This is a genomic window from Sphaerisporangium sp. TRM90804 (assembly GCF_029846175.1).
Classification (GTDB): domain Bacteria; phylum Actinomycetota; class Actinomycetes; order Streptosporangiales; family Streptosporangiaceae; genus Sphaerisporangium.
In genome coordinates, this window is the sequence record NZ_JARWAC010000014.1 from 1 (window position 1) to 57,671 (window position 57,671).

Below are 57,671 nucleotides of genomic sequence, written 5' to 3' on the forward strand. Positions count from 1 at the left end.
GGTCACCACCTGGGCGGCCCGCCACCGGTCATCGCGTGCGCGGCCTGCCACGGTCACCACCTGGGCGGCCCGCCACCGGTCACCACTCCCGCCGCCCCCGGTGTCTCTTTTCGGCGCCGGTGAGGCGGTCGTCTGGTCGGAGAATGCGGCGCCGCTTACGGCGCGCCCGCTGGCGTTCGTCGCCATCAGGAGTCGTGGTATCTACGTGCCTTCCGATGATTTACGTAATTTACGGCTTTTAGCGCGTTTTGTTCGTTGCGGATAGTAGGGGATTCGCTGCACATAGGTGCTATTTGCGGATAGTCTCGGCGGGCCGGTGTGGTGGGGTGTGCCGAGGAGGCGGGGGTGACGCGGTGGTGGGCGGAATCGCCGGTCGGCCGGGTCGTTCATCTCGCGGATTCCGCTGAGTTCGCCGCGCTGACTCTGGAGCGGTCGCCCGGTGGCGGTCCCGTTGTCGTCCCCTGGTCTCCGCGCCGGGCGCATTCCGTCTCCGACGCGGTGACCGCGATTCTGGACGAGCTGGAGAAGGCGGCGATCGCCGCCTACCCCGCCTGGTTGCCGGGGGCCGAGCACGTCACCGGCCCCGGCGGGGCGGGAGTCGGCGCGGTGCGGGCTCTGGCCCTGCGTTCCGCCTCGGCGACGCGCCACTTCGGGCCCTTCCTCGCCGACCTCGCCGAGACGGCCCTGACCGGGCGAAGGCCGGGGAGAAGGTTCGACCCGTCGGTCCGCGCGGCCGGGCTGGCCCGCGTCCTCGCGGACGCCTTCGGCCACGCCGCCGTCCTGCTGCGGATCCCGGAAGGTCTGGCCCCTGACGAGGCGGAGTCGCTGGCCGCCGCGTGCGACTGGCTGGCCGGCCACGGAGGGCTCACGGTCCTGTCGGCGGAGGACGGCTCCCCGTACGCCGAGCGGCCCCGGGGGATGACCGCATGGCCCCGGACGGAGAGCGTCGCCCCAGCCGGGAACGTGCCAACCGGTCCGGAATCGAAGCACTCGGCCGAGGGCGGCGTGCGCTCGCCCGGGCATCCGCCGGTCGGCAGGCCGCACCCCGTCAGCGCCGTGGAGCAGGCGCTGGAAGCGGCGCTGGCGTCGTGCGCCTGGGCCCACGGACGGGAGTGGAACCAGACCTACCGGTCGGGGCCGCTCGTCAACCCCATCCGGGTGGACCTGCTGTGGCGCGAGGAGCGCTGCGCCGTCGAGATCGACGGCCCCGACCACGACCGTTCCCGCAAATACGCCGACGACCGTGACCGCGACCTGCGGCTGGAACGGGACGGCTATTCCGTACTGCGCATCACCAATACCCAGGTTTCCATCGACATCGACGGCGTTCTCAGCCAGATCGAGCGTCTGGTCCGCGGCCGCCGCCGGAATCACTGAAAAGGACCGCACCCGTGTCTGAGAAGCCGTTGTCCCTGCCCCGACTCGCCGCGCTTCTGGTGCTGATGCGCGAGGCGAGGGAGATCTCCAACACCGAACTCAAAGAGCGGTACGGCTTGACGCTGAACGGGAAGGACCGCCTGCGGCTGAACGACCTGAAGCTGGTCGAAAGCTGGAAAGAGGGCCGGTCGTTCGTCCATGTGCTGACCGACGCCGGTTGGGCGTACGCGGCCGAGACGTTCCAGAAGGGGATCGAGAGGCCTGCCGGCTCGGCCGGGGTCGCGATGCTGGTGCTGATGGAGGGCCTGCAGGGCTTCATGGAGCGCACCGGCCACCGGCTGTCCGACGTCTTCGCCCCAGAGGCGGGTCGCTCGGACGTCGAGGCGCGCATCCGGGCGGCCTACGCCGAGATGACCGGCGAGCCCGGGACGTGGGTGAGCATCCCCGCGCTCCGGTCGCGCCTGGGCGGGATCCCGCGTGCCGACGTCGACGACGCCCTGCGACGGATGAGCCGGCTGCGTGACGTGAACATCGCTCCGGAGTCCAACCAGAAGACCCTGGCGCCCGAAGACCGCGAGGCCGCCGTGACCATCGGCGACCAGGACAAGCACCTGCTCTGGATCGGGGAGCGATGAACGGCGAGCGGCGCAAGGCCCTGGAGGCGCTCCGCTTCAACTACGCCCAGGTGCCCGACGACGTGTGGCACCCGCCGCAGTTCCACGTGGAGAGCCTGCACCGCGACACCGCGCGCATGATCCTCGCCGGCCTGGCCGAGGCGCACGACAGCCGTGCCGCCAGCCCCATCGGCGTCGTGGTGCAGGGCCAGCGCGGTTCGGGCAAGACGCACATGCTGGGCTGGGTCCGGGAGAAGACCCAGCAGCAGGGCGGCTACTTCTTCCTGGTCAGCCTGCTCGACGCCAGGGGCTTCTGGGACAGCGTGCTGGTGTCGATGCTGGACAGCCTCTCCCGTCGCCAGGAGGGCGAGACCCAGCTCAAGGTCCTCCTGCGCAACCTGTCGCAACTCATCGGCGTGCCGCGCCTGGTGCGGCGGGCGGTGATCGGCGACGCCCCGCTGTCGCGGGAGGCCCTGGACACCTTCATCGAGGCGCTGCGCCGCCACGACGGGCAGGTGGGCAGGGACAGCCAGGACACCGCGCGTGCGCTGGTGCTGCGCGCCTGCGACGACCTGGGAGCGCAGGACGTCGGCGACTCCTACCTCGCCTCCGTGCCCGAGGAGGAGCCGGGGGAGCGGGCCAGGTGGGGGGTTCGCCGGGAACGGCGGACGCCCCAGGAGATCGTCAGAGACCTGTCGCGGCTGGTGGCGCTCACCGGGCCCTCGGTCATCGCGGTCGACCAGATCGACCCGCTGATCACGCAGGCGTCCCACTCCACCGTGCGCGACACCGGTCAGGAGTGGCGGGAGAAGCTCGCGGTCGAGCAGGTCGCCGGCGGCCTGATGTCCCTGCGGGAGTACACCCGCCGCACCCTCACCGTCCTCTCCTGCCTCCCCACGACCTGGATCATGCTGTCGACCGTCGCGACCGACACCATGCGCGACCGGTTCCGGCAGGCGCCGCACCTCAAGCCCATCCCCGACGCCGAGGTCGGCCGGGCGCTGGTAGAGAAGCGCTTCAAGGCGCGGTTCGACGAGATCGGCTTCCGGCCGCCCCATCCCACCTGGCCGGTGCGGCCCTCGGCGTTCCAGGCCGCGCCCGAATTCACGCCGCGCCAGCTCCTGATGGCGATCGACGACCATGTGCGCTCGTGCCTGCTCAACGACGACGTCACCGAGCTGGAGCGCCTCGGCGCGACACCCTCCACCTCGCGGGCGCCCACGCCCTCGGACGCCTCCCCCGGCGACCTCGGCGTGCTCGACGCCCGGTTCGCGGCGTTGAAGGAGACCGCGGAGGTCTCCGGCGCGCTGGACCCCGCCGCCGAGGACGCCGTGATGCCCTCGCTGCTGTCGGCCGGCCTGGACGCCTGGATCCTGGAGCGCGGCGAGGCCGGGCGGGCGTTCCGGCGCGACGCCGCGCCCAGCTCCAAGCCTCCCGTGCACGCCCGCCTGCGCCGCACCCTGGACGAGGCCACCGAGGACGAGGCGCACTGGTGCTTCCGGGCGATCAGCGCCGTCCACGCCGGCGCCGCGCTGAACCGGCTGCGCACCGCCTGCGTGGCGGCCGGCCTCGCCGCCGACGCGCCCGGGCGGCGGCTGTTCGTGCTGCGCAACGGTTCCTGGTCTCGCGGGCCGCGTACGCGGGAGGCCTTCGAGGCCTTCCAGGAGGCGGGCGGCAGGGTGCTGCCGGTCTCCCCGGACGACCTGGGCAGCCTCGCCGCCCTGCGCGCGCTGCTGGCGGAGGAGCCGCCCGGCCTCCAGGCGTGGCTGCTGGCCCGCAGGCCCGCGCACCGGATCGGGCTGCTCGCGCGGGCCCTGGGCGACCTGGGGAGGCAGGGCCCCGACGCCCCGGGCCGGCCCGACGCCGGGCCCAGGCATGCGGCGCCCGGGCGTGAGCCGGGGGCGCGCGTGGACGGCCGTCTCCCTGGTGAGGTGGACGGCCGTAACCCCGGCGAGGCGGACGGCCATCCCCTCGGCGAGGTGGACGGCCGTCCCCCCGGCGAGCTGGAGCCGCGCCCCCGCGCGGGTGGCCGCCGTCCCGCCGCGGCCCCTGCCGGGGTCGTCGCCGAAGGCGCGCCGGTGCTCGGGATCGGGCGGACGGTGGACGGGGACCGGCCGGTGACGGTGCCCCTGGAGGCGCTGCGCAAGCACACGGCGATCTTCGCCGGGTCCGGTTCCGGCAAGACGGTGCTGATCCGCCGCATCGTGGAGGAGTGCGCGCTGCTGGGCGTCTCGTCCATCGTGCTCGACCCCAACAACGACCTGGCCCGGCTCGGCGAGGCATGGCCGCAGGAGCCGCCGGCCTGGGGGGAGGGCGACCCGGCGAAGGCGCGGGACTACCTCGCGAACACCGATGTCGTGATCTGGACGCCCGGCCGCGACTCCGGGCGCCCGCTCGGCTTCCAGCCGCTGCCCGACTTCGCGGGCGTGGCGGACGACCTCGACGAGTTCGGCGAGGCCGTGGACGCGGCCGTGGCGTCCCTCGCCCCCCGGGCCAAGCTGATGGCGCAGACGCACAAGGCCCACCAGGGGCGGGCCGTGCTGCGCGAGGCGGTGACGTACTACGGGCGGCGGGGAGGCTCGGGCATCGAGGGGTTCATCGGCCTGCTGCGCGCGCTGCCCGACGGCGTCAGCAGGCTGCTGAACGCCGAGCGGATGGCGGCGGACACGGCCGAGAACCTCACGGCGGCGATGGTCAACGACCCGCTGTTCGGCGGCGGCACGCCCGTGAGTCCCGGCCTCCTGCTCACCCCGCCCGGCGGGAAGCGGGCCCGCGTCTCGGTGATCAGCTTCGTGGGCCTGGCCTCGGACGAGCAGCGGCAGAGCTTCGTCAACCAGCTCCAGATGGCGCTGTTCGCCTGGATCAGGAGGAACCCGGTGGGCGACCGGCCGCTCGGCGGCCTGTTCGTGATGGACGAGGCGCAGACGTTCGCCCCCTCGGGCGCGATGACGGCGTGCACGCGCAGCACGCTGGCGCTCGCGTCGCAGGCCCGCAAGTACGGCCTCGGCCTGGTGTTCGCCACCCAGGCGCCCAAGGGGCTGCACAACCGGATCCCCGGGAACGCCGCGACGCAGTTCTTCGGCCTGCTGAACAGCCCCATCCAGATCGCCGCCGCCCAGGAGATGGCCCGGGCCAAGGGCAGCGAGGTCCCCGACGTCGGGCGGCTGGACTCCGGCCGGTTCTACGCCGCCCTCGACGGCGGCGGGTTCGAGAAGGTGCGCACGCCCCTCTGCCTGAGCCACCACCCGAGGAGCCCGCTCACCACCGAGGCGGTCGTCGGCCGGGCCAGAGAGTCCCTTGGCGGGATGTCTCCGTGAGATGCCAGTAATGCCCTGTGGCGCGCGAATATGTGGGGGTTAGGGAAGACTGTCGGGGTTGATCGACAGTCGAGCGGCGGGCGGCCGGGTGGGTGGGCCGCGTGTCGCTCTCGAGGCGCGACGGGTGATCGATGTGAGTGCCATGGCCGCTACCGACCCGGGCCCCTTCCTGCTGCGGCGGGACACGCGGGAGCTGGCGCGGGGGGTCGAGGCGCTGGCCGGGGAGCTGCCCGCGCGTGACCTTCCGGACGTGCTCGCCAAGGCCAACCGCACGGCCGTGCGCAAGGGCTCCACCACGGCGTTCGCCGGGATGAGCCCGCGGCCGGTGGACTGGTACCGGCTCCAGGCGGGCGACGACGACACCACCGACTGGTACCCGCAGGGCATCGCGTCCAGCTCCGAGGCCGGGCGGGCGGACGTGCAGGCGCTGGCGTTCACCTGGTACTGGAAGCCGTCCGCCGGCGAGCGCGGCATCCGGATCACCTTCCTCGGCACGGGGACGGCCAAGTACCGGCACGTCCTGCTGGTCGAGCCCAAGGGCGCCTCCTACGCCGCGATCAACGTCCACGCGGGCGGCCTGGCCTGGCACGGCGACCTGCTGTACGTCCCCGACACCTCGCGCGGGCTGCGGGTGTTCGACCTGCGGCACATCTACGAGGTGGACGGCGACGAGGACCGGATCGGCGTCAGGGCGGGCAAGCACCACGCCTTCGGGTACCGCTACGTCATGCCGCAGGTGGACGCGTGGCGCGGCACGGGGCAGGCGCGCTTCTCCTTCGCCGGCGTCGACCGCAGCACCACGCCGCACACGCTGGTCTGCGGCGAGTTCGCCGACCCCGCCCAGCAGCCCGGCGCCATCGGCCGGATCGCCCGCTGGGCCTTCGCCGCGGACGGCACCCTGGCCGCGGGCGCGGACGGCCTGGCGCCCGCCGCCGACGCGTTCACGCTCCCCGCGCCCAGGATCCAGGGCGGCCTGTCGCACCGGAACCGCTGGTACCTCAGCCTGGGAGCCGGAAGCACCAGGAACGGCTCCCTGCTGGTCACCGACGGGCAGGCCCCGGTCAAGGTCAGGAAGTACCCGGTCGGCCCCGAGGACCTGAGCTGCTGGCAGGAGCGCGGCCAGCTCTGGAGCCTCACGGAGTTCAAGGGCCGCCGAGCGGTCTTCGCCGTCCCCCTCTGAACCCCGTGACTGTCGCCGTCCCTGGAAACGGCGCCTTCGGCACAGCCTTCTCACGGGCGACCCTGACTCGGCCCACCTCACGGTCGCGCGGGCACCCGTCCTCAGCCGCGGGAAGGGCCGGGACGAAGCTGCGCGCAGAACGGATGCCCGCGTGACGGTTGGGGGCGGGCGAGATGCTGTGCGCCCCTGGGAGAGCGCGCCGGAGGCGCCATGGCATTCCCCGGGCCGGCCTCAGGGCCGTCCCTGACTCGACCCTGAACTCGCGCTTCGCCGCTGCCGCCGCGGGACGCGGAGGGCTAGCGTCAGTGGCATGGGACGCATACTTCTCCTCATCGCCGTCGCCGTCGCCGCCTTCTTCCTGCTCGGCAGCGTGCTCGGCTTCCTCTTCGGCATCCTCAAGTGGGTACTGATCATCGGCGTGGTGGCCCTCGCCGTCGGCGCCCTGTCCAAGATCATGAGCTCCCGCAGGGCGTAGGCCGCGGGCCCGGGCGCGCCGCGAGGCCGCCGGGCGCGCGGGGCGGGGCGGTCTCCCGGCCGAGCGCCCGTGCGCTCCGCTAGGAGGATCTGCGCGGGCGGTGGCGTGACTCGGAGGTGAACTGGTCGATGGCGTCGCGCGTGGCGTGCAGGGCCTCGTTGGAGACCTCGGAGGTGCGCTGGGCGACGCCGACGAAGACGTAGTCGACCACCAGGAGCTGGCTGATCCTGCTGGCCAGGGCGCCCGGGCGGAACGTGGTCTCCCGCCCCGCGGAGATCAGCACGTGGTCGCACAGCTCGGCCAGCGCCGACCGGGGGTTGTTGGTGAGGGCGACCGTGGCCGCGCCGGCCTTGTGGGCGCGGCGCATCGGCTCCAGCACGTCGGGGGTCTCGCCTGTGCAGCTCACGCCGACCGCGACGTCGCCGGGGCGGAGCAGGACGGCGCTGGTCAGGGCCAGGTGGGCGTCGGTGAACGCGTGGGCCGACAGGCCGATGCGCAGCAGCTTCTGCGACATGTCGGCCGCCACCAGGCCCGAGGCGGCCACCCCGTAGACGTCGACGCGGCGCGCCGCCGTGATGGCGTCCACGACCTCGCCCAGCCGCTCGGGGGACAGCTGGGCGGCGGTGTCCTCGATGGCCTGGGCCTCGGCCCGGGTGACCTTCGCGATCACATCCGACAGCGGGTCGTCGGGCCCCAGGTCGCCGGGGACCAGTCGGTCGGGCCCCTTGCGCGCGGCGTCGGCCGCGGCCGCCGCGGCGGCCAGGGCCAGCCGGAGCTGCGCGTAGCCGGAGAAGCCGAGCACCCGGGCGGTGCGGACGATCGTCGCCTCGCTGATGGCGGACGTCGCGCTGAGCTCGGTGATGGTGCTGCGGGCGACGGTGGCCGGGTCGTCGAGGATCAACCGGGCGATGATCTGCGCGGACGGTGTGAGGGAGGGAAGCACGGCCCGCACCCGGGCGACCAGGTTCTCGGGGGTCGAGCGCTGCGGGTCACTCATGGGGGTTCCTTTTCTGTTACCGACACATTACTCAATCCTGGCCGTGCTGAACCCGTTGGACGGCCGCCGTCACTCCCGCGTTCCGGTCGCGGTGCGAAGTCCTGAATCGGACGGGGCCCGCTCCGGTTCGACCGGGTCGCCCCGGCGGCCCGGAGCACGGGGTGGAGGGCGGGAGCAGGCGGCGGGTCCCGGTGGGCGGCCGGGGGGCAGGGACGGTCGAGGGGCGGCGGGGGGTCCGGGTGTGCGGCCGGGTGGGCCGGGACGGTCAACGGCCGGTGAGCCACTCGGCGACGGCGAGGGCCGCGACGCGGGAGCTGCCGCTCGTGGCCAGGTGCACCGCGCCCGACGGCTCGCCCGGCAGGCCCGTCTCCACTACGACGGCGTCCGGCCGCAGGCGCAGGAGGCGCTCCAGGGTGTCGCGCATCCAGGGGTGGCGGTGGGCGTCGTGGGTCACCAGCACCAGGGGCGCGGCGTCGAGCGCGGGCGGTTCGTGCCCGTCGGGGGTCAGCAGCGTCCGGCGCGTGCCGGGAAGGCGCGCGGCGAGCGCGGCCCCCGGCCCGTACGGGAGCGCGGCCCCGCCGATCGCCTGGTGCGGCCGGGCGGTCATCTCGACCACCTGCGGCGCCCGGGTGAGCACGGGGCGGGCGACGGCCCCGCGCGTCGTGACCCGCAGCGCCCGCCGCGCCGTGTCCAGCCCGAGCCGGGAGACGCCGTAGCCGGGATCCAGGTCGGCGCCGCCCGGCCGTCCGGCGGCCTCGGAGCGGGCGGTCCGGTGCCAGGTCGCCAGGGCGTCGACCCGGGAAGCGGCCTCCGACAGGCGTGCCTCGTCCAGGGTGCCCTGGTGGACGGCCTGGACGACGCCGCGCCGCAGCTCGTCCACGTTCTCCCCGCCGGGGGAGGAGGCGCCCACGCAGACGGCGTCCGCGCCGGCGGCGAGCGCGCGGACGGCGATCTCCGGCTGGGGCAGGCGCGCGGCCACGGCGCGCATCTCGATGGCGTCGGTCACCGCCAGGCCCGTGAAGCCCAGCTCCTCGCGCAGCAGGCCGGTGAGCACGCGGCGGCTGAGCGTCGCCGGCCGGCCGGGGTCCACGGACGGCACCATGAGGTGCCCGCACATGACGGCCCGCACCCCGGCGTCGACGGCGGCGCGGAACGGCACGAGATCACGGCGTTCCAGCAGCTCGCGCGAGGCGTGAACGGTCGGCAGCGCCAGGTGGGAGTCGGTGACGGTGTCCCCGTGCCCGGGGAAGTGCTTGGCGCAGGCGGCCACGCCCGTGCTCTGCAAACCGGTGATCCACGCGGCGGCGTGCCGGGCCACGAGGCCCGCCTCCGCGCCGAAGGACCGGACGCCGATCACCGGGTTGCGGGGGTCGGCGTTGACGTCGACGTCCGGCGCGTAGTCGAGGGTGATCCCGGCGGCGTCCAGCATGCGCCCGATCTCCCGGCCGGTCCGTTCGGTGCGGCCGACCTCGTCGACGGCGCCGAGGGCGGCGTTTCCCGGCCATGAGCTGCCCGTCGCGGCCTCCAGCCGGGTGACGGCGCCGCCCTCCTCGTCCACGGCGACGATCACCCGGGGGTTCTCCTCGCGCAGCCGGCCGACCAGCGCGGCGGTGTCGGCGGAGACGTTGCGTGCGAAGAGCACCACGCCGCCCAGGCCGGCGGCGAGCTGGCGCAGCAGCCAGTCGGGGGGAGCGGTGCCGTCGAAGCCCGGCTGGAGCACCGTGGCGGCGAGGCGGTCGAGATCGGGGCTGTGCGGCATGCGGGTTTCCCTGCTTCGTCGCGGTTCCGGGCCGGTGTCGATCGCCGGGTCGGGGCGGGACGCGGCCGCGATGTGGCGTCACGGACCATCCCGCGTATCTTCTATGGAGATTTCCTTCATTCGCTCCCGGATAGGTCACGTCCTGATGACGAGTTTCTTCAGAGGCATCGCTTCGCCGGAAAGTCTCCGTCATCCTCACGGCGAGGGGCGTGGCCGGGGGAACGGTCAACGCGGAGGCCTGCACGTCGCGGACCCGGGGCCCCGCCGCGGGAGCCGCCGGGGAACGACGCAGCCGCACCGTCTGGAGGCCGCATGAACCGCCCGCCGTCACGCAGAGCCGTCCTCGGCGGCCTGGCCGCGGCCTCGCTGGCCCCGTGGCAGCTCCCCGCGCGCGCCGCCGCGGACAGCGGCCCCGCCCCGGCCACCGCCCCCGCGGAGGCCGCCCGCGTCACCCGTTCGCCGCGCCGGGAGCTGCGCGGCATGTGGATCGCCTCAGTGCTCAACATCAACTGGCCGTCGCGGCCGGGGCTGACGCCCGAGCAGCAGCGGGGCGAGTTCGTCTCCTGGCTGGACCTGGCGCGGGCGCAGCGGCTGAACGCCGTCTTCGTGCAGGTGCGGCCCACCGCCGACGCCTTCTGGCCGTCGCCGTACGAGCCGTGGTCGGAGTACCTGACCGGGGTGCAGGGGCGCAACCCCGGGTACGACCCGCTGGCGTTCATGGTGCAGGCCGCGCACCAGCACGGGCTGGCCCTGCACGCCTGGTTCAACCCCTACCGCGTCTCGACGCAGCCCGACCCGGCCCGGCTCGCGCCGGAGCACCCGCTGCGCCGCCACCCCTCGTGGGGGGTCGTCTACGCGGGCAGGCTCTACTACAACCCCGGGCTGCCCGAGGTGCGGGCGTTCGTCCAGGACGCCATCATGGACGCGGTCAAGCGGTACGACGTCGACGGCGTGCACTTCGACGACTACTTCTACCCGTATCCGGTGGCCGGCCAGCGGTTCGACGACGACGCGGCGTTCGCCGAGCACGGGGGCCACTTCACCGACCGGGCCGCCTGGCGGCGCAACAACGTCGACCTGCTGATCCACGAGATGGCGCGCAAGGTCTACGACGCCAAGCCCGAGGTGGCGTGGGGCGTCAGCCCGTTCGGCATCTGGCGCAACGTCACCACCGACCCGCGGGGCTCCTCGAGCACCGGGTCCCAGTCCTACGACGACCAGCACGCCGACACGCGCGCCTGGGTCAAGAACGGGTGGCTCGACTACGTCGCGCCGCAGATCTACTGGAACCTCGGGCTGCCCGTGGCCGACTACGCGGCCCTGGCCCCGTGGTGGGCGCAGGTCGTGCACGGCACCGGCACCCAGCTCTGGGTCGGGCAGGCGGCGTACAAGGTGGGCGCGGCGGGGCAGCCGGCGGCCTGGCAGGACCCGGCGGAGCTGTCGCGCCACCTGACGTTCGACAAGGACTATCCCGACATCGGCGGCGACGTCTACTACAGCGCGGGCGACGTGCGGGCCGACCGGCTCGGCGCGTTCACCCGGCTGCGGGAGGACCACTACGCCCGCCCGGCGCTCGCCCCGGTGCTGTCCCGCCTGGCGGGCGGCCCGGCCCCCGCCCGCCCGGCCCTCACCGCACTCCGCCGCACGGAGGCCGGCGTGGAGCTCGGCCTCGCGGCCACCGGCCACTCCGCCCCCCGCCTGTACGCGGTGTACCGCCTCGACGCGCCCAGCGCCTCGCCCACCGCCCACAACCCCGGCCAGGACGGCAGGGCCGACGACCACGACTGGAAGCACGGCTACGGAGAGCCCGCCGGCCACCTGATCGCCGTCGTCCCCGGCGCCCGCCGCGCCCGGTACACCGACCCGGCGGCCCCCGGCGACGCCTACTACCGCGTCACGGCCGTGGACCCCGCCAACCGCCAAAGCCTCCCCACCCCCTGGCACCGCGCCCGCTGACCCGCCCGACCCCGTCCGCCGGCGCGGCCGGTTCCCGGTCTGCGGCGTCTTCACACACGCGCGCCTGACGTGCGCGCGAGGATCGCCCTTCGGAAAGCGCGCCGAAGGCACCTTGGCGGGGCTAGGAGGCCAGGAGGCGGCGGTGGGCGGTTTCGAGGGCGGACGGGGCGAGGGGGAGGCGGCCGGATTCGGCGGCCGCGCGCAGGGCCAGGGCGGCGGCGCCGGCGGCGCCGTCCCTGGCCAGGAGCACGGGGCGGCCGGTCAGGGCCTTTCCGACCTGCGCGGCGACCGTCGTGGGGTTGGTGAGCAGGGAGCCCGCCAGCACCACCGGCTGGCCGGGGACGGCGGGGCCGAGGCCGTCGAGGGTGCGGAGCAGGGCTCGCGCGGCGTCGCGGAGGATGGCCCGGGCGACCCGGTCGCCCTCACGGGCGGCCGTCTCGACGACCGGGCTGAGCAGGCCCAGACGGGCCGGCTCCCCGTCGTACACGGCGGCGATGATCGCCTGTGCCAGGGCCTCGCCTTCGGGCGGGGCGCCCGCGTCCCCGAGAGGCCCGGCCTCGGATTCGCGCGGTGTGTCCCGATCCTCGGGCGGAGGTCCGGGGAAGGGGCCTCCCAGGAGGGCCGGGAGGACGCGGTGGGTGAGGGCGGTGGGAGCGCCGCGGCCGTCCAGGGCGGTGAGGGCCGCCTGGGCGGCGCGGCGGCCGATCCACACGCCTGAGCCCTCGTCGCCGAGCAGCCAGCCGTAACCGTCGCAGCGGCGGACCATCTCGCGGTGCTCGATGCGGGCGGCCACCGCGCCGGTGCCGGCGACCAGGGCGCTTCCGGCGGGCTCGGGGGTCGCTCCGGCGAAGGAGACCAGGATGTCGGGGACCACGACCGGCAGCCCGCGCAGCCCGGCCCCCCGCCACGCCCGCGCGGACATCTCCGACGACCGCCGCCGGCCCGCCGCGCTGGCGCCGGCCAGCCCGAGCACGCCCGCCACGACGTCGCCGGGCCCGCCGGCGGGGCCGATCGCGGCCAGCGCCTCGGTGAGGGCGCGCAGGAGGTTGCCGCCGGGGTCGCGCGCGGAGCGGATGTTGGCCCCGCCCGCCCGGCTCCTGGCGAGCACCTCGCCGTCCCCCGTGGCCACCACGCAGCGCGTGCTCGTGCCCCCGGCGTCCACGCCCACGACCAGGGGAGACCTCGATGCCATGACCCTCCTACGAGGTCATGCCGGGGCGGTTCGCGGCCGCCGGCAGGGGCGATGCGGATTCCATGGCTCTCCTGTGAAGGTGATCTCCCCGAGATTACCGGCCGGTGGAGATTTGCGCCTTCGTGCTCGGGCGGGGTGTCCCACACGGGTGCCGGGGGTGCGGGGAGGGCGGGGCGTCGGAGCGCTGTGATGTGGGTTGGTGTGGGAGTCTGCCTACTTCTGGGACGGTGGCGGACGGGGGAGCGTTATGGGTGACCAACCTGTGCCGGGGGCGTGGGCGGCGGAGGGGGCCGGGGCGTCGCATCGGGCGGCGCGGTGGGTCACCGAGCTGTTCGCCCCACAGGTGGTCGTCATCGGGATGCCGCCGGTGGTCGGGCTGGTCTCAGACGGATGGAACGGGTTCTGGTGGGGCCTGGCGGCCTCGGCGCTGTGCGGCGGGATCCCCGCCTCGGTGATCGCGCTGGGCGTGCGGGCCGGCAGGCTGGACTCCCGGCACATCGTGGACCGCTCGCGCAGGACGGTGCCGCTGCTGGTCGCGGTCGCCGCCGTCGCGGCGGCCCTCGTGCTGCTGGCGCTGCTCGGCGCGCCGCGCCTTCTGGTCGCCACGGTGGGCGCGATGCTGGCGGGGCTGGCCGTGACCGTCCCGATCACCCTGAAGTGGAAGATCTCCTTCCACGCCGCGGTGTCGGCGGGCACCGTGCTCGTGCTCGCCCACGTGCTCCCGGCCGCACCGACGCTCGCCGTCGGCGCCGTGCTGGTGGCGCTGATCTGCTGGGCGCGCGTGCGGCTGGCGCACCACACGGTCGCCCAGGTCGCCGCGGGCGCCGTCGCCGGCGCCGGGACGTCCTGGGCGGTCCTGGCGATGTCGCAGCTCTGAGCGGTCGTGTCACGGCTCCGTGTCCGATTTGTTTCTTGACGAAGAAACAAGGACGGGTATAAACAAAGACGAAACAAACCGAAACGGCGGTGAATCAACACGATGTACGCCGAGGAGCGCCAGCAGGAGATCCTGGGCCGGGCGCGGGCCGTCGGGCGGGTGGACGTCATGACCCTGGCCGAGGAGTTCTCGGTCACCACCGAGACGATCCGCCGCGACCTCACCGTCCTGGAGCGCGCGGGCGTGCTGCGCCGGGTGCACGGCGGCGCCATCCCGGTCGAGCGGCTCGGGTTCGAGCCCGCGCTCGCCGCCCGCGACGAGGTGATGACGGCCGAGAAGGAGCGCATCGCCAAGGCCGCCCTGGCCGAGCTCCCCGACGACGGCTCGATCATCATCGACGCCGGGACGACCACCGGCCGGCTGGTGCAGATACTGCCCGCAGACCGCGAGCTCACCGTGATCGTCAACTCGCCGCCCCTGGCCACCGTGCTCGCCAGCCGCGCCAACCTCAGCGTCATCATGCTCGGCGGCCGGGTGCGCGGCCGCACGCTGGCCACCGTCGACGACTGGGCGCTGCGCCCGCTGTCGCGGCTCAACGTCGACGTCGCCTTCATGGCCGCCAACGGCTGTTCGGTGGCCAAGGGCCTGACCACCCCCGACCCCGCGGAGGCGGCGATCAAGCGAGCGATGATCAAGGCGGCGAAGCGCAGCGTGCTGCTCGCCGACCACACCAAGTTCGCCGACACCTACCTGGCGAGGTTCGCCTCGGTGCCGGAGATCGACATGGTGGTCACCGACACCGGCCTGGACGCCGCCACGGTGGCCGACCTCGCCGCCGCGGGCCCCGAGGTGGTGCGCGCGTGATCCTCACCCTGACCCTCAACCCGAGCCTCGACCGCACGATCGAGATCGGCTCGCTGACGCGCGGCACGGTCATCCGCGCCGCCAACGCCCACCTCGACCCCGGCGGCAAGGGCGTGAACGTGTGCCGCGCCCTGCTGGCGAACGACGTCAGGTCCTGCGCCGTCATCCCCTACGGCGGCGCCGAGGGCCACCAGCTCCTCGCCCTGCTCTCCCAGGAGGGCATCGAAGTGATCACCGTGCCCGTCGCCGGGCCCACGCGCTCCAACGTCGCGCTGGCCGAACCCGACGGCACCGTCACCAAGGTCAACGAGCCGGGCACCGCGCTGTCGCCGGCCGAGCTCGACGCCGTCGCCCAGGCCGTGCTGGACGCGGCCCGCTCGGCCGACTGGGTCGTCGCCTCCGGCAGCCTGCCCCCCGGCGTCCCGGTCGACCTGTACGCCCAGCTCGCCGCGCGCTTCGCCGAGGCCGGCATCAACGTCGCCGTCGACACCAGCGGGCCCGCGCTCGTCTCGGCCGTCGCGGCCGCCCCCGCCCTGGTCAAGCCCAACCGCGAGGAGCTCGCCGAGGCCACCGGCGCGACCCTCGTCACCCTGGGCGACGCCCTCGACGCCGCGGGTAAGCTGCGCGCGCTGGGAGCCCGAGCCGTGCTCGCCAGCCTCGGCCCCGACGGCGCCGTCCTGGTGGAGGAGGCCGGCGCCTGGTACGGCCGGTGCCCGGTGCGCGAGCCGCGAAGCACCGTGGGAGCCGGCGACGCCATGCTCGCCGGCTTCCTGGCCGCCGGGGCCGGCGGCCAGGCGGCACTGGTGGAGGCCCTGGCCTGGGCGTCTGCCGCGGTGTCGCTGCCCGGCAGCCGGATGCCGTCGCCCGGTGACATCCGCCGCGACGACGTCCGCATCCTCGAACCCGATCCGACCCAGCCGTTGTCGACCGGGGACTGACGAACGGCGTTCACCCCCCTCGCCGGCGTGCCCGCGCCGGCAACCCCGGAAGGAGCACCACATATGGCCGATACCTACACTCCCACCGTCCAAGGGACCGGCGTCAAGGCGACGATCCAGCGCTTCGGCGGTCACCTCGCCGGAATGATCATGCCCAACATCGGGGCGTTCATCGCCTGGGGCCTGCTCACCGCGCTGTTCATCCCGACCGGCTGGCTGCCCAACGCGACACTCGCGGAGCTGGTCGACCCGACCATCAAATACCTGCTGCCGATCCTGATCGGCTACACCGGCGGGCGCATGGTCCACGGCCAGCGCGGCGCCGTCGTCGGCGCCGTGGCCACCATGGGCGTGATCGTCGGCTCGGACGTGCCGATGTTCCTCGGCGCGATGCTCGTCGGCCCGCTCGCCGCCTACGTCATCAAGCTGGTCGACGGCCTCGTCCAGAAGCGCACCAAGGCCGGCTTCGAGATGCTGGTGGACAACTTCACCGCCGGCATCGTCGGCGCCGCCATGGCCATCCTGGGCGTCTTCGCCATCGGCCCGGTCGTGAGCTGGTTCACCGACGTCGCCGGCGACGCCGTCAGCTGGCTCATCGGCCACAACCTGCTGCCGCTGGCCTCGCTGCTCATCGAGCCGGCCAAGGTGCTCTTCCTCAACAACGCCATCAACCACGGCGTGCTCGGCCCGCTCGGCGTCGCCCAGGCGGTGGAGCAGGGCAAGTCCATCCTGTTCATGCTGGAGTCCAACCCCGGCCCCGGCCTCGGCCTCCTGCTCGCCTACATGTTCTTCGGCCCGCGCCTGCTGCGCCCCAGCACCCCGGCCGCGATGGTCATCCACTTCTTCGGCGGCATCCACGAGATCTACTTCCCGTACGTGCTGATGAAGCCGCGCCTGCTCCTCGCGGTGATCGCGGGCGGCGCCTCCGGAGTGCTGGTCTTCATGGTGACCGGCGCCGGGCTGGTCGCTCCGCCCGCGCCGGGCAGCATCTTCGCCTACCTGGCGGTCACCCCGCGCGGCGGCTGGTTCGGCGTCCTCGCCGGCATCATCGTGGCCGCCGCGGTGTCCTTCGTCGTCGCCTCGGCCCTGCTCGGGTTCGGGCGCGCGAACGGCGACGAGCCCGCCGAAGCCGGCCCCGGCAGCGCCGCGGGCGACCCCGAGGCGGTCACCGCCCACGACGCCGCCGCCCGCGAGACCGCCGCCACCCGTGACGAGACCGAAGTCCAGCGCGCCACCACCAGAGAGGTGTGAGCCCCGTGCCCAGCATCGACAGCAAGGACGTCAAGAAGATCGTGGTCGCCTGCGACGCGGGCATGGGCAGCAGCGTGATGCTGGCGTCCCAGCTCCGCAAGTCCCTGTCGGGGCTCCCCGTCGAGGTGCAGCACACGCCGGTCAACTCCATCCCCGCCGACGCCGACGTCGTCGTCTGCCACACCGGGCTGGCCGCCCGAGCCCGGGCCGGCGCCCCCGGCGTCGTGCTCATCCCCTTCAACCTGTTCATCGGCGACCCCGCCGTCACCAAGCTGGTGAACACGATGAAGAGCGGGGGGACCGTCGATGCCTGACACGGGCCCGCTGCCGCTCGAACGCGGGGCCATCCGGCTCACGGCCGAGGCCGGATCGCGCGACGACGCGATCCGCCAGTGCGGCGAGGCCCTGGTCGCGGTGGGCGCCGTCGAGGCGTCCTACGTCGACACCATGATCGAGCGGGAGCGCTCGATCTCGACCTACGTCGGCGAGGGCGTCGCGATCCCGCACGGCACCGTCGCCGGCAAGGACGCCGTCCACCACGACGCCATCTGCGTGGTGCGCTTCCCGGCCGGCGTCGACTGGGACGGCGACCAGGTGGTGCTGTGCGTCGGCATCGCCGCCGCCGGCGACGGCCACGTGCGGCTGCTGTCCGAGCTGGCCGAGATCCTCATGGACCCCGGCCGGGCGAAGGCCCTGCGCGAGGCCACCCACCCCGACGAGGTCGTCAGACTGCTCCAGCCCTCCAGAGAGGAACATTCCGAGTGAAGGTCGCCCGCTTCCACGCCCCAGGTGACATCCGCGTGGAGGACGCGCCCGAACCCTCGCCGGGCCCCGGCGAGGTGAAGATCCGCGTTCGCAACTGCTCCACCTGCGGCACCGATGTGAAGATCTACAAGCACGGCCACCACCACATCCGCCCGCCCCGCGTCATGGGGCACGAGATCGCCGGCGAGGTCGCCGAGGTCGGCGACGGCGTGAGCGGGTGGGTGCCCGGCGACCGCGTGCAGGTGATCGCCGCCATCCCGTGCGGGCGGTGCGAGGAGTGCCTGCGCGGCAGGATGACCGTCTGCCCCAACCAGGAGTCGATGGGCTACCACTACGACGGCGGCTTCGCCGAGTACACCGTCGTCCCGGCCAAGGTGCTCGCCGTCGGCGGCCTCAACCGCGTCCCCGACGGCGTCGGCTTCGCGGAGGCGTCGGTCGCCGAGCCGCTGGCCTGCGTCCTGAACGGCCAGGAGCTGGCCCGGGTCGGCGACGGCGACGACGTCGTCATCCTCGGCGCCGGCCCGATCGGCTGCCTGCACGTGCGGCTGGCACGTTCCCGCGGGGCCGGCCGCGTCATCCTGTCCGACCTCAACGCCGAGCGGCTCGCCATGGCCGCCGCCCTGGTGCGGCCCGACGAGGTGATCAGCGGCGGGGACGCCGACGTCGTCGACGAGGTGCTCAAGCTGACCGGCGGCCGGGGCGCCGACGTGGTGATCACCGCGGCCGCCGCCGGGGCGGCCCAGGAGCAGGCGCTGCAGATGACGGCGCGTCAGGGGAGGATCAGCTTCTTCGGCGGCCTGCCCAAGGACGACCCGATCATCCGGCTCGACTCCAACCTGGTGCACTACTGCGAGCTGACGATCGTCGGCGCCAACGGCTCCAGCCCGCACCACAACGCCCGCGCCCTCGACCTCATCGCCTCCGGCGCGGTCCCGGTCAGCGACCTGATCACCCACCGCATCCCGCTCACGCGGGTGCTCGACGGCATCGACACCGTCAGCCGCGGCACCGCCATCAAGGTCACCGTCGAGCCCTGAGCGGGCTCCCCGGCGCGGCCACGTCATCGGGCGCCGCGCTCCGCGACACCGGTTCCGTCCCCGGGGCGGCGCCGGGCCGGCCCGGCCCGCGCCACCCTCGGACGGCCGACCACGAAGGAATGGCCATGCCAGAGAAGACCGTCACCATCGCCTCCCGCAGCGGTCTGCACGCCCGGCCCGCGAAGATCTTCGTCCAGGCCGCCGCACGGCAGAGCGTGCCGGTGCGCATCCGCACCGGCGACCGCCCCCCGGCGCCGGCCACCAGCATCCTCGCCGTGCTGGCCCTGGGCGCCGAGCACGGCACGGCCGTCACGCTGGAGGCCGAGGGGCCGGGCGCGGACGAGGCCCTGGACGCGCTGGCCGCGCTGCTCGCCCGCGACCTGGACACCGAGGAGCCCGCCGATGCCTGAGACCGTCCGCGGGCTGGGCGTCAGCCCCGGGCGGGCCGCCGGGCGCGCGCACCGGATGGCCGGGCCGCCCCCGCTGCCCGCGCCGCGACCGGTCTCGGACGCCGCGGGCGAGGTCCGCCGCGCCACCGAGGCGCTGCGCTCGGTCGCCGGGCACCTGGAGGCGCACGCCGCCAAGGCGTCCGACCCCGAGGCCGGCGCGATCCTGGAGGCGCAGAGCATGATCGCGGCCGACCCGGGGCTGGCCGAGTCGGTGGAGAAGGCCGTCGCCTCCGGCCTGGACGCCGTGCGGGCCGTGGACGCCGCGTGCGCCCACCATCGCCGGGCGCTGGAGGAGGCCGGCGGCTACTTCGCCGACCGGGCGGGCGACCTGGACGACATCAGGAACCGCGCCGTCGCCACCCTGCTGGGCCTGCCCATGCCCGGCGTGCCCGACCCCGGGCATCCGTTCGTGCTGATCGCCGACGACCTGGCCCCGGCCGACACCGCCGGCCTGGACCCCGCCGCCGTGCTCGCCCTGGTGACGCTGAAGGGCGGCCCCACCAGCCACACCGCCATCCTGGCCCGCGCCCTCGGCCTGCCCGCCGTGGTCGCCTGCCGGGGAGCCGCCGCCATCGAGGACGGCACGTGGGTCTCGGTGGACGGCGCGCTCGGCGAGGTCGGCGTCGGCATCGGCGAGGAGGCGGCGGCGGCCGTCCAGCGCGAGGCCGTGGAGGCCCGCGAGCGGCGCGCCACCGGGCACGGGCCGGGCAGGACCGCCGACGGCCGGTCGGTCCCGCTGCTGCTCAACATCGGGTCGGCGCACGACCTGCCCGAGGGGGAGGGGGCCGAGGGGGTCGGGCTGTTCCGCACCGAGTTCCTGTTCCTGGACCGCCGCGACGCCCCGGGCCTGAAGGAGCAGGTCGCCGCCTACGCGGCGGTGCTCCGGGCCCTCCCCGGCCGGCGGGTGGTGATCCGCACCCTGGACGCCGGGTCGGACAAGCCGCTGCCGTTCCTCGGCCTGCCGGAGGAGGCCAACCCCGCCCTCGGCGTCCGCGGGCTGCGCACCAGCAGGGTGCGCGCGGAGGTGCTGGACACCCAGCTCGACGCCATCGCCGAGGCCGCGCGCGGCGGCGAGGCCGAGGTGTGGGTCATGGCGCCCATGGTCAGCACCGTGGCCGAGGCCGAGGACTTCGCCCGCCGGGCCCGCGGCCGGGGCCTTTCGCACGTGGGCGTGATGGTCGAGGTGCCCGCGGCGGCGCTGGAGGCCGGGCGCCTGCTGGAGAAGGTCGACTTCCTCAGCATCGGCACCAACGACCTTGGCCAGTACACCTATGCGGCCGACCGGCAGCACGGCGAGCTGGCCGACCTCCTCGACCCGTGGCAACCGGCCCTGCTGCGCCTGGTCGCCATGTGCGCCGAGGCCGGGCGGGCCGCAGGCAAGCCCGTCGGCGTGTGCGGCGAGGCCGCGGCCGACCCGCTGCTCGCCCCCGTGCTCGCGGGGATGGGCATCGGCAGCCTGTCGATGTCGGCTACCGGCGTGCCCGCCGTCCGAGAGGCGCTGGGACGCCTCTCGGCGGCCCGGTGCGAGGAGATCGCCCAGCGCGTCCTGGCCGCCCCCGACCCCGCCGCGGCCCGGGCGGCCGCGGGCGACGCCGTCCGCTGACCCCGCCCGCCCGCCGTCCCCCCGCAGGACGGCGGGCGGCCGGGGTCGGCGGAACGGCCGGGAGGCCACCCGCCGCGCGCCGTACGGCCCGCCGGGCGGCGACGGGCGCCGCCCGGCAAGGGCCCCGTGTGCGGCGGCGGTCCTAGACGCGCTGCCACTGCGGGTCGCGGTACAGGACGACCGAGGCGCCGCGCAGGAGCTGGTCGGGCGCCGAGACCATGACCAGCTCGCCGGCCGCCTCCAGCTCGCGCAGCAGGTCGCGCACACGCGGGCCCACCGGGAGCCGGCCGAGCGGCAGGTCGAGCTGGACGCGGACGGCGTCCGCCACCTCCGACAGCCGGAAGGGGCCGTCGAAGCGCTCCACCAGGCTCCGCACGAACGCCAGGCTGATCATGCGCTCGGCCTGGCCGTGCGCGACCTCCCAGACGAGCTGGACGCCGCGCCGCCCGGTGGCGGCGCACGCCGGGCAGCGCCGGACGAACCCGGGCACCACCTCCTCGTCGGCGGACCCCAGGCACGCCGAGCACTGGTCGGTCTCCATCGCGTGCAGCTCGGCGGCCACCCGGTCGGCCAGGGGAGCCCCGCAGGCGCAGCGGTAGGTGCGGAAGCCGCCGCCCACCAGCGCGAGCTCGTCGGCGTCGTCGGGGATGTCGGTCCACTGCGCGGTGATCATGTGCGCGCTCATCGCCTGTGACTCTATCGAGCCCGCCGGGCTCCCGCGGCCCCGCCCAGGGGCCCGCAGGGGTGGCCGGGGTGACGCGGCGGCCCGCCGGGCGATTCCGCCCTCATCCTGGGGAGGGGTTCCGGGCGGCGACCGCCGGTCCCCGTCCGACGGAGGACCGGCCGGGGGAGCGAGTCCCCCCGTGGAGTGCTTAGTCTGATCCCATGGCAAACCCGGCGATTCTGACCGTCGACGACGACCCGGCCGTCTCCCGGTCGGTGGCCCGAGACGTCCGGCGCCGCTACGGCGACCGCTACCGCGTCGTGCGGGCGGACTCCGGCGGGGCCGCCCTGGACGCGCTCCGAGAGATCAAGCTGCGCGGCGAGCAGGTGGCGGTCCTGCTCGCGGACTACCGCATGCCCGAGATGAACGGCATCCAGTTCCTGGAGGCCGCGATGGACCTGTTCCCGCGCGCCCGCCGGGTGCTGCTGACCGCCTACGCCGACACCGACGCCGCCATCGACGCGATCAACGTCGTCGACCTGGACCACTACCTGCTCAAGCCGTGGAACCCGCCGGAGGAGAAGCTCTACCCGGTGGTCGACGCGATGCTGGACGCCTGGCTCGCCGCCCCCGACGAGGCCGTCGACGAGACGCGCGTCGTCGGGCACCGCTGGTCGGCGCCGTCGTACGCGGTGCGCGACTTCCTCGCCCGCAACCTGGTGCCCTACCGCTGGCTGCAGGCCGACGAGCCGGAGGGCGGGCGGCTGCTGGCGGCGGCGGGCGTCCGCGAGGACGAGGTGCCGCTGGTGGTCACGCCGGACGGCACGTCGCTGGTCAAGCCGAGCGAGAGCGAGCTGGCCGCGCACGTGGGCCTGACCACCACCCCGGCCGAGGACTTCTACGACCTGGTGGTCGTCGGCGCCGGCCCCGCCGGGCTCGGCGCGGCGGTGTACGGCGCCTCCGAGGGGCTGCGCACCGTGCTGCTGGAGCAGCGCGCCACCGGCGGGCAGGCGGGGCAGAGCAGCCGCATCGAGAACTACCTGGGCTTCCCCGACGGGGTCTCCGGCGCCCAGCTCACCGATCGCGCCCGGCGGCAGGCGCTGAAGTTCGGCGCCGAGATCCTCACCACCCGGGAGGTCGTCGCCCTGGAGGCCGGCGGTTCCACCCGGCTGCTGCGCTTCGCCGACGGCAGCGCCGTCGCCGCCCACACCGTCGTGCTGGCCACCGGCGTCTCCTACCGCATGCTGGACGCCCCGGGCTGCGCCGACCTGACCGGGCGCGGCGTGTTCTACGGCTCGGCGTCCACCGAGGCGCCCAGCTGCGCCGACCAGGAGATCTACATCGTCGGCGGCGCCAACTCCGCCGGCCAGGCGGCGGTGTACTTCGCCAAGTACGCCCGCCGGGTGCACATCCTGGTCCGCGGCCAGGACCTGCGGCGGTCGATGTCGCAGTACCTGATCGACCAGATCGAGAGCATCGGCAACATCCAGGTGCACCCGCACTCCCAGGTGGTCGCCGCCGAGGGCGACGGGCACCTGGAGCGGATCACCCTGTGCGACCCGCGGTCGGGCGGCAGCCGCACGGTCGACACGTCGTGGATGTTCGTCTTCATCGGCGCCCAGCCGCGCACCGACTGGCTCGACAAGGCCGTCGTGCGCGACCACAACGGGTTCGTGCTCACCGGCCCGGACCTGCTCGTCGACGGCCGGCGCCCGCCGGGGTGGTCCCTGCCCCGCGATCCCTACCATCTGGAGTCCAGCATGCCGGGCGTCTTCGCCGCCGGCGACGTGCGGGCCGACTCGGTCAAGCGGGTCGCCTCGGCCGTGGGCGAAGGCGCGATGGCCGTCTCGCTGGTCCACCGCTACCTGGAGGCGCAATGACCGAGCCGGAGCAGACCGACGGGTGCGGCGGCGTCGGCCAGGACATGCTCACCGCCGACGAACTGCGCACCCTGTTCCTCTTCGAGTCGCTCGACCCCGCGCAGCTCGCCCGGTTCGTCGAGCACGGCCGGGTGGAGCACCGGCCGGCGGGCACCGTCATCAGCCGCGAGGGCGACCCCGCCACGTGCTTCTACGTGCTCCTGCACGGCACCATCGCGCTCACCCGGCGCATCCACGGCGACGAGGTGGAGGTCGGCCGCACCGAGCAGCGCGGCGTGTACGCGGGCGCCATGCAGGCCTACCTGGGCGACCGCATCGGCCAGGTGTACTCCAGCAGCCTGCACGCGATCAGCGACGTCGACGTGTTCGCCCTGCCGGCCGACGTGCTCGCCGGGGCGCTGCGCGAGTGGTTCCCCATGGCCACCCACCTGCTGGAGGGCCTGTTCTTCGGCATGCGGGCCAGCCAGACGATCGTGGGGGAGCGCGAGCGCCTGCTCGCGCTCGGCTCGCTGTCGGCCGGGCTGACCCACGAGCTCAACAACCCGGCCGCGGCCGCCGTGCGGGCGACCGCCATCCTGCGTGAGCGGGTGACGGGCATGCGGCACAAGCTGGCCATGATCGCCGACGGCAGGCTGGACGGCACCCGGCTGAAGAGCCTGGTCGAGCTGCAGGAGGAGGCGGTCAAGCGGGCGGCGTCCGCGCCGCCGCTGTCGCCGATGGCCACCTCGGACGCCGAGGACGAGCTGGGCGGCTGGCTGGAGGACCACGACATCGCCGGCGGGTGGGACCTGGCGCCCACGCTGGTCGCCGGCGGCGTCGACACGGCGTGGCTGGAGCGGATCAGCGGGGCCGTGGGCGGGGAGAACCTGGAGGCCGCCGTCCGCTGGCTCACCTACACGGTCGAGACCGAGCTGCTGATGGGCGAGATCGACGACGCGGTGACCCGGGTCTCCACGCTGGTCGCCGCGGCCAAGCAGTACTCGCAGCTCGACCGGGCGTCCTTCCAGACCGTGGACGTGCACGACCTGCTCGACGCCACGCTGACCATGATGCAGGCGAAGGTCCCCGGCGGCGTGCGAGTCGTCAAGGACTACGACCGGACGGCCCCGCCGATCCCGGCGTACGCCGCCGAGCTCAACCAGGTGTGGACCAACCTCATCGACAACGCGTTCAGCGCCATGAGGGGCACCGGCGGCACCCTGACCATCACCACCCGCCACGACGCCGAGCGCATCCTGGTGGAGATCGGCGACACCGGCCCCGGCATCCCCCCGGAGATCCGCCCCCGCATCTTCGAGCCCTTCTTCACCACCAAGCCGGTAGGCGAGGGCACCGGCCTCGGCCTGGACATCTCCTACCGCATCATCGTCAACAAGCACCACGGCGACATCCGGGTGAACTCCACCCCCGGCGACACCCGCTTCGAGGTCCAACTCCCCCTCAACCCCCCCGCCTGACCCCACCCCGCGCCTCACACCGACCCCTGCGGCTACGCACACCGCCCACCCCACCCCGGCGGCTCGCGCACGCCCATGCGTGCGCCGCCGCGCCCCCGCCCAGCCCTGCCTCTTCCCCGGCGCCGGGTGGCGGGTCGCGCACGCCGCCCACTCCCACCTCGGCGGCTCGCGCACGCCCATGCGTGCGCCGCCGCGCCCCCGCCCAGCCCTGCCTCTTCCCCGGCGCCGGGGCGGCGGATCGCGCACGCCGCCCACTCCCACCCCGGCGGCTCGCGCACGCCCATGCGTGCGCCGCCTCACCCCCGCCCAGCCCGCCTTTTCCCCGGCGCCGGGGCGGTGGGTCGTCGTCGCGGTGAATTCGGCGCCGTGTGCGGCGGTTGGCCCGGCGGGCGGTTGGGCGGTCACGGCCCGAAAGGGCCTTGAAGGGCCGTCCTCGGAATCCCCTGCTCCGGGCGACCTCGCCCCGGCGGATCGCGCACGCTCATGCGCGCGTCGCCTCACCCTCCCGCCCAGCCCTGCCTCTTGCCCGGCGCCGGGGCGGTGGGTCGTCGTCGCGGTGAATTCGGCGCCGTGTGCGGCGGTTGGCTGGCGGGCGGTTGGGCGGTCACGGCCCACTGGGTCTTGACTGGGCGGGCTGAGACTTTACTGTTAGGAAGGCTTCCTAATAGTTGATGCTGTCGGAGGACGTCATGAGGGTATCGGCCCTGTCAGGACCTTCCCGTCGCCTGCGACCGGTGCGTGCCGCCGTGGTCGCGCTGATGGCGGCCTCCGCGTGCCTCGGCGGGGCGCCGCTGGCGGCGGCCGGGACGGAGCGGAGCCCGGGGAAGCCACGGCCGCTGGCGGCGTCGATGAGTGACGTCATTCCCGCGCCGGTCTCGGTGCGGCCGGATGCCGGCGTGACCTTCACGCTTCGCCCGAGCGCCCGGATCCACACCCGCGGCGGCCAGGCCGCCACCGCGGTGGCCACCTACCTGACCGGGCTGCTGCGCCCCTCGACCGGGTACGCGCTGCCGGTCCAGGCGGCCCCGCGCGGCGCCCCCGCCCCGGGGATCTCGCTGCTGCTGGACGCGGCCGAGCCCGCGGTCGGCGACCAGGGCTACCGGCTCGACGTGACCGGCGCCGCCGTGGTGCTCCGGGCACGCACCGGCACCGGGCTCTTCAACGGCGTGCAGACGCTCCGCCAGCTCCTGCCCGCCCGGGCCGAGAGCGCCACCGTCCAGCCCGGCCCGTGGACGGTGCCCGGCGGGCGGATCGTCGACCACCCCCGGTTCGCCTACCGGGGCGCGATGCTCGACGTCGCCCGCCACTTCCACCCGGTCGAGACGGTGAAGAGGTACATCGACCGGATCGCCCTCTACAAGATCAACCACCTGCACCTGCACCTGTCGGACGACCAGGGCTGGCGGATCGTCGTGGACGGCTGGCCCCGCCTGGCCACCTACGGCGGCTCCACCCAGGTCGGCGGCGGCCCGGGCGGCCACTACACCAAGGCCCAGTACCAGGACATCGTCGCGCACGCCGCCCGGCGGCACGTCACGATCGTGCCCGAGATCGACATGCCCGGGCACACCAACGCCGCCCTGGCGTCCTACGCCGAGCTGAACTGCGACGGCGTCGCCCCGCCGCTCTACACCGGCACCGCCGTCGGCTTCAGCTCGCTGTGCGCGACCAAGGAGATCACCTACCGGTTCGTGGCCGAGGTGCTCGACGAGCTCGCAGCCCTGACCCCCGGCCCGTACCTGCACATCGGCGGCGACGAGGCGAGCGCCACCCCGCACGACCAGTACGCGGCGTTCATGAACCGCGTGCAGCCGATGGTCACGGCCGAGGGCAAGGCCGTCATGGGCTGGCACCAGATCGGTGCCGCCGACGTCGCCCACTCGCCCGGCCGCGTCGTCCAGTACTGGGGCCTGACCGCCTCCGACCCGCTGGTCACCTCGGCCGTCTCGCGGGGCGCCAAGGTGGTCATGTCCCCGGCGAACAAGGCGTACCTGGACATGAAGTACAACCCGCAGACCCGGCTCGGCCTCGACTGGGCCGGCCTGATCGAGGTGAGGACCGCCTACGACTGGGACCCCGGGACGTACCTGGCCGGCGTGCCCGCCGCGTCCGTCCTCGGCGTCGAGGCGCCGATGTGGACCGAGACGATCGTCACCGAGGACGACATCGAGTACATGGCCTTCCCCCGCCTGCCCGCCATCGCCGAGCTCGGCTGGTCCCCGCGCTCGACCCACGACTGGGAGGCCTTCCGCCTGCGCCTGGCCGCGCAGGCCCCCCGCTGGACGGCCATGGGCATCGGCTTCTACCGCTCGCCCCAGATCCCCTGGCCGGCCCCGGCCGGATCCGTCGCCGCCCGGCCGTGACCGCCGCCGTCCCGGGGAGTGAAGACCACGGGCAGGCTCACCAGACCGCGGGTGAAGACGCCCGTCTCCACCGGACGGGCGTCCTCGGCGAGGCGCACGTCCGGCATGGCGTCCAGTAGCCGGTTCACCGCGATGCCGACCTCGGCCCGCGCCAGCATGGCCCCGAGGCAGAAGTGCCGGCCCCGGCCGAACGTCACGATCGCGCCGCCCGCGGTGAAGTCGATGCCGGGGTCGATCTCGCTCCGGAACAGGTCGAAGGCGCCGGGGTCGGCGAACCGGCCGCCGTCGCGGTTGGCGGCGGCGATCACGCACGCCACCGAGGAGCCGGCCGGGATCACCCCGCCGGCCATCTCGACGTCCTCCGCGGCGTGGCGGAGGATCAGCTGGATCGGGGAGTCGCGGCGCAACGTCTCCACGTGGGCGCGGTCGACGAGGCCCCGGTCGGCGCGGACCGCCTTGAGCTGGCCGGGATGCCGGACGAGGTTGAACATGGTTCCGGAGATCGCCGAGGCCGCCGTCTCGCCCCCCGCGGCCAGCAGCATCGAGCAGTAGGCCAGCACCTGCCGATCGGACATGGCCTCACCCTGGTGCTCGGCCGCGCACAGGGAGGAGAGCAGGTCCGTCCCCGGCTTATCCCGCCGTTCGTGGATGATCGGGGTGAGATAGGCGTCCAGCTCGGCCCTCGCCGCGCTTCCCGCCCGCTCCACCTCCTCGTCCTGCCCGAAGTTGGACATCCGCGCCATCAGCGCCGTGTACCAGCGCTGGAACCGCGGCCTGTCCTCGTCCGGCAGGCCGAGCAGGGTGGCCATCACGTTGATGGGCAGCCACTTCGCGAAGTCGCCGACGAGGTCGACCTCGCCCGCCTCCTCGAACCGGTCGATGAGTTCGGCCGCGGCGAGCTCGATGCTCGGGATGACCCGTTCGTGCAGATCGCGCCCGCGCAGCGCCGGGCCGAACATCTTGTGGTGGCCGGCGTGCTCCGCGCCGTCCATCTGGATGATGGTCCTGTCGCCGTGCACCGGCTCGACCTGCCAGGCGTAGCACTCGTTGGTGAACGGATGCCCCCGCAACGCCCGGGTGACGTCCTCGTACCTGCTGAGTACGTGGAAGCCCGTCGCCTCGTGCACATAGAGCGGATACGCGTCACGCATTCGCGCGTAGTGCGGGTACGGGTCGGCGTCGTATTCGGGGGAGAGGATGTCGGGACCGTTCACATGGGCCTCCTTCGGCGTCGCTCAGGAGGATTCAGACCGATCTCCTGCACCGATGATGGATTCGGCGCCAGGGAATGACGAGATCCGGAAACCGGAAAGGTCTGCCCGATACTGGTATGGCGGCGCGTGGTGTCCGTCCCACGACGCGTGAAAGCCCGGACGGTGATCTCCGGCATCGCTGATTGATCGCGACCGGACGGCGATCTCCGGCATTGCCGATCGATCGGGAAATGAAGAACCTCCAGGCCTGTGACCTGGAGGTTCGGTGGTGGGCGATACTGGGATTGAACCAGTGGCCTCTACCGTGTCAAGGTAGCGCTCTCCCACTGAGCTAATCGCCCGGGTGAAACAGAGGTGGAGACGGGATTTGAACCCGTGTACGCGGCTTTGCAGGCCGCTGCCTCGCCTCTCGGCCACTCCACCGGGCGAGGCCTCGTCTCCGCAAGGCCTCTCCGAGCGGACGACGGGATTCGAACCCGCGACCCTCACCTTGGCAAGGTGATGCTCTACCAGCTGAGCCACGTCCGCGTGATCGACCGGTGAACACCCGGCCTCACGCAGAGAACTCTAGCGAATCACGGCCGAGTCCCCAAACCGGGTTCCCGCCTGAACCGCGCCCGCGCGCCCGGCGCGGCGGCGGGCCGCAGGGGCGGGGGCGCCCGTGGCGTCCCGGTGTAAGGGGCTAACATGCAATACGCCGGTTACCTATGCGGGAGAGTCAAGCATGCGCGACAACGAGGTCGTGAACGTCGGTTTGGAGCCGCTGAGCTTCGCCGACGTCGTACGGGTCGCCCGTCACGGAGCCGCCGTGCGGCTCACCGAGGAGACGGTCGCCGCGATGGCCCGCTCCCGCGCCCGGGTCGAGGAGCTGGCGGCGGGCGCGACGCCGGCCTACGGCATCTCCACCGGGTTCGGCGCGCTCGCCACCCGGCACATCGATCCCGAGCTGCGCGCCCGCCTCCAGCGCTCCCTGATCCGCTCGCACGCCGCCGGGTCGGGCCCGGAGGTTGAGGCCGAGGTCGTCCGCGCGATGATGCTCCTGCGGCTGCGCACGCTGGCGAGCGGGCACACCGGCGTCCGTCCCGAGACCGCCCAGGTGCTCGCCGGGCTGCTCAGCGCCGGCATCACCCCCGTGGTGCACGAGCACGGCAGCCTCGGCTGCTCGGGCGACCTGGCCCCGCTGTCGCACGTCGCGCTCGCCCTCATGGGGGAGGGCCCGGTGCGCGACCGCGACGGCGAGCCGCGCACCGCCGCCGAGGCGATGAAGCAGGCCGGCATCGAGCCGGTGGAGCTGGCCGCCAAGGAGGGCCTCGCCCTCATCAACGGCACCGACGGCATGCTGGGCATGCTGATCCTCGCCCTTGACGACCTCACCCGCCTGCTCAGGACCGCCGACGTCAGCGCCGCGATGAGCGTCGAGGCGCTGCTCGGCACCGACCGGGTGTTCGCGCCCGAGCTGCAGGGCCTGCGCCCGCACCCGGGCCAGGCCGCCTCGGCATCCAACCTGCGGGCGGTGCTGCGCGACTCCGGGATCATGGAGTCGCACCGGAACGACTCGTGCACGCGCGTCCAGGACGCCTACTCCCTGCGCTGCGCGCCGCAGGTGGCCGGGGCCGCGCGCGACACGGTCGCCCACGCCGCCGCCGTCGCGGCCCGCGAGCTCGTCTCGGCCGTCGACAACCCGGTGGTGCTCGACGACGGCCGCGTGGAGTCCAACGGCAACTTCCACGGCGCGCCCGTCGGCTACGTGCTCGACTTCCTGGCCATCGCCGCCGCCGACGTCGCCTCGATGGCCGAGCGGCGCACCGACCGCATGCTCGACGTGGCGCGCAGCCACGGCCTGCCCGCCTTCCTCGCCGACGACCCGGGCGTCGACTCCGGCCACATGATCGCCCAGTACACCCAGGCGGCGATCGTCTCGGAGATGAAGCGCCTGGCCGTCCCCGCCAGCGTCGACTCCATTCCCAGCTCGGCCATGCAGGAGGACCACGTCTCCATGGGCTGGTCGGCGGCCCGCAAGCTGCGCCGGGCGGTCGACGGGCTCACCAGCGTGCTGGCCGTGGAGGTCCTCACCGCCGCCCGCGCGATCGAGCTGCGCGCGCCGCTGCGCCCCGCCCCCGCGACGGCCGCAGTGGTCGACGCCCTGCGCCAGGAGGTGGCCGGCCCCGGCCCCGACCGCTTCCTCGCCCCTGAGATTGCGTCGGTCACGCGGCTGACGGCCGACGGCGCCGTCCTGGCCGCCGCCGAGTCCGTCACCGGCCCCCTCGCCTGACCTCCCGCCGGGGGCCGGGTCAGCCGGGCAGCGCCGCCACCACGTCGACCTCCAGCAGCAGGCCCGGACGGAACAGGCGCGGCACCTCGACCGTGGTGCTCGACGGCGGTTCGCCGGGCATCCGGCGCCGCCGCACGGCCCCGTAAGCGGGCAGGTCGCCCATGTCGGTGAGGTAGGTCCTGATGTTCACCACGTCGCCGAACGAGCACCCCTGGTCGGCGAGGATGCGCTCCAGGTAGTCGAACACGACCTCCGACTGCCGGACGGCGTCGCCCTCGCCGACCACCGCGCCGCCGGCGTCCAGGGCCGCCTGCCCGGACACGAACAGCAGGCCGCCGGCGCGCACGGCGTGCGAGTACGCTCCCGCGGGCGGCGGGACCGACGCCGGATTGAGCCTGACGGCCCCGGTCCCGGCCCCGGTCCCGGCCCCGCCGGTCGCCGCCGGGCCGCTCCGCGTCCCCGCCTCGTCCTGGGCGCCCGCCTCGTCCCGGGCGCCCGCCTCGTCCCGGGCGCCCGCCTCGGGGGCGCGCAGGGCGGGGGAGCGCACGACGGCCGTGAGGTCCCCGTCGCCGAGCCCGGCCGCCACCGCCTCGGCCAGCCGTCTCTCCGCCGCGGCCGCGATCGTCTGCGTGCCGTGCGCGGCCAGCCGCAGATCCTTCAGGGCCAGGGCCAGCGTGTAACCGGCCGGCGGCGGCTCGTCCAGGGCTGCGGGGCGCAGCCGTTCGGCCAGCGCTCCCAGCGGGGTGGCCGCCAGCACCTCCAGCAGCGTGGCGCGGCCGACGCCCATGGCGTCCGCGTAGGCGAGGGACTCGGCGACCAGGACCTGAGCCGGGACCACGGCGCTCATCACCGCCAGCTTGGCCGCCGCCCCCGCTCCCGGCGGGCCCATCTCGAGCACCCGGCCGAACACGCCGAGCACGTCCCGGCACCGGGCCAGGTCGGCGTCGGTCCCGCCGGCCAGGACGGCCAGCGTGCCGGCGGCGGCCGGCCCCACGCTGCCCAGCACCGGGGCGTCCACCAGCCCCACCTCCGCGGGCAGCAGGGCCCGGAGCCGGGCCACCGCGTCCGGGCCGATGGTCGACATCTCCACCACCACCGAGCCCGCCTGTGGCACGGCGGAGGCCAGCACCTCCTCGACGGCCTGTGGATCCCGCAGCATGGTGACGACCAGGCCGGCCCCGGCCACGGCCTCGGCCGCCGTCCGGGCGGTCGCGGCCCCCGGCACGTCACGAGGCGTCCGGTTCCACACCGTCACCTTGTGCCCGGCGTCCACCAGACGCCGGGCCATGGGGACGCCCATGCGTCCCAGTCCAAGAAAAGCGATCACCTCGGCGACGCTAGGCCATTCCCCACCCATTCCACCAACGACTAGTTTGAATGTCAGCCATGCGAGGAGGGAATGTGTTCGACACCGCCGGCCTGCGGCTCCTGGACGCCGTCGCCCGCACCGGCTCGTTCACGGCGGCGGCCGAGCTGCTCGGCTACACCCAGTCCGCCGTGTCCCGCCGCGTCGCCGTCCTCGAACGCGAGGCCGGCGGCCCGCTGTTCGACCGGCTGGCCCGAGGCGTGCGCCTCACCCCGGCCGGGACGCTGCTGCACCGGCACGCGCGCGAGGTGCTGGAGCGGCTCGGCCGGGCCGCGAGCGAGCTGGCGGCCCTGCACGACGGCTCGGGAGGGCGGCTGCGCGTCGGCGCGTTCGCCACGGCCAACGCCGTGCTCGTTCCCGAGGCGCTGCGCGAGTTCCGGCGCTCCTCCGCGGAGGTCGAGCTCGTGCTGGTCGAGGGCATGAGCGCGGAGCTGGTGGAGAGCGTCGCCGAGGGGGCGCTGGACGTCGCGGTGGTCAGCGACTACCCCTCCGGCCTGTTCCCCGGCGACGCGGTGCGGCTGGCGCCGCTGCTGGCCGACGAGCTGCTGCTGGCGCTGCCGTCCGGGCACCGCCTGGCGGGCCGGGAGGTGGTGCGCCTGGGCGACCTGCGGGAGGAGACCTGGATCGAGGGGGCCCCGCCGGGCCACCCCACCATGCTGGCGGAGGCGTGTGCCCGCGCCGGGTTCACGCCGAGGGTCGGCGTCCGCATCGGTGAGTGGACCGGCAAGTTCGGCTACGTCGCCGCGGGCCTCGGGGTGGCCCTCGTCCCGGCGCTGGCGGCGCGGGCGGTGCGGGGCGACATCGTGCTGCGCCCCCTCGCCGACCCCGCGCCCCGCCGCCAGGTCTACGCGGCGCTGCCCCGCACCGCCCCCCTGCCCGCGGCCCTCGCCCTGCTGGCCGTGCTGCGCGGCCGGGCGGGCGGCGGATGAGGCGCGGGCCGGGGCACGCGAGAATGGAAGGGTGTATTTCGCCCACGTCAACGGCCACCTGGCCACCGGACTGCGTGACGTCACCACCGATCTCGGGGCCCTGGACGGCCCGGGATGGTGGGCGGTCGTCGTCACCTACGAGGGCAAGGTCAGCTGCGCCAGGTTCGACCAGGTTCGGCGCGCGCCCCTGCCGCGCCCGTCCGGAACCTGGCCCGCCCGCCTGGAGTGGACCAGCTCCCTCGACCGGCGGGCGTACGAGGACGGCGTCCAGCGGATCCGCGAGGAGATCGAGCGGGGCGAGGTCTACCAGGCCAACCTGTGCCGCATCCTCACCGCCTCCCTCCCGGCCGACGCCGACCCGCTGGTGCTGGCCCACCGGCTCGCGCGCGGCAACCCCGCGCCGTACGCGGCCGTCGTCCACGTGCCCGGCCTGACCGTCGTGTCGGCCTCCCCGGAGCTGTACCTGTCGCGGGCCGGGGACGTCGTGGAGTCCAAGCCGATCAAGGGCACGGGCGTGACCGCCGACGACCTGCTCGACAAGGACTACGCCGAGAACGTCATGATCGTCGACCTGGTGCGCAACGACCTCGGCAGGGTCGCCGAGGTGGGGTCGGTCACGGTGCCGTCCCTGTACACGGTGGAGCGGCATCCGGGCCTGGTGCACCTGGTGTCCACCGTGCGCGCCACGCTGGAGCGGGGACGCGGCTGGGCCGACCTGTTCGCCGCGACCTTCCCGGCCGGGTCGATCACCGGCGCGCCCAAGTCGTCAGCGGTTCGTATCATCAATGAACTCGAACCAGAGCCCCGGGGGCCGTACTGTGGGGCTGTGGGCTGGGTCGACGCCTGCGGGCGCCAGGCCGCGCTGGCCGTGGGCATCCGCACCTTCTGGATCGAGCGCGACCTGATCCGCTTCGGCACGGGAGCCGGCATCACCTGGGGTTCCGACCCGCGGCGCGAGTGGCGCGAGACCGAGTTGAAGGCCTCCCGGCTCGTCGCGCTGGCCTCCGGCCGATCCTGAAGGCCGCGGCACGCCCCGCTCACCTCGCGAGAATGGAGATCTTTCAATATGAACGTTCCGGTGTGGGTCAACGGCGAACTGCTCGATCCCGCCGAGGCCAGCGTGTCGGTGTTCGACCACGGGCTGATGGTGGGCGATGGCGTCTTCGAGACGATCAAGTGCGTCGACGGCGGATCGTTCGCCCTCACCCGCCACATGGACCGGCTCGCGCTCTCTGCCGAGCGCCTCGGCCTGCCCGCCCCCGACCTCGGCGCGATCGCCGAGGGCGTGCGCGCGTGCCTGGCCGCCGCGCCGCCGTGGCCGCTCGGCCGCATCCGCGTCACCTACACCAGCGGCAACGGCCCGCTCGGCTCCGACCGCGGCAACCAGGGCACCACCGCCGTCGTCATCGTGGGGGCGCAGGCGCCGTTCCCCGAGACCGCCTCGGTCACCGTCGTGCCGTGGCCGCGCAACGAGCGCGGCGCGCTGGCGGGCGTCAAGAGCACCTCCTACGGCGACAACGCCAAGGCGCTCGCCTACGCCAAGGAGCGCGGCGGCCAGGAGGCCATCTTCGAGAACCTCGCAGGCAACCTGTGCGAGGGCACCGGCAGCAACATCTTCATCGTCAAGGACGGCCACCTGATCACCCCGACGATCGCCTCCGGCTGCCTGGCCGGCGTCACGCGGGCGCTGGTGCTCGAATGGCACGGCGGCGAGGAGACCGACGTGCCGATCTCGGCGCTGTACGAGGCCGAAGAGGCGTTCCTCACCTCCACCACCCGCGACATCCAGCCGATCCGGCTCGTCGACGACACGGTGCTGCCGGTCGCGCCCGGCCCGGTCACCGCCAAGGCGATGCGCGTCTTCGCCGAGCGGAGCGCGGCCGACCTCGACCCGTGATCACTCGGGGTAGGACACCTGGGTCTGGGCGTTGAGCTCCTTCACCGTCACCCGCTTCGCGGGGTCGGTGAGGGGGTCGTCGATCGCGATGACGTCCAGGCCCTTGGTGATGTCGCTGGAGTAGATGTAGCCGTTGTAGTAGTACGCCGACCACGAGCCGCCCAGCCGCGGGTTGTCCGGGCCGGTCAGCGGGCCGCGGTCGACGTAGGCGATCTCCTTGGGGCTGTCGGGGTCGGTGTAGTCGACCACCGAGACGCCGCCCTGGTACCACGCCTGCACCATGATGGTCTTGCCCGGCACCGGGAGCAGCGAGCCGTTGTGGGCCACGCAGTTCTCCGACGAGGTCTGGTGCCGCGGGATCTTGAAGAAGCCCTTGCGCTCCAGCTTGCGGTCCTCGGTGATGGCGTACATCGCGTCGGCGCCGCGGGTGGGCCCGGTCTCGGCGTCGCAGGTGGGGCTGATCCCGCCGCCCAGCTCGTCGGAGAAGATCACCCGGGTGCCGTCGTTGCTGAACGTCGCCGAGTGCCAGATCGCGAAGTTCTCGTCGGTGACCTGCTCGAGCACCTTGGGCTCGGCCGGCTTGGAGATGTCCATCAGGATCCCGTTGCCCAGGCAGGCCCCGGCGGCCAGGTCCTTCTCCGGGTACACCGTGATGTCGTGGCACCCGCTGGTCGCGCCGGTCTTGGCCTCGTCGACGCCGTCGTCGAAGAGCTGCGGCTGGGCGACGACCTTGGCCTGCCCGGGGTTGGCGGTCGGCACCTCGACGATGGCGATGGAGTCGTGCGGCGGCTGGCAGTGCGTCGACTGGGCGTCGGGCCCGAACGACGACACGTACAGGTAGACCTTGGAGGCGTCCTCGCCCGGGACGAGCGTGTGGGTGTGCGAACCGCACCTGGTGGCCAGCGACTTGACGTAGCGGGGCCGGGTCTTGTCCGAGATGTCGAAGATCCGGATGCCCTCCCAGCCGTCCAGCATGTCGCCATGGCTGCTCTCGCAGGTGTCGTCGTCCATGGCGTCGTCCACCGACAGGAACAGCAGGTTGCCGGTGACCGAGATGTCGTTCTGGCCGCCCGGGCACACGACCCTGGTCACCACCTTGGGCTTGGTGGGGTCGCTGATGTCGTGGACGGTGAAGCCCTCGTAGTTGCCGACGTAGGCGTAGTTCCCCTGGAAGGCCAGGTCGGTGCCCCAGGCCTCGTCGTCGTTGAACGGCGCCGACAGCGGGACGTTGGCGACCAGCCTGGCGTTCGGGCTGTGCTGGACGCCGTCGGCGGACGCCGGCGCGGAGGAGGCGCCCGCGGAGGCGGGGGCCGAGGCGGCCGGACCTGACGGCGCCGGGTCGGCGGCGCAACCCCCGAGTAGCAGGGCGGCCCCGGCAACGGCCGCGCCCATCCGCCACATGACCACAATGCCCCCAGAAGTACGTCCGAATGTGGAACCTGCCCCAGTATGGAAACTATGTCGATTCGGCGGGGCGCGGGCACGGTTTTGATAACGGTTCTGCTGGCATCGGCGCCCGCCTGCACCGCGGCCGCCCCGGAGCGCGTCCCGGCCCCGGTGGCCGGTACGGACGCGCCGGTGGTCGTGCCCGGCGCCCCCGGCGACGGCGGACGCACGGCGTCGCCGGGCGAGGTCGTGGGGCGGCCGAAGGAGAGCGCGTCCGCGGCCGACGTGCTGTTCGCCGAGCGGATGATCCCGCACCACCGCCAGGCCATGGAGATGGCGGGCCTGGCCCCGTCACGGACCACGGACGGCGCCGTCCTGCGCCTGTGCGAGCGCATCGCGGCCGGGCAGCGGCCGGAGGTCGAGGTGCTGTCACGCTGGCTGCGCGCGGCCGGCCGGGAGGTCCCCGCCGCCCACGCGCACCCGGACGCGCCGGGCGGGGAGACGTACGGGATGGCGAGCCTTGAGGAGATGAACCGGCTGCGGGCCTCGCGGGGCGCCGCCTTCGACGCGCTGCTGCTGCGGCTGATGATCAGACATCACGAGGGGGCCGTGGCGATGGCGGGGGAGGAGCTGCGGCAGGGCGCCGACCAGATGCTGCGCAAGCTCGCCGGCGACATGGCGTCCGGGCAGCGCATAGAGATCGACAGAATGCGCGGGCTCGCCGGGTGACACCCACCGACCCCGGCCTCCGGCGTGGGAAAACCCCTCAGCCGGTCAGGAGCTCCACAGCATGTTCGACAGTTCCTCGTCCAGGTCCATGAAGTCGGTCTCGCGCCCCGCGGCGACCAGCTCGTAGGTGCGGTGCAGGAACTCGGTCAGCGGCGGCAGCGGCACCTCGAAGAGGGCCTGCCCGAAGGGCGAGGTGAGGCTGATGTTCAGCGTCCGCTCACCGTCGGCCCGCGCCGGCCACACCTGGACGTCGCCGTCCCCCACGCGCCGGACGATGCCGACGGTCAGCAGCTCGCGCGCGAAGATCCACTCGACCGGTTCGTCGTTCCCCACGTGGAAGGCCATCCTGATGGCGTATGGGTCGTCGGCCGTGTAACTCAGCCCGGCCAGCAGGGGGACGGTCGTACGGTCGGGGACCACGAGTCGAAGGCCCAGCTCGGCAGAGACGGTGGCGTTCATCGTCAGCCAAACCTTTCATGGTGGGTCCCCTTGGCGGGGCTTGGGTGGTGGTGCTCTGAAGGACTTCGTCCGGAGCTGTCGTCTGCGGAACGAAGAGACCTGCAGGAGAGATTCCGCTCCTGAGCCCTTCTGTAACGCATCTCACAGCGCGACATTTATGCCTCTACCTGGTCAAACATCGCGTAGAGGCGCGTGTTTGCAAGTGTTTTGCGTGTCGATCCGGCCGTCCTACGGGGCATCTACGGGTGTCTCGGGGTAAAGATCATAAGTGGTGCGATTCGGATGAGTATGGGGCATGACGATGCTATGACAACAGGGCGCCACGCCGCCGGACTCCCGAGAACCTTTCGTGATCGGCTTCCTCCCCCGCTTCGCCAGCACCCCCCGAAGTGAGGTATGGTTTCCCCGTCGGAAGGTCCTCCCAGAGGGCCCCCGGCAAGAGCACCGGGGCGATTAGCTCAGCGGGAGAGCGCTTCGTTCACACCGAAGAAGTCACTGGTTCGATCCCAGTATCGCCCACCCAGCTCCAAGGCCGCTTCCCATTCGAGGAAGCGGCCTTTTCGATCTTCCGAGCCCCCGGGCATCATCGTCCTGCTCCGGGAGATCAGCCTCATGGCACCGGCCCCCTCCGGCGGGAGAGGCAGGATCCACCCACGGTAGGCCTTCTCCGTCCCAACCGTCCCCTCGTAGCCCACCAGCCGAAAGCGGATCCCGTGATCACGGCAAGAGTGGCTGCGGTGGATCGAGAGAGGAGTGGCAACCCTCGCAGGGACGATGAGGACGACGGCGTCACGGTCATGCGGGGGCATCCCGGCATGAGTTGCGACCCTCATAGGGGCGATGGCGGGCTGGGTGAGAGTCTCCGTCCGAGGGCGTCGCCGACGGCGCCCTGGTCGACAGAGAGCTTGTGGGCAGCGGCGGGGCGCCGGCTTGGTTCGCCGCGCCGGCTTGCCCGTGTCGGGGGAGGGCGGGCTGGGGAGGCCCGGGAACGGGACAGGGCCCGCACCGTTGGGTGCGGGCCCTGTCTGTTCAGCTGTGATCAGACGGCTACGATGTTCTCCGCCTGCGGGCCCTTCTGGCCCTGGGTGACGTCGAAGGAAACCTTCTGGCCCTCGTGCAGCTCGCGGTAACCGCCCTGGGAGGCGATGTTGGAGTAGTGGGCGAAGACGTCGGCGCCGCCGCCCTCCTGCTCGATGAAGCCGAAGCCCTTTTCAGCGTTGAACCACTTCACGGTGCCAGTAGCCATGTCTATCTCCTATGAATAGGTGCAGAGCCAGGACCCGCACTTCACGGATCCTGCGTCGCCGCGATGAAGCCCATCCGGAGATGACCGGCAAACAAACAAAAATGCACCTGAACGTTACATCCGTCAGGTGCACACTAAGTCGTATGGGTACCACAACTGCAACTTGCATCAGTGTATCACCGCCGGGGGTGCTGTGCTCGCACCAGCGCGATCTTTTGCGGATGTTGGCGATCCCGTGGATGAGCGGCCCGGGGCCGGTGGCCGGATCTGCGGTGGCGGCCTCTCAAAGTCTTCAGTGTCAGGTGTAGATTTTCGCGGCGGCTGGGAGTAGAGTTCTTGGTGTCATCGAGAACGAGTCCACGAACCACGGCGGCGTTGAGCTGCCGAGACGATGTGGATGGCAGGGCCGGACGTGCCGGGGCCAGTGTTGTGCAAGGGGTCCTGGCCGTGGGTCCGAGGGGCGGCCACACGGGCCGCCGCAGGAGACGGTACGAGGAGAGAAGGGAGGCTCAGCAACCATCAGCATCGCCCGTCGCCGGCTGAAGATCCGCCGCACGGGTGCCGCAGCTCCGCGATGGGAAGGTGGTCTAAGGTCACGCTTCTATCCACGCGTCCCCGCCCGCGCAGGGCGGCAGATGCGGAAAACTAGTCGGCCTTCACGGCTGGCGGATGGTGTTGAACCTCTTCGGGCCCCGGTGCTTCAGGCACCGGGGCCCCTGTTCGCATTCCTGTCCCGATCACCACAGGGAGGTTGCATGGGACGAAACAAAACGGTCGACGGCGGGGACGTGTCGGACGGCGGCGAGTTCCGCGACAGGTTCGAGGACGAGGACTACCCCGCCTACAGCATGGGTCGCGCCGCGGAGATGATCGGCGTCACCCCCGCTTTCCTGCGCAGCCTGGACATCGCCAAGCTGATCAAGCCGCAGCGCTCCGAGGGAGGGCACCGCCGCTACTCCCGCTACCAGCTCCGGCTGGCCACCAGGGTCAGGGAGATGGTCGACCAGGGCACCGCCCTGGAGGCGGCCTGCCGCATCGTCATCCTGGAAGACCAGCTCGCCGAGGCGCTCCGCATCAACGCCGAGCTGAAGCGGCAGGCTTGAACGCGAGTCGTACGAAATGCTCCGCGAGCCGTGATTCCGCCCGCGCCGTGGCGCGGGCATCCCGGAGCGCTCGTGGTGGATCACGCGCAGTCCGATGCCGCCGTCTGCCGGACGCCGCGACTCAGGACTGATCGCTCGCACACTGGCGGCTGCTGAGGTGGGCGAGGGCCGCACTTGGGAACGAACGCTGCGCCGAAGGCAACCGTTTGAGCGGACGGCGGCCGGTTGCTCGTAGGTGGTGGAGCGGCCGTGGTGCTCAGATGGTTGGCGGCTCCGGGAGGGCGAACTCCAGGCAGGTCACGCCGCGCAGGTCGAGCCAGGCGCGGTCGGGGGCGCGGACCAGGCGGAAGACGACGTCTTCGCACGAGGGGCAGCGGCCTACCAGGCCGGGGGCCTGGGTGTAGAGCAGGGCTTGAGCCAGGATGAAGGCGTGCGCGCAGCCCACGCAGGTGCCCGCGGCGGCGGTGAGGTCGACGGTGAAGATCTCCCGCAGCGCGCCGCCCGCGGCGTTGGCGTCAAGGTGGCCGTCGGTGTGCTCCGCGGGGGGAAGCGCGTGCGGCGGGCCGTCTTCGTGGCGCGAGGTCATCGGGAGCCTCCTGTGGGACCGAAGCGTTCGGTGCGGATTCTGGCCGGGTCGTGGCCCGCGCGCACCAGAAGGTCGGCGGCGGCCTCCACGAAGCCGGTGGGGCCGCAGACGAAGCAGAGCGGCCGCCGCTCCGGCGGCCAGGAGACCGCGTCGACCAGGGCCGCGTCGACCCGCCCCGGCGGCCGGTCGTGCCCCTCGGGGGCCTCGCGCGTGTACGCGTAGGTGATCTCCAGGCCGGGGTCGGTCGCGGCGAGGTCGTGCAGCTCGGGGCCGTAGAACACGGCGCCCGGGCCGCGCACGGAGTACAGCAGCCGGAACGGCGCGACGCCGTCGTGAGCGGTGCCCGCGTGGACGGCGCGAGCGCGGATCATGGCCATCAGGGGGACGACGCCGGAGCCGCCGGCGATCAGCAGCACCGGGTCGGGGGTGCCGGGGCGCCACACGAACCAGCCGCCGATGGGCCCGCGCAGCTCAAGCTGGTCGCCCGGTGCGACGACCTGGGCGAGGTACGGCGACACCTCGCCGTCGGCGAGCCCCTCGACGGTCAGCTCCAGCCGGTCGCCGTCGGCCGCCGAGGCGATCGAGTACGAGCGCTGGGTGGAGTAGCCGTCGGGGGCGGTCAGGCGCAGGTCGACGTGCTGGCCGGGCAGGTGGCCGGGCCAGCCGGGCACGTCGAGCACGATGGTCCGCGCGGAGGGGCTCTCCTCGCGCACGGCGGCCACGGTGCCGGCCCGCCAGGTCAGTCGCCCCAGTACCGCTGCTCGCGCCATGGGTCTCCGTAGTCGTGGTAGCCGGCGGTCTCCCAGAATCCCGGCTCGTCGTCGTGCAGGAGCTGGATGCCGCGCACCCACTTGGCGCTCTTCCACAGGTAGAGATGCGGGACGAGCAGTCTGGCCGGGCCGCCGTGCGGAGGGGTGAGATCGTCGCCGTCGTAGCGGAGGGCGATCCACGCCTGCCCGTCCAGCAGGTCGCCGAGCGGCAGGTTGGTGGTGTAGCCGCCGTAGGAGTGCACCAGCGCGTACTCGGCGGCGGTCTCCACGTCGGCGAAGAGATCGTCGAGCGAGACGCCCTCCCAGGCCGTCCCGAGCTTGGACCACTTGGTCACGCAGTGCAGGTCGGTGGTGAACCGCTGGACCGGCAGCTCGTGCAGTCCCGCCCAGTCCCAGCGGTACCGCTCGCCGGCCTCGGTGGTGATGGTGAACTCCCACCGGTCGGTGGTCACGTGCGGGGTGGGGCCGGCGGACAGGACGGGGAAGTCCTCGGTGAGGTACTGACCCGGCGGCAGATCGGGATCGGTCGTGCGGCGACGCCCGGAGAATCCTCGCGACACGATGCCCACAGCGCGCACCTCCCTGTGAAGAGCAGGGCGCCGGGGTTATCGGCCGACGCCTAACTACGCGACAAACTATTCCATAACGGCGCAACCGTCCCAGGGGCGCCACGGGATACCCGAGCGGAGGTCCTGCGGCGGGCCCGGTTCCGGGTCGCTGCTTGGCCGCAGGGTGCGGGGCGGGTGGGGGAGGTGGGGGGGCGTCGGGGAGGGTGGGGGGATGGAGCTCGAAGGCAAGCATGTGGTGGTGACCGGGGGCGGCGGCGGGATCGGGCGGGCGCTGGCGGTGCGGTTCGCCCGGCAGGCGGCGAGCGTCGTGGTCGTGGACCGGGACGGGGAGGCGGCGCGGGAGGCGGCGGCCGAGGCGGGCGGGCTCGCGATCACCGCGGACGTCGGCCGGGAAGGGGAGATCCTCCGGGTGATCGCCGAGGCCGAGGAGGCGTACGGGCCCATCGACCTCTTCTGCTCCAACGCGGGGAGCGCGCAGCCCACCGGCGGGGTGGCGGTGCCCGACGAGGCGTGGCAGCGGCTGTGGAACGTGCACGTCATGGCGCACATCTGGGCGGCGCGCGCGCTGGTCCCGGCCATGGTGGAGCGCGGCGACGGCTACCTGCTCAACACGGCCTCTGCGGCCGCGCTGCTCATGACGCCCGGCGCGGTGCCGTACACCGTCACCAAACACGCCGCGCTGGCGCTGGCCGAGTCGCTGGCCGTGCTCTACCGCGGGACGGGCGTCCGGTTCTCCTGCCTGTGCCCGGGGCTGGTGGACACGCCGCTGCTGGACCGGGTCGAGGATCCTGCCGTCGACCGGGCCGTGCGCATGGCGAGCGTCCCGGTCGCGCCGGCCGACGTCGCCGAGATCGTCGTGCGGGGGTTGCGGGAGGAGCGCTTCCTGATCCTCACCCACCCGGAGACCACCGACGCCGCGCTCGCGCGGGCCCGCGACCCGGAGTCCTACCTCGGCTTCATGGCCGACCTGTGGACGGCCGCCGGAGGCAGGGCCGCCCCGGGGCGGTGAGCGGGATCTCGCCCCGGGGCGGCGGCCCGGCTCCTCCGCAGGCGTGGTGACCCGGCTACGGAAGGGTGGGGGAGTGGCCTCGGCGTGGGTCAGCGAGCGCGTTCGACACGGCCCTCGTGCCAGACGGGAGTGTCGCTCTCGTAGACGGTGCCGTCGGCGCCGAAGATCAGGTAGCGGTCGAAGTCGGCGGCGAACCAGCGGTCGTGGGTGACGGTCAGGACGGTGCCCGAGTAGGCGGCCAGGCCGTCCTGCAGGGCCTCCGCGCTCGCCAGGTCGAGGTTGTCGGTCGGCTCGTCGAGCAGCAGCAGGGTCGCGCCCGACAGTTCCAGCAGCAGGATCTGCAGCCGGGCCTGCTGGCCGCCGGACAGCGTCTCGAACCGCTGGGACGCCGCGGGGGCCAGCTCGTAGCGCGCCAGGGCGGCCATCGCCTCGTTCAGCGTCAGCGCGTGGCCCGTCATGACCAGGTCGGCCGGTGTGGCGCCGTGCAGCTCGGGCCGGGCGTGGGTCTGGACGAAGCGGCCGGGCACCACCCGCGCCCCCAGCCGCACCGAGCCGCTGTGCCTGACGGCGGGCGTCGCGCCGTCGGCGGCCTGCTCCAGCAACTGCAGGAAGTGCGACTTGCCCGAGCCGTTGGAGCCCAGCACCCCGATGCGCTCGCCGTACCAGATCTCGGCGTCGAACGGCCGCATCAGGCCGGTGAGCTCCAGTGCCTCGCAGACCACCGCGCGCTTGCCGGTGCGGCCGCCGCGCATCCGCATCCGCACGTTCTGCTTCCTGGGCGGGCGCTCGGGCTGGCCGGCCTCCTCGAAACGGGCCAGGCGGGTGCGCGCGGCGCGGTAGGAGGAGGAGACGGCGTCGTTGTTGGCGGCGGTCTGCCGCAGGGTGTTGACCAGGTTCCTGAGCCTGGCGTGCTCCTCGTTCCAGCGGCGGCGCCGGTCCTCCAGGCGGGCGATGCGGTCCTCACGGCCTTGGGCGTAGGTGGCGAAGCCCCCGCCGTGCACCCAGACGCCGCGCGACTCCACCGTCACGATGCGGTCGGCGGCGTCGGCCAGGAGCTGCCGGTCGTGGGAGACCAGCAGGACGGTCTTGGAGGTGGCGCGCAGCCGGTCCTCCAGCCACTCCTTGCCCGGAACGTCCAGGTAGTTGTCGGGCTCGTCCAGCAGCAGCACCTGGTCGGGGCCCCGCAGCAGGGCCTCAAGGACGAGTCGTTTCTGCTCGCCGCCCGACAGGGTGTTCACGGGACGGTCGCGGACGGCGTCGTAGGGCAGGCCCAGCGCCGCGGTGGTGCAGGTGTCCCAGACGACCTCCATGTCGTAGCCGCCGGCGTCGGAGTAGTCGGTGATCGCCTGCGCGTAGGCGAGCTGGGTCTTCTCGTCGTCGTGCGCCGCGATGGCCGCCTCGGCCAGCGCCAGGCCGTCGGCGGTCGCCCGGACGCGGTCGGGCGCCACCGACAGCAGCAGATCGTGCAGGGTGCGCGCGTCGCGGACGCTGCCGATGAACTGCCGCATCACCCCCAGCCCGCCGGAGTGGACCACGCGCCCGTCGTCCGGCGTCAGGTCCCCGGCGATCAGCCGCAGCAGGGTCGTCTTGCCCGCGCCGTTCGGCCCGACCAGGCCGGCCTTCACCCCGTCTCCGACGCGGAACGACACGTCGTGCAGCAGCAGCCGCCCGTCGGGCAGCACGTACGTCAGCCCGTCCACCTCGATGTGCCCTGCCACCGGTGCCTTTCCTCTGCGCTGACGGGGACCAGGAGCGAGTGCCAGACCATCGTTCTATCGACTGGACCAACGATCCGGCACTCGATCACCATACTAGACGCGCGATCGGCCGGACGGACCCGCGCACCGGTTGATCGTCCGGTGGCCGGAGCGGACGCCCGGCGGGAAGCCCGGGACGTCCACGGCCACCGGCGGCGGGACGCCGATCGCGTGGCACAGCCTGACGAACCCCTTCGGCCGGCGGGCGGAGCCGCCGGCGTCGGGGGCGATCACTGCCGTCACGTGATCCGCACGTGACGGCCGTCGCGCGGCGGCGTCAGGGATGGCCGCGGCGTCCCGCCGGGGGGCTAGAACCCCGGCGCGGCCGCCGGGGCCCGCAGGGTGCCGAGGTAGGGGTGCCAGAGGTGCTGCGGGTCCTCCTCCACCGCTCGGACGATCTCCCGCATGGTGGCCAGCACCTTGGGTTCGTCGTCGTACACGTCGCCCTGCAGCATCTTGAGCACGTCCAGCCGGTAGCGGTCGTCCTGGACGAACGCCGTGAACAGGATGTTCAGCCGGTAGTACATCGAGATGAACTCGTACCAGTTGCGCACCGCGCGGCGCAGCTTGGACTCGTACCGGGTGAACCGGTGCCTGCCGAAGTCACCGGCCCGCGCGGCGGCGATGATGTCCTGGCAGGCGATGCGGGCGCTGTTGAGCGCCACGCTGACCCCGCTGGAGAAGATCGGGTCGACGAACCTCGCCGCGTCCCCGATGAGCAGGTGGTTGTCGCCGACGATCTGGGTCATCCCGTAGCTGTAGTCGCCCTCGGCCTTCAGCGGCCTGACCTGCTCGGCGTTCTTCAGCACGTCGAGCAGCTCGGGACGGCTGGCGACGGTGTTCCAGAAGAACTTCTCCCGGTCCCCGTCGAAGGACCGGAAGCGGCTGCGCTGGCTGACCACGCCGACCGAGGTGATCGTGTCGGTGATCGGGATCTGCCAGACCCAGGTGTCGGCCACGGGCAGGAAGTGGATGAAGATGTAGTCGGCCTGCTCCTTGTTCACCGCGAGCGCGCTCCGGTCGAGCCGGTCGAACCACGTGTGCACCGCGTACTGGTTGAAGACCGGGTCGGTGACCTTGGTCTTGAGCTGGTTGCCGAGATGGGTGCGCCGGCCGCTGGCGTCCACCACCATGCGCACCGTGATCGGCACGGACCGGCCGCCGAGCCTGACCCGCATGACCGGCAGGTCGCCCGAGAAGTCCACCTCGCCGACCGCGACGCCCTGGTACACGGTCGCGCCCAGGCTCTCCGCGTTCTTCAGCAGGATCTGGTCGAACAGCGCCCGGTCGACGTGGAAGGTGTAGTCGCGGTCGACTCCGGTCTGGTCCCGCTCCGAGAACAGCACCTCGGCGGAGCGGAACCCGTTGGTGAGGTTGCGGAACCCCATCCGGTCGATCTCGCGCTCCTCGGCGGAGGTCCAGGCCGCGCCGTACTTCTTGGGGAAGCCCGCCTGCTCGACCTTGTCCATGCATCCCGTCTCGATGAGGACGGGGGTGGTGGCGGGGACGAGCGACTCCCCGACGTGCTCCCGGGGGAAGACCTCGCGCTCGAAGACGGCGACGGACAGGCCGGCCTTGGCGAGGTAGGCGGCGGCCGTCGCGCCCGCGGGGCCGCCGCCGATGATGCCGATGTCGAAATCCGCGTCCAACGGTTCTCTCCCTTTCGTGTGGCGCACGGGCCGGCTACGCCGTCTGCTGGGCCGACAGGTCGTGGACCAACTCGGTGATGGACTTGAGGCTCTGGAAATGCCGCCACGTGATGTGCGCGGGCGGGACCGTCACGCCGAACTCCTTTCTGATGTAAGCCAGCAACATGCTGGTGTTCATGCTGTTGAGGACCCCCCAGTCGAGCAGCGGGGTCTCCTGTTCGAGTTCGGACAGCTCGCTCTCGTCAAGAAACTGCACGCTGACGTAAGCGGTGATCGCGGCGTTGATCCGCGCGCGGTCGATGACGGGCACCGGTCCTCCCAGATCGTCGGGATGTGATCCATCGCTGTCGCCGATGCTCGGGGGGCCGGGTGGAGGCGCGCTTGGGCGTCGCTAATGCGCTCCCGCGCCCATGAGGCGGTCCAGCCGGGCGCGCAGGCCGGTGAGGAAGCCGGGTTCGTGCAGGAAGAAGTGCGTCCCGGGCAGCAGGGTCAGCGAGAACGGCCCCGTCGTCGCGCGCGCCCACGCGGCCAGGCCGTTCGGGGTGGTGAGCGTGTCGTCGCGGGTGCCGAACGCCGTGACCGGGATCCCCAGCATCCGGCCCGCGGGGCCGCGATGGGCCGCGGCCATCTCCAGGTCGGCGCGCAGCGCGGGCAGGTACAGCCGGAGCAGCTCGGGGTGCCGGGCCACCTCGTCCGGGATGCCGCCGAGGCGCCGCAGGCGGGCGATGAACTCCTCGTCCGGCAGGGTGTGGACGGGAGTGCGGGCGGGCCCGCCCGGGGCGTCGCGGCCGCAGACGATGAGCGCCGCGGGGGCGTCCGCCCGTGGCCGCAGCGCCAGCTCGTAGGCCACCAGCGCCCCGAAACTATGCCCGAGCAGGGCGAACGGCCCGGGGGGCCGGGAGTCGACCACGCCGGCGAGCTGGTCGACGAGCGCGTCGAGGTCGCGTGCCGGCGGCTCGGCCAGCCGGCCGCCGTGGCCGGGCAGCTCCAGCGGGACGATCTCGACGCCGGGCAGGGCGGGGCGCCAGCGGTTGTAGTGGGCCGTGCCGCCGCCGGCGTTCGGCAGGCAGTACAGCGTCAGCCGCGTGGGGTGCGGGGGCGAGTCGGAACGAGCGCGTGGGTGCACCGGGAACCGGTTCCTTCCGTGATGTCCCAGCGGCCTCGGCATTCGAGCCGGACACAAGCGGGCTGGGAGACGGTCAACGACACCTACGCGCTCGCATGCAGCTTAAGGAGACCGTGGCCTGCTTGAGAAGCTCGGCAGGCCGGAGAGGAGCCCGGATGGCCGAGTACGCGGCGGCGCCAAGGCCCGATGACGTCGCGGTGGTCGGGATCGGATGCCGGCTCCCGGGGGGAGTGCGTACCGCCCAAGCCCTGTGGCAGGCGCTTCTCGACGGGGTCGACGTGCTGGAGAGGGTCCCCCGTGACCGGTGGGACGGCGGCTTCCACAGCACCGACCCGAAAGAGCCCGGCACGATCTACGCCGACCAGGGGGGATTCCTGGAGGACATCGACCGGTTCGACTCCGACCACTTCGGCATTTCCCCGCGTGAGGCCGCCGAGATGGACCCGCAGCAGCGGATGCTCCTGGAGGTCACGGCCGAGGCGATGGAGGACGCCGGGGTGCCGAGGCACCGCTGGCAGGGCAGCCGCACCAGCGTGCACGTCGGGCTGCTCGGCTCGGACTACCTGCTGCTGCACGCCAAGACGGCCGGCACCGGGGCGATCGGGCCCTACTTCGCCGGGGGGAAGGAGTTCAGCTTCGCGGCCGGCCGCATCGCCTACACCTTCGACCTGCGGGGCCCGTGCATGACCGTCACCACCGCGTGCTCGTCCTCGTTGACCGCCGTGCACCTGGCCTGCCGGGCGCTGCGCGACGGCGAGGTGGACACCGCGCTGGCGGGCGGGGCCAACGCGCTGGTCACCCCCGAGCTGTCGGTGTTCATGAGCAAGGCGCAGGCGCTGTCCCCGACGGGCCGCTGCCGCCCGTTCGACGCCCGAGCCGACGGGATCGCCCGCGGGGAGGGCTGCGCGGTGGTGGTGCTCAAGCGCTACGCCGACGCGCTGCGCGACCACGACCAGATCCACGGGGTCATCCTGGGCAGCGCCGTCAACCACGACGGGCACAGCGCCGGGCTGACCGTGCCCAACGCGCTCGCCCAGCAGGACCTGCTGAGGCGGGCGCTGGCCTCGGCGGGCGTCGGCGCGGACGTCCCGCAGTACGTGGAGGCGCACGGCACCGGCACCGCGCTCGGGGACCCGGTGGAGCTCTCGGCCCTGGCGGCCGTCCTCGGAAAGGGCAGGCCGCCCGGCAGGCCGCTGCTCGTCGGCTCGCTGAAGGCCAACTTCGGCCACACGGACGCGACCGCCGGCGTGATCGGCCTGCTGAAGGCGCTGCTCGTGGCGCGGCACCGCACCGTCCCCCGGCAGATCCACTTCGACACGCCGACCCCGCTGGTCGACTGGGCCGGCAGCGGGCTGGACGTCCCCGTGGCGACCACGCCTCTGCCGGGCCCGGCGGTGACCGGCGTCAGCGCCTTCGGCCTGTCCGGCACGAACGTGCACGTGGTCGTCCGCGGTCCCGACCCGGTGGCGGCGCGGCCGTCGGCCGGGCCGGGTGACGCGGACACCCTGCTGCTGTCGGCCTCCACCGCCGCGGGGCTGGAGGCGATCGCCGGCGACCACCTGCGGACCATGCGGGACGACGGCCTGGGCGAGAGGCTCGCCGCGGCGGCCGTGCGCCGCACCCACCACGACCACCGGCTCGCCGTCGTGGGGACGGGCGCGGCGGAGCTGCGCGAGGGGCTGGAGGCGTTCCGGGCCGGCCGTGAGCACGCCTCCGCGCACGCGGGTGAGGCCCGGCTCTCGGACGCGCCGGTGGTGTACACGTTCTCCGGGCACGGGGCGCAGTGGCCCGGCGTGGGCATGGACGTGTACCGGCGCGACCCGGTGTTCCGCGCGGCCCTGGACGAGTGCGACGCCGAGCTGCGGGTGCACAGCGGGTGGGCGCTGCTGGACGTGCTGCGCGACCCCGACCCCGCCCCGTTGCGCTCGACCAGGACCGGCCAGCCCGCCCTGTTCGCCCTCCAGGTCGCGCTGGCCCGCCTGTGGAGCTCCTGGGGCGTGCGGCCGGACGCGGTGCTCGGGCACAGCATGGGGGAGATCGCCGCGGCCTGCGTCGCCGGCGCGCTCGCGCTGCCCGAGGCCGCCCGGCTGATCGTCGAGCGCAGCCAGGCGCTGGAGCGGGCCAAGGGCACCGGCACCATGGCGTCGGTGGACCTGGGCGCCGACCAGACCCGCGAACGGCTCGCCCGATGGCACCCCGAGGTCTCGGTCGCCGCGGTGAACGGCCCGCGTTCGGTCGTCGTCAGCGGCCCGGGCGGCCAGGTCGCCGACGTCGTGCGGAGGCTGGAGCAGGAGGGGGTGCACGCCGTCGAGCTGTCGGTCGAGTACCCCTCGCACGGCCCCCTGATGGTGCCCTACGGCCGGGAGCTGCGGCGCGCGGTCGCGCCCCTGCCGTCAACCGCCCCCACGATCCCCTTCCTGTCCACCGTGGACGTCGGGTCCGGGCCGGCCGCGCTGGACGAGGCGTACTGGGAGCGGAACCTGTGCCGGCCCGTGCTGTTCTGGCCCGCCGTCGACCGGCTGCTCGCCGAGGGCGAGGCCGTGTTCGTGGAGATCGGGGCGCACCCGGTGCTGACCCGGCCGACACGCGACGCCCTGGCCCGCCGCGGCAGGCGGGGAGTCGCGGTGGGGTCGCTCGCCCGAGGGGAGAGCGGCACGGAGACGCTGGCCCGGTCGCGTGCCGAGCTGCACGTCGCCGGGGTCGAGGTCGACTGGGGACGGGTCTTCGGCGGGCCGGTCCGCGCGGTGGCGCTGCCCCCGCCTCGCTGGTCGGACCGCAGGCACTGGCTGGCCGGCGTCCCCCGCGGCGTCCAGGGGCAGGCCCCGGCCGTCGTCCCCTCGGCCCCCGCGAACGGCGGGGCCGCGCCGGAGCCCGGCACGGCGGCGGCGGCCGGCCCCGGGGAGCTGCGCGACCTCGCGCACGGGCTGCTCGCCCGCGTGCTCGGCCACCCGGAGGGCACCCGCTTCCCCGAGAGCCGGGGGCTGGTGGAGCTCGGGCTCGACTCGGTCTCCGCGGTGGAGTACGCCGAGATGCTGAGCAAGGCGGCCGGCCGGCCGCTGGACGCCGCCGACGTGCTCACCCACGCCACCCTCACGGCGCTCACCGGCCACCTCGCGGACCTGATGGCCGAGCCGGACGCCCCCGGCGAGCCCCCCGCGGACGCGCCCGCCGGGCCCGAGCCGGTCGCCGTCATCGGGCTGGCGTGCCGCGTCCCCGGCGCGGACGACGCCGACGCCTTCTGGTCCCTGCTGAGCGGCGGGCGGGACGCCATCGGCCCGGTGCCGCCGGACCGCTGGGACGCCGACCGGCTGTTCGCCGAAGGCGCCACGGCCACTACCAGGGGCGGGTTCCTGGACTCCGTCGACGGCTTCGACCACGGCTTCTTCCGGGTCTCCCCCCGGGAGGCGCGCAGCATGGACCCTCAGCACCGCCTGTTCCTGGAGGTCGCCTGGGAGGCGCTGGAACACGCCGGCCTTCCCGCCGAGGAGCTGCGCGACAGCAGGACCGGGGTGTTCGTCGGCCTCAACTCCACCGACTACCAGCAACTGGTCCTGGGCGGCGGAACCGAGGTCGACCTGTACTACGGCACGGGCAACTCCTTCTCCGGCTCGGCCGGCAGGCTCTCCTACCTGCTCGGGCTGCGCGGCCCGAGCCTGGCCGTCGACACCGCCTGCTCCTCCTCGCTCACCGCGGTCCACCTGGCCTGCCAGAGCCTGCGCGCGGGGGAGAGCCGGGTCGCCGTCGCGGGCGGGGCGAACGTCATGGCCACGCCCACGATCTTCCGCGCCATGTCCGCGGCGGGCGCGCTGTCCAGGGACGGCACCTGCAAGACGTTCGACGAGGCCGCCGACGGCTACGGCCGGGGGGAGGGCGCGGGCGCGATCGTGCTCAAGCGCCTGTCGGACGCCCGGCGCGACGGCGACCGCGTCCTGTGCGTCATCCGCGGCAGCGCGGTGAACCAGGACGGCGCCAGCGGCGGCCTGACCGTGCCGAGCGGGACCGCCCAGCAGGAGGTCATCGCCGACGCCCTGCGGCAGGCGGGCCTGACGGCCGCGGACGTGGACTACGTGGAGGCGCACGGCACCGGCACGCGTCTGGGCGACGCCATAGAGCTGCGCGCGCTGGCGGCGGCCCTGCGCCCGGGCGGGCCGGTCGAGCGGCCCCTTCTGATCGGATCGGTCAAGACCAACATCGGGCACCTGGAGGCGGCCGCGGGGATCATCGGCCTGATCAAGGTGGTGCTGTCGCTCGTCCACGAGAGCATCCCCGCCCACCTGAACTTCGAGGTGCCCACCCGGCAGGTCGCATGGGACCGGCTCGCCCTGAGGGTGCCGGGGGAGCGGGTCGCGTGGGCCCGTCACACCGGCGCCCGCGCCGCCGGGGTGAGCGCCTTCGGGTTCACCGGCACCAACGCCCACGTCGTGCTCCAGGAGCCGCCCGCCGCGCCCGCCGCCCCCCGGCCGCCCGCCGAGCCTGGGCCGCTGACGCTCGCGGTGTCGGCGAAGACCGCTCCGGCGCTCGACGCCGCCATCGCCCGCCTCCGCCTCCGGCTGGCCGCCACGCCGGAGGAGGGACTCGCGGACCTGTGCTGGACCTCGCTGGCCCGGCGCACCCACCACGAGCACCGGGCCGCCGTGGTGGGCCGCTCCGCGCGGGAGCTGGACGACGGCCTGGCCGCGCCGCCGCACCGCGGCGTCGTCCCGGCGGGCGAGCCCCGCCCCGTCCTGTTCCACCACCGCTCCGCGGCGCCGGCCCCGGAGTGGTTCGCCGAGGCCGGCCGGCTGCTGCCCGGCATCGGCGTGGCGGCGATCGTGGACCGGATCGGCGGCGAGCTGCGGGCGACCGGGGTGCCCGGCGCCGAGGCGCTGACCGGGCACCTGGCGATCACCGAGGTGTGGCGGGCCCTGGGCGTGGACCCGGCGGCCGTGACCGCCGAGGCCGGGCTCGGCGAGTATGCCGCCGCGTACGCCGCCGGCGAGCTGACCGTCGCCGAGGCGGCACGGTCGCTGGCCGCCGGGACCCCGCCGGAGCCGCGCCGCGGTACCGTCCCCCGGTACCGCGACCTCGCCGCCGCCTCGGCGTTCGAGCTGGTCCTGCACCTCGGCCCGGACGGCGGCGCGGTCGAGCTCGCGGGCGAGCCGGCGCCGCACGCCCCGGACGCCGGGGGGCCGCTCGCCACGATGGCGGCCCTGCACGTCCGGGGCGGCCGGGTCGACTGGGGCCGGTCGGCCCCGCCCGGCCCTCGGGTGACGTCGCTGCCCGGGTATCCCTGGCAGCGCGCGCGGCACTGGGTGGCGGCCGGCGCCCCCGCTCCCGCCGCTCCCGCGCCCGCTCCCGCGCCGGCCGCCGCCGGCGAGCCGCTCACACAGACCGCGCTGACCGCGCGGATCCGGGCCATGCCGGCCCCGCTGCGTGAGGAGGCGCTGCTCGGGCCGCTGCTCGACCTCGTCGCCGAGGTGCTCGGCGGGGCCGACGACGACCTCGACCCCGACCAGGGCTTCTTCGGGATGGGCATGGACTCGGTGCTGTCGCTGCGGCTCAAGCGCCTCACCGAGACCGCGCTCGGCGCGAAGCTGCCCACCACGGTGCTGTTCGAGTGCCCCAACCCCCGGTCCTTCGCGCGGTTCATCGTGACCGAGCTGTGCGGCGAGGAGGACGCCCGTCCGGCGGAGGCCGACGACCTGCTCGACCTGAGCGACGAGGCGCTGGCCGACCGCGTCATGGGCGCGCTCGCCGACTCGGCCTCGGTGCTGGGCGAGTCCCCGGCCGGCTCCGGCCGTGCCCAGGTCGCGGTGCGGGAGCCACGCACCGAGGCAGGACCTGACCGACACTCCCCGAAGGGAACCGACGGATGACGACACCCGACCTCCGGGCCCGCCTCATCGAGTCGCTGCGGATGATCGAGCGCCTGCGGGGCACCCTCGCCGAACGCGGGGACGCCGCGCGGCGGGAACCGGTCGCCGTCATCGGCGCCGGCTGCCGGCTGCCGGGCGGCGTGGACGGGCCCGAGTCGTTCTGGCGCCTGCTGCGCGAGGGACGCGACACCGTCGCGGAGTTCCCCGCCGACCGTGCCGACCTGCGCGCCTGGTACGACCCCGACCCCGACCGGCCGGGCACCACCTACGTGCTCAACGGATCGTTCGTCGACGGCGTCGACCGATTCGAGCCCGAGGTGTTCGGGATCTCGCCGCGTGAGGCGATCGGCATGGACCCCCAGCAGCGCCTCGTCCTGGAGGTCACCTGGGAGGCGCTGGAACACGCCGGCTACGCGCCGGACGCGCTCGACGGCAGCCCAACCGGCGTCTTCCTCGGCGTCAGCACCACCGACTACGTCCGGCTGCGCCAGGAACGCGGCGACGCCGCCGACGTCGACGCCTACCAGCTCATGGGCGAGCCCAGCTTCACCGCCGGCAGGGTCTCCTTCACCCTCGGCCTGACGGGGCCCAGCAAGGTGGTGGACACCGCCTGCTCCTCTTCCCTGGTCGCCCTGCACGACGCCTGCCAGGCCCTGAGCCTGGGGGAGTGCGACATGGCGCTGGCCGGCGGCGTCAACCTCATGCTCAGCCCCTACTCCTTCGTCCTGCTCAGCAAGTTCCGCGGGCTGGCGCCGGACGGGCGGTGCAAGACCTTCGACGCCGCGGCCGACGGCTACGGGCGCGGCGAGGGCGCGGGCGTCGTGGTCCTCAAGCGGCTCGCCGACGCCGAGCGGGACGGGGACGACGTGCTCGCCGTCGTCCGCGGCACCGCCGTCCGGCACGACGGGCGCAGCAGCGGCATGACGGTGCCCAACCCGGCGTCCCAGCAGGCCGTCATCGCCGCCGCGCTCGAACGGGCCGGCCTGGACCCCGGGGACCTCGACTACGTGGAGGCCCACGGCACCGGGACCGCGCTCGGCGACCCCATCGAGCTGCGCGCGCTGCAGGCGGTCGTCGGCCGCGCGCACACCCCCGCCTCCCCGCTGCTGGTCGGCTCGGTCAAGACCAACATCGGCCACCTGGAGGCGGCCGCGGGCGTCGCCGGCCTGCTCAAGCTGGTCCTGTCCCTGCGGCACGGGGAGATCCCGCCGCACCTGCACTTCACCGACCCCAACCCCAACGTGGACTGGTCCGGGCTGAACATCCAGGTCGTCGAGGAGGGGCGTCCGTGGCCGGTGCGGGGAAGCGTCCGGGCCGGCGGGGTCAGCGGGTTCGGCGCGAGCGGGACCAACGCCCACGCCGTGCTCACCGGGCCACCCCCGCGCGCGCTGACGGCGCCGGCCGGCGCGCCGCGTGACCACGGGGTGCTCACGCTGTCCGCGCGCACGGAAACGGCCCTGCGGACCCTGGCCGGGGCGTACGCCACGCGCCTGGAGGCGCCCGGCGCCGGATCGCTCGCGGACGTCTGCCGCACCAGCCAGTCGGGGCGCAGCCGGATGGCGAAAGGGCTGGCCGTGACGGGCGACTCCCCCGAGGCCATGGCGCGGGCGCTGGGCGCCTTCGCGCGCGGCGAGCGGGACGACGCCTGCTCGCCGGTTTCGCTCGCCCCCCACCGCCACCGAGAGGTGGCCTGGCTGTTCACCGGCCAGGGTTCGCAGTACGGCCGGATGGGCCGGGAACTGCGCGCCGAGCCGGTCTACCGCGAGGCACTGGACGCGGTCGCGGAGCTCATGGACCCGCTGCTGGACCAGCCGCTGGCCGCCCTGCTCGACCTGCCCGACGGCTCCGACTCGCCGATCCACCGGACCGGCAACACCCAGCCCGCGCTGTTCGCCGTCCAGTACGCGCTGGCCCGCCTGTGGTCCTCCTGGGGGGTGCGGCCCGCCGCCGTCATGGGGCACAGCGTGGGCGAGATCACCGCCGCGTGCGTGGCCGGGGTGCTCAGCCTGCCGGACGCCGTCCGGCTCGTGGCCGCCCGGGCCCGGCTCATGCAGGGCCTGCCGGAGGGCGGCGTGATGGCCACCCTGGTCTGCGACGAGAAGCGGGCCCGCCGGGCGATCGAGGGTTTCGAGCACGTGGTGTCGGTGGCGGCGGTCAACGGGCCCGCCGACACCGTCATCGCCGGCCCGGCGCGCGAGGTCGGCGCCGTCACCGAGGCGCTGGGGGCCGTGGGGGTCAAGCATCGGCTGCTGAAGGTGTCACACGCGTTCCACTCGCCACTGCTGGACCCGATACTGGACGACCTGCGCGCGGTCACCGGCGGCATCGAGCACCACGAGCCGGCCGTCCGGCTGGTCTCCAACGTGACCGGCGCGCCGTGGGGCGACGGCGAGCGTGACCCGGAGTACTGGGTGCGGCACGCGGTCGCGCCCGTGCGTTTCCTCGACGGCATCCGGCTGCTGCACGGGGAGGGGATGCGGACGTTCGTGGAGATCGGCCCGCAGCCGGTGCTGCTCGGCCTCGGCGCCCGGGGCGTCGACGACCCCGCCTGCCTGTGGGTGCCGTCGCTGCGCCGCGGCCACGACGGGCTCCGGCGCATGGTCCTGGCGCTCGGGTCGCTGCACCTGCGGGGCGTGCGCGTCGACTGGGCGGCCTTTCACGGCGGCTCCCGGTTCAACCGCGTCCCGCTGCCCACCCACGTCTGGGACAGGGAGCGGCACTGGTTCAGGGAGACCGGCCCCCGGGAGCCGGTGGCGCGGGACCACCCGCGATCGGGCCCGGGCGTCCTGCTGCCGGTCGCGGTGCCCACCTACCGGATCGCCGTCGGCGCGGACGCCGGGCTGGCCGAGCTGACGGAGCTGGCCCACGCCGCCGCGGTGGACGCGTTCGGCGGCGCGTGGCGGCAGGCGCGCTCGGTGGTCCTGCGCGAGCCGGTGAGCGGCGGGCGGACGGTGGAGCTCTCGGTCGAGCAGAACGAGACCGAGGACCAGGCCGTGTTCACCGTCCGGGGCCGCGGGGCCGCCGGGGACGCGGCGCGGGCCCCCTGGCGGGTCCACGCGCGCGGCGTGCTGCGGCGTGCCGACATGCGAGAGGTCGTCTCGGACGGGACCGAAGGCGTCGTCGTCCCGCTCCGCGGCCGGGACCCGCTGACCGCCGCCGCGGCGGTGCTGGCCGGGGAGGAGCCGGAGAAGGTCGTGCTCGTCGAGGCCGGCGCGCTGTCGTGCGGCCCGGGCGGGACGGCGGCGGCCGTCCGGGTCCACCCGGGGACGAGGGCCGCCGAGTTCCTGTCCGAAGACGGGCGGGTGACCGGTCGCGCCGCCGGGCTGCGGACGGTGCCCGCCGCCGAGGTCGCCGGCACCCAGCCATGGCACGACCCCGCGGGCCTGGTGTTCGACCTGGAGTGGCGGGAGGCCGACCTGCCGGTCCGGGCCGATCTGCGCGGTGAGCGGTGGCTTCTGCTCGGCGCCGGCGGGGAGGTCGCCGGGCGCCTGGCCGGGGTCCTGCGCGCCCGGGGCGCCCACCCCCGGGTCGTCTCGCCCCCGCCGGACGCCGGCCTGCCGGAGCTGATCCGGTCGGCGAGGCCGCACCGGGTCGTCGTCCTGACCGGGCTCGACGCCCCCGCGCTGGAGGACGCCGAGGAGACCGATCTCGTCGAGTTCCGCGACGGGGCCGAGCTGCTCGCCGTCACGGTGATGCGCGCCCTGCACGCGGGCTCGGGCCTTCCGGGCACCAAGGTGCACCTGGTCACCAGCGGCGCCGTCCCGGCCGGCGCCGGCCAGGACGCGCACAGCCCGGCGGCCACGCCGCTGTGGGGGCTGGGCCGGGTGTTCGCGCTGGAGCACCCGGCGCTGTGGGGCGGGGCGGTCGACCTGGACCCCGGCGACCCGGCCGGCCCCGCCGAACAGTCCGGCCGCCTGGCCGACGCGCTCGCGCACGGCGACGCGGAGGACCAGATCGCGCTGCGCGGCGCGCACGCTCTGGTGTGCCGCCTGGTGCCCAGGCCGCTGTCGCCCGACGAGCTGCGTGCCGCGCCGCCGGTCCGTCCCGGCTCCGCCTACCTGGTCACCGGCGGGTTCGGCGGCATCGGCACCACGGTGGCCCGATGGCTGGCCGGTCAGGGGGCCCGCCGCCTGGTGCTGATGGGCCGGACGCCGATGCCCGGCCGGGAGCGCTGGGACGACGCAGGCCTGCCGGAGGCGCAGCGGGCGCGGATCGCCGTGGTGCGCGAGCTGGAGGCCGCGGGCGCCGAGGTCGAGGTCGTCGTCGCCGACGTGGCCGACGCGGCGGCGGTGCGCGACGTGGTCGGCAGGCTGTCGGCCGGGGCCGTGCCGCTGCGCGGGGTGATCCACGCCGCCGGGGTCTCGGCGCCGCAGATCGTCACGGAGGTGGACCGGGCGGGCTACGACGCGGTGTGGCGCCCCAAGGTCATCGGCGGCTGGGCGTTGCACCGCGCGACCGAGGGGATGGACCTGGACTTCTTCCTGGGCTTCTCCTCCATCGCCGCCGCCTGGGGCTCGCTGCACCTGGCCGGTTACGCCGCGGCCAACGCCTTCCTCGACGGCCTGGCGCACCACCGCGTCTCCCGCGGTCTCGCCGGCCTGAGCGTCGACTGGGGCCAGTGGGAGCTGCCGTCCAGCCTGTACGGCGAGGACGTCCGCTCGTTCCTCGCCGCCACCGGCCTGAGGCCGCTCCCCGCTGGGCAGGGCCTGCGGCTGATGGGCGCGCTGCTGGCGG

The 57,671-nt window shown here is 74.1% G+C and carries 45 protein-coding genes and 4 tRNA genes (1 of these 49 running past the window's edge); 28 read left to right on the top strand and 21 right to left on the bottom strand.

From position 1 onward, the window contains the following. The coding region (locus PYR91_RS17650) for a hypothetical protein (protein WP_279780960.1) at window positions 1-186 on the bottom strand (186 nt) is incomplete at its 3' end. Between the two features lie 312 nt (window positions 187-498). Between PYR91_RS17650 and PYR91_RS17655 the strand changes: the two genes are divergently transcribed. The 5 genes from PYR91_RS17655 (at window position 499) to PYR91_RS17675 (ending at window position 6,963) form a co-directional block, all read left to right on the top strand. Then, the gene (locus PYR91_RS17655) at window positions 499-1,377 is read left to right on the top strand and encodes a DUF559 domain-containing protein (RefSeq protein ID WP_279780961.1); all 879 of its coding nucleotides are present in this window, start codon (window positions 499-501) and stop codon (window positions 1,375-1,377) included. A gap of 14 nt (window positions 1,378-1,391) precedes the next feature. Continuing rightward, entirely contained in the window at window positions 1,392-2,012 is a 621-nt protein-coding gene (locus PYR91_RS17660; protein ID WP_279780962.1) for a hypothetical protein, read from the top strand. Beyond that, entirely contained in the window at window positions 2,009-5,308 is a 3,300-nt protein-coding gene (locus PYR91_RS17665) for a DUF87 domain-containing protein (protein WP_279780963.1), read from the top strand. Before PYR91_RS17660 ends, PYR91_RS17665 begins: the two co-directional genes overlap by 4 nt. 142 nt (window positions 5,309-5,450) lie before the next feature. After that, entirely contained in the window at window positions 5,451-6,488 is a 1,038-nt protein-coding gene (locus PYR91_RS17670; protein WP_279780964.1) for a hypothetical protein, read from the top strand. A 310-nt stretch (window positions 6,489-6,798) separates the two neighbouring features. Continuing rightward, a complete protein-coding gene (locus PYR91_RS17675; protein WP_279780965.1) occupies window positions 6,799-6,963 on the top strand; it encodes a hypothetical protein in 165 nt (54 codons plus the stop codon). A gap of 79 nt (window positions 6,964-7,042) precedes the next feature. Here the strand turns inward: PYR91_RS17675 and PYR91_RS17680 are convergent, their stop codons facing one another. Both PYR91_RS17680 and PYR91_RS17685 read right to left on the bottom strand, forming a co-directional pair. Continuing rightward, a complete protein-coding gene (locus PYR91_RS17680; RefSeq protein WP_279780966.1) occupies window positions 7,043-7,960 on the bottom strand; it encodes a MurR/RpiR family transcriptional regulator in 918 nt (305 codons plus the stop codon). A 265-nt stretch (window positions 7,961-8,225) separates the two neighbouring features. Beyond that, window positions 8,226-9,719 carry a glycoside hydrolase family 3 N-terminal domain-containing protein gene (locus PYR91_RS17685; RefSeq protein ID WP_279780967.1) on the bottom strand — a complete coding sequence of 498 codons (1,494 nt, stop codon included), beginning with the start codon at window positions 9,717-9,719 and terminating at the stop codon, window positions 8,226-8,228. Between the two features lie 312 nt (window positions 9,720-10,031). On the opposite strand from PYR91_RS17685, the gene PYR91_RS17690 reads away from it, so the two are divergent. Continuing rightward, window positions 10,032-11,675, top strand: coding sequence for a family 10 glycosylhydrolase (locus tag PYR91_RS17690; RefSeq protein WP_279780968.1), 1,644 nt, complete (start codon window positions 10,032-10,034; stop codon window positions 11,673-11,675). Between the two features lie 121 nt (window positions 11,676-11,796). Here PYR91_RS17690 and PYR91_RS17695 read toward each other — a convergent pair whose 3' ends face one another. Further along, window positions 11,797-12,867 carry a BadF/BadG/BcrA/BcrD ATPase family protein gene (locus tag PYR91_RS17695; protein WP_279780969.1) on the bottom strand — a complete coding sequence of 357 codons (1,071 nt, stop codon included), beginning with the start codon at window positions 12,865-12,867 and terminating at the stop codon, window positions 11,797-11,799. 247 nt (window positions 12,868-13,114) lie between these two features. Here PYR91_RS17695 and PYR91_RS17700 point away from each other — a divergent pair, with 247 nt between their 5' ends. The 9 genes from PYR91_RS17700 (at window position 13,115) to ptsP (ending at window position 20,651) form a co-directional block, all read left to right on the top strand. Continuing rightward, on the top strand, window positions 13,115-13,744 hold the full coding sequence (locus PYR91_RS17700; RefSeq protein WP_279780970.1) for a hypothetical protein: 630 nt from the start codon (window positions 13,115-13,117) through the stop codon (window positions 13,742-13,744). Between the two features lie 102 nt (window positions 13,745-13,846). After that, a complete protein-coding gene (locus PYR91_RS17705; protein WP_279780971.1) occupies window positions 13,847-14,608 on the top strand; it encodes a DeoR/GlpR family DNA-binding transcription regulator in 762 nt (253 codons plus the stop codon). Then, window positions 14,605-15,546 (top strand): 1-phosphofructokinase, encoded by a 942-nt coding sequence (gene pfkB, locus PYR91_RS17710; RefSeq protein WP_279780972.1) that lies wholly within the window; start codon window positions 14,605-14,607, stop codon window positions 15,544-15,546. Before PYR91_RS17705 ends, pfkB begins: the two co-directional genes overlap by 4 nt. A 63-nt stretch (window positions 15,547-15,609) precedes the next feature. Then, entirely contained in the window at window positions 15,610-16,797 is a 1,188-nt protein-coding gene (locus tag PYR91_RS17715; RefSeq protein WP_279780973.1) for a PTS mannitol transporter subunit IICB, read from the top strand. Window positions 16,798-16,802: 5 nt separating this feature from the next. Further along, window positions 16,803-17,111, top strand: coding sequence for a PTS lactose transporter subunit IIB (locus PYR91_RS17720; RefSeq protein WP_279780974.1), 309 nt, complete (start codon window positions 16,803-16,805; stop codon window positions 17,109-17,111). Continuing rightward, window positions 17,104-17,562, top strand: a complete 459-nt coding sequence (locus tag PYR91_RS17725) for a PTS sugar transporter subunit IIA (RefSeq protein ID WP_279780975.1) — start codon at window positions 17,104-17,106, stop codon at window positions 17,560-17,562. Before PYR91_RS17720 ends, PYR91_RS17725 begins: the two co-directional genes overlap by 8 nt. Next, entirely contained in the window at window positions 17,559-18,599 is a 1,041-nt protein-coding gene (locus PYR91_RS17730) for a zinc-dependent dehydrogenase (protein ID WP_279780976.1), read from the top strand. The genes PYR91_RS17725 and PYR91_RS17730 overlap by 4 nt, the downstream gene beginning before the upstream one ends. Before the next feature lie 125 nt (window positions 18,600-18,724). After that, a complete protein-coding gene (locus PYR91_RS17735) occupies window positions 18,725-19,009 on the top strand; it encodes an HPr family phosphocarrier protein (RefSeq protein ID WP_279780977.1) in 285 nt (94 codons plus the stop codon). Continuing rightward, entirely contained in the window at window positions 19,002-20,651 is a 1,650-nt protein-coding gene (gene ptsP, locus PYR91_RS17740) for a phosphoenolpyruvate--protein phosphotransferase (protein WP_279780978.1), read from the top strand. The genes PYR91_RS17735 and ptsP overlap by 8 nt, the downstream gene beginning before the upstream one ends. Window positions 20,652-20,793: 142 nt before the next feature. On the opposite strand, the gene PYR91_RS17745 is transcribed toward ptsP, so the two are convergent. Further along, window positions 20,794-21,336 (bottom strand): hypothetical protein, encoded by a 543-nt coding sequence (locus tag PYR91_RS17745; protein ID WP_279780979.1) that lies wholly within the window; start codon window positions 21,334-21,336, stop codon window positions 20,794-20,796. 200 nt (window positions 21,337-21,536) lie between these two features. Between PYR91_RS17745 and PYR91_RS17750 the strand changes: the two genes are divergently transcribed. The 3 genes from PYR91_RS17750 (at window position 21,537) to PYR91_RS17760 (ending at window position 27,015) form a co-directional block, all read left to right on the top strand. Next, window positions 21,537-23,195: an FAD-dependent oxidoreductase gene (locus PYR91_RS17750; RefSeq protein WP_279780980.1), complete on the top strand. Its 1,659-nt coding sequence runs from the start codon at window positions 21,537-21,539 to the stop codon at window positions 23,193-23,195. Beyond that, complete coding sequence (locus tag PYR91_RS17755; RefSeq protein WP_279780981.1) at window positions 23,192-24,652, top strand: ATP-binding protein; 1,461 nt, start codon at window positions 23,192-23,194, stop codon at window positions 24,650-24,652. Before PYR91_RS17750 ends, PYR91_RS17755 begins: the two co-directional genes overlap by 4 nt. 734 nt (window positions 24,653-25,386) lie before the next feature. Continuing rightward, on the top strand, window positions 25,387-27,015 hold the full coding sequence (locus PYR91_RS17760; RefSeq protein ID WP_279780982.1) for a beta-N-acetylhexosaminidase: 1,629 nt from the start codon (window positions 25,387-25,389) through the stop codon (window positions 27,013-27,015). Here the strand turns inward: PYR91_RS17760 and PYR91_RS17765 are convergent. From PYR91_RS17765 to PYR91_RS17780, 4 genes are all read right to left on the bottom strand, one after another. Continuing rightward, window positions 26,955-28,229, bottom strand: coding sequence for a cytochrome P450 (locus PYR91_RS17765; RefSeq protein WP_279780983.1), 1,275 nt, complete (start codon window positions 28,227-28,229; stop codon window positions 26,955-26,957). The two genes, PYR91_RS17760 and PYR91_RS17765, sit on opposite strands and share 61 nt — an antisense overlap. A gap of 266 nt (window positions 28,230-28,495) precedes the next feature. Next, window positions 28,496-28,570, bottom strand: a tRNA-Val gene (locus PYR91_RS17770). A gap of 11 nt (window positions 28,571-28,581) precedes the next feature. Beyond that, window positions 28,582-28,652: transfer RNA gene (locus PYR91_RS17775), tRNA-Cys, on the bottom strand. Between the two features lie 32 nt (window positions 28,653-28,684). Next, window positions 28,685-28,757 (bottom strand) — tRNA-Gly (locus PYR91_RS17780). 196 nt (window positions 28,758-28,953) lie between these two features. On the opposite strand from PYR91_RS17780, the gene hutH reads away from it, so the two are divergent. Continuing rightward, the gene (gene hutH, locus PYR91_RS17785) at window positions 28,954-30,501 is read left to right on the top strand and encodes a histidine ammonia-lyase (RefSeq protein ID WP_279780984.1); all 1,548 of its coding nucleotides are present in this window, start codon (window positions 28,954-28,956) and stop codon (window positions 30,499-30,501) included. A 19-nt stretch (window positions 30,502-30,520) separates the two neighbouring features. Here the strand turns inward: hutH and PYR91_RS17790 are convergent, their stop codons facing one another. Continuing rightward, window positions 30,521-31,828, bottom strand: coding sequence for an NAD(P)-binding domain-containing protein (locus PYR91_RS17790; RefSeq protein WP_279780985.1), 1,308 nt, complete (start codon window positions 31,826-31,828; stop codon window positions 30,521-30,523). 74 nt (window positions 31,829-31,902) lie between these two features. On the opposite strand from PYR91_RS17790, the gene PYR91_RS17795 reads away from it, so the two are divergent. The 3 genes from PYR91_RS17795 to PYR91_RS17805 are packed head-to-tail and all read left to right on the top strand — an operon-like array spanning window position 31,903 to window position 34,693. Further along, window positions 31,903-32,796, top strand: a complete 894-nt coding sequence (locus tag PYR91_RS17795) for a LysR substrate-binding domain-containing protein (protein WP_279780986.1) — start codon at window positions 31,903-31,905, stop codon at window positions 32,794-32,796. A gap of 31 nt (window positions 32,797-32,827) precedes the next feature. Further along, window positions 32,828-33,814, top strand: coding sequence for an anthranilate synthase component I family protein (locus PYR91_RS17800; RefSeq protein WP_279780987.1), 987 nt, complete (start codon window positions 32,828-32,830; stop codon window positions 33,812-33,814). 48 nt (window positions 33,815-33,862) lie between these two features. After that, entirely contained in the window at window positions 33,863-34,693 is an 831-nt protein-coding gene (locus tag PYR91_RS17805) for an aminotransferase class IV (RefSeq protein WP_279780988.1), read from the top strand. Here the strand turns inward: PYR91_RS17805 and PYR91_RS17810 are convergent, their stop codons facing one another. Continuing rightward, a complete protein-coding gene (locus PYR91_RS17810) occupies window positions 34,694-36,085 on the bottom strand; it encodes a hypothetical protein (protein ID WP_279780989.1) in 1,392 nt (463 codons plus the stop codon). It lies immediately after the preceding gene. Between the two features lie 66 nt (window positions 36,086-36,151). Here PYR91_RS17810 and PYR91_RS17815 point away from each other — a divergent pair, with 66 nt between their 5' ends. Continuing rightward, the gene (locus PYR91_RS17815) at window positions 36,152-36,808 is read left to right on the top strand and encodes a DUF305 domain-containing protein (protein WP_279780990.1); all 657 of its coding nucleotides are present in this window, start codon (window positions 36,152-36,154) and stop codon (window positions 36,806-36,808) included. 45 nt (window positions 36,809-36,853) lie between these two features. Here the strand turns inward: PYR91_RS17815 and PYR91_RS17820 are convergent, their stop codons facing one another. Continuing rightward, on the bottom strand, window positions 36,854-37,267 hold the full coding sequence (locus PYR91_RS17820) for an SsgA family sporulation/cell division regulator (RefSeq protein WP_214411684.1): 414 nt from the start codon (window positions 37,265-37,267) through the stop codon (window positions 36,854-36,856). A 447-nt stretch (window positions 37,268-37,714) separates the two neighbouring features. Between PYR91_RS17820 and PYR91_RS17825 the strand changes: the two genes are divergently transcribed. Further along, window positions 37,715-37,786 (top strand) — tRNA-Val (locus tag PYR91_RS17825). A gap of 520 nt (window positions 37,787-38,306) precedes the next feature. Here PYR91_RS17825 and PYR91_RS17830 read toward each other — a convergent pair. Beyond that, window positions 38,307-38,513, bottom strand: a complete 207-nt coding sequence (locus PYR91_RS17830; RefSeq protein WP_279780991.1) for a cold-shock protein — start codon at window positions 38,511-38,513, stop codon at window positions 38,307-38,309. A 755-nt stretch (window positions 38,514-39,268) separates the two neighbouring features. Here PYR91_RS17830 and PYR91_RS17835 point away from each other — a divergent pair. After that, the gene (locus PYR91_RS17835) at window positions 39,269-39,616 is read left to right on the top strand and encodes a MerR family transcriptional regulator (RefSeq protein WP_279780992.1); all 348 of its coding nucleotides are present in this window, start codon (window positions 39,269-39,271) and stop codon (window positions 39,614-39,616) included. A 256-nt stretch (window positions 39,617-39,872) separates the two neighbouring features. Here the strand turns inward: PYR91_RS17835 and PYR91_RS17840 are convergent, their stop codons facing one another. The 3 genes from PYR91_RS17840 to PYR91_RS17850 are packed head-to-tail and all read right to left on the bottom strand — an operon-like array spanning window position 39,873 to window position 41,541. Continuing rightward, window positions 39,873-40,202, bottom strand: coding sequence for a DUF6510 family protein (locus PYR91_RS17840; protein ID WP_279780993.1), 330 nt, complete (start codon window positions 40,200-40,202; stop codon window positions 39,873-39,875). Beyond that, window positions 40,199-40,972, bottom strand: coding sequence for a ferredoxin reductase (locus tag PYR91_RS17845; RefSeq protein ID WP_279780994.1), 774 nt, complete (start codon window positions 40,970-40,972; stop codon window positions 40,199-40,201). The genes PYR91_RS17840 and PYR91_RS17845 overlap by 4 nt, the downstream gene beginning before the upstream one ends. After that, on the bottom strand, window positions 40,942-41,541 hold the full coding sequence (locus PYR91_RS17850) for a molybdopterin-dependent oxidoreductase (RefSeq protein WP_279780995.1): 600 nt from the start codon (window positions 41,539-41,541) through the stop codon (window positions 40,942-40,944). The genes PYR91_RS17845 and PYR91_RS17850 overlap by 31 nt, the downstream gene beginning before the upstream one ends. Window positions 41,542-41,752: 211 nt before the next feature. Between PYR91_RS17850 and PYR91_RS17855 the strand changes: the two genes are divergently transcribed. Beyond that, the gene (locus tag PYR91_RS17855) at window positions 41,753-42,550 is read left to right on the top strand and encodes an SDR family NAD(P)-dependent oxidoreductase (RefSeq protein ID WP_279780996.1); all 798 of its coding nucleotides are present in this window, start codon (window positions 41,753-41,755) and stop codon (window positions 42,548-42,550) included. Between the two features lie 89 nt (window positions 42,551-42,639). On the opposite strand, the gene PYR91_RS17860 is transcribed toward PYR91_RS17855, so the two are convergent. From PYR91_RS17860 to PYR91_RS17880, 5 genes are all read right to left on the bottom strand, one after another. After that, on the bottom strand, window positions 42,640-44,268 hold the full coding sequence (locus tag PYR91_RS17860) for an ATP-binding cassette domain-containing protein (RefSeq protein WP_279780997.1): 1,629 nt from the start codon (window positions 44,266-44,268) through the stop codon (window positions 42,640-42,642). Window positions 44,269-44,361: 93 nt separating this feature from the next. Continuing rightward, window positions 44,362-44,550 carry a hypothetical protein gene (locus PYR91_RS17865; protein ID WP_279780998.1) on the bottom strand — a complete coding sequence of 63 codons (189 nt, stop codon included), beginning with the start codon at window positions 44,548-44,550 and terminating at the stop codon, window positions 44,362-44,364. Window positions 44,551-44,615: 65 nt separating this feature from the next. Beyond that, entirely contained in the window at window positions 44,616-45,956 is a 1,341-nt protein-coding gene (locus PYR91_RS17870; protein WP_279780999.1) for an NAD(P)/FAD-dependent oxidoreductase, read from the bottom strand. 34 nt (window positions 45,957-45,990) lie between these two features. After that, window positions 45,991-46,266, bottom strand: coding sequence for a phosphopantetheine-binding protein (locus PYR91_RS17875; protein ID WP_279781000.1), 276 nt, complete (start codon window positions 46,264-46,266; stop codon window positions 45,991-45,993). 81 nt (window positions 46,267-46,347) lie between these two features. Further along, entirely contained in the window at window positions 46,348-47,082 is a 735-nt protein-coding gene (locus tag PYR91_RS17880) for an alpha/beta fold hydrolase (RefSeq protein WP_279781001.1), read from the bottom strand. A 155-nt stretch (window positions 47,083-47,237) separates the two neighbouring features. Here PYR91_RS17880 and PYR91_RS17885 point away from each other — a divergent pair, with 155 nt between their 5' ends. Together PYR91_RS17885 and PYR91_RS17890 are read left to right on the top strand one after the other, a co-directional pair. After that, complete coding sequence (locus PYR91_RS17885; RefSeq protein ID WP_279781002.1) at window positions 47,238-52,937, top strand: type I polyketide synthase; 5,700 nt, start codon at window positions 47,238-47,240, stop codon at window positions 52,935-52,937. Further along, window positions 52,934-57,671, top strand: the 5' portion of a protein-coding gene (locus PYR91_RS17890) for a type I polyketide synthase (protein ID WP_279781003.1). The gene runs 464 nt beyond the window's last position; 4,738 of the gene's 5,202 nt are visible here — the first part of the coding sequence; it begins with the start codon at window positions 52,934-52,936; its stop codon lies off the right edge, out of view. The genes PYR91_RS17885 and PYR91_RS17890 overlap by 4 nt, the downstream gene beginning before the upstream one ends.

Coding starts and splice junctions, on each gene's coding strand:
- PYR91_RS17690 (WP_279780968.1), top strand. CDS start 10,032: ATGAACCGCCCGCCGTCACGCAGAGCCGTCCTCGGCGGCCTGGCCGCG.
- PYR91_RS17665 (WP_279780963.1), top strand. CDS start 2,009: ATGAACGGCGAGCGGCGCAAGGCCCTGGAGGCGCTCCGCTTCAACTAC.
- PYR91_RS17855 (WP_279780996.1), top strand. CDS start 41,753: ATGGAGCTCGAAGGCAAGCATGTGGTGGTGACCGGGGGCGGCGGCGGG.
- PYR91_RS17735 (WP_279780977.1), top strand. CDS start 18,725: ATGCCAGAGAAGACCGTCACCATCGCCTCCCGCAGCGGTCTGCACGCC.
- PYR91_RS17680 (WP_279780966.1), bottom strand. CDS start 7,960: ATGAGTGACCCGCAGCGCTCGACCCCCGAGAACCTGGTCGCCCGGGTG.
- PYR91_RS17805 (WP_279780988.1), top strand. CDS start 33,863: ATGAACGTTCCGGTGTGGGTCAACGGCGAACTGCTCGATCCCGCCGAG.
- PYR91_RS17815 (WP_279780990.1), top strand. CDS start 36,152: ATGTCGATTCGGCGGGGCGCGGGCACGGTTTTGATAACGGTTCTGCTG.
- hutH (WP_279780984.1), top strand. CDS start 28,954: ATGCGCGACAACGAGGTCGTGAACGTCGGTTTGGAGCCGCTGAGCTTC.
- PYR91_RS17670 (WP_279780964.1), top strand. CDS start 5,451: ATGGCCGCTACCGACCCGGGCCCCTTCCTGCTGCGGCGGGACACGCGG.
- PYR91_RS17705 (WP_279780971.1), top strand. CDS start 13,847: ATGTACGCCGAGGAGCGCCAGCAGGAGATCCTGGGCCGGGCGCGGGCC.
- PYR91_RS17675 (WP_279780965.1), top strand. CDS start 6,799: ATGGGACGCATACTTCTCCTCATCGCCGTCGCCGTCGCCGCCTTCTTC.
- PYR91_RS17715 (WP_279780973.1), top strand. CDS start 15,610: ATGGCCGATACCTACACTCCCACCGTCCAAGGGACCGGCGTCAAGGCG.
- PYR91_RS17700 (WP_279780970.1), top strand. CDS start 13,115: ATGGGTGACCAACCTGTGCCGGGGGCGTGGGCGGCGGAGGGGGCCGGG.
- PYR91_RS17750 (WP_279780980.1), top strand. CDS start 21,537: ATGGCAAACCCGGCGATTCTGACCGTCGACGACGACCCGGCCGTCTCC.
- PYR91_RS17835 (WP_279780992.1), top strand. CDS start 39,269: ATGGGACGAAACAAAACGGTCGACGGCGGGGACGTGTCGGACGGCGGC.
- PYR91_RS17745 (WP_279780979.1), bottom strand. CDS start 21,336: ATGAGCGCGCACATGATCACCGCGCAGTGGACCGACATCCCCGACGAC.
- PYR91_RS17685 (WP_279780967.1), bottom strand. CDS start 9,719: ATGCCGCACAGCCCCGATCTCGACCGCCTCGCCGCCACGGTGCTCCAG.
- ptsP (WP_279780978.1), top strand. CDS start 19,002: ATGCCTGAGACCGTCCGCGGGCTGGGCGTCAGCCCCGGGCGGGCCGCC.
- PYR91_RS17725 (WP_279780975.1), top strand. CDS start 17,104: ATGCCTGACACGGGCCCGCTGCCGCTCGAACGCGGGGCCATCCGGCTC.
- PYR91_RS17820 (WP_214411684.1), bottom strand. CDS start 37,267: ATGAACGCCACCGTCTCTGCCGAGCTGGGCCTTCGACTCGTGGTCCCC.
- PYR91_RS17845 (WP_279780994.1), bottom strand. CDS start 40,972: ATGGCGCGAGCAGCGGTACTGGGGCGACTGACCTGGCGGGCCGGCACC.
- PYR91_RS17755 (WP_279780981.1), top strand. CDS start 23,192: ATGACCGAGCCGGAGCAGACCGACGGGTGCGGCGGCGTCGGCCAGGAC.
- PYR91_RS17695 (WP_279780969.1), bottom strand. CDS start 12,867: ATGGCATCGAGGTCTCCCCTGGTCGTGGGCGTGGACGCCGGGGGCACG.
- PYR91_RS17885 (WP_279781002.1), top strand. CDS start 47,238: ATGGCCGAGTACGCGGCGGCGCCAAGGCCCGATGACGTCGCGGTGGTC.
- PYR91_RS17840 (WP_279780993.1), bottom strand. CDS start 40,202: ATGACCTCGCGCCACGAAGACGGCCCGCCGCACGCGCTTCCCCCCGCG.
- PYR91_RS17830 (WP_279780991.1), bottom strand. CDS start 38,513: ATGGCTACTGGCACCGTGAAGTGGTTCAACGCTGAAAAGGGCTTCGGC.
- PYR91_RS17810 (WP_279780989.1), bottom strand. CDS start 36,085: ATGGGCGCGGCCGTTGCCGGGGCCGCCCTGCTACTCGGGGGTTGCGCC.